The organism is Limnohabitans sp. (assembly GCF_017848645.1).
Classification (GTDB): domain Bacteria; phylum Pseudomonadota; class Gammaproteobacteria; order Burkholderiales; family Burkholderiaceae_C; genus Limnohabitans_A.
In genome coordinates, this window is record NZ_JAFEIF010000082.1 from 56,171 (window position 1) to 107,434 (window position 51,264).

Consider the following 51,264-nt stretch of genomic DNA (forward strand, 5'->3'; position numbering starts at 1 on the left):
GGGCCTGGTACGAAGGCCGCCGGGGCGCGGTGCTCAAAACCCAGCCCCACGCAGGCCACCGCGCCATCGCCCAACTGGCAGACACGCTGCAAAGCGTGCATGGCCAGGCGGTGCAGGTCGACGTGGTCACACAAAACGTGGACAACCTGCACGAACGCGCAGGCAGCCCCCAGGTCACACACTTGCACGGCAGCCTGTTTGCGCCTCGATGCGCGGCCTGCGCACGCCCCGGCGCTTTTGCCTCCGGCGAGCCCGACCCCAAGCTGATGCACCTGGAACCGCCACACTGCCTGCACTGCGGCGGCTACATCCGCCCCGGCGTGGTCTGGTTTGGCGAAGCCATGCCGCAAGAACCCTGGCGGCACGCCGAAGACGCGGTCGACGCCTGCCACGCCATGCTGGTGGTGGGCACCTCGGGCGTGGTGTGGCCCGCCGCCGAGCTGCCCATCAACGCCCACCGCCTCGGCAAATTCGTGGCCGAAATCAACCCCACCCCCTCGGGCCTGGCCCAATACCTGAACTTGCAGTGGCCCAGCACGGCAGCGGCAGGTTTGCCTGCGCTGATCGAGGCGCTGAAAGCGCGGGCCGCTTAGTGCCACCTCACGCCCCCACCCACACCACAAAGCGCTTGTGGCCCGCCGCCAGTTGCGGGTCCCACACGTCCCAATAGCTCACGCGGCAATGGGGCTGCAAACCTGCGCGCCACGCGGCCCACACCGCAGACTGGGGATTGAAGTCGCCCGGCGCATGCACCCGCAGCAGCAGCGCCTTGCGGGTTGTGGGCGTGACCACCTGCGACCAGGCCCTGTGCAAAGCGCGGGACTGGTCGGCAGCGTTGGTGGCCTCGGCAAAAGCCACCTGCAGGGGCCAACCGTGAACGCGCCCCGCATGCCCAGCAGGCAACAGCGCCAGCAAATCTTCGACATCGGCATTCACGCGCAAGGACCGCACACCATCCCACGCCAAAGCCATGCAGGTGTCGCGCACCGCCCGAATTGAATCGATCTGCCCCATCGGAACCTCCTGAAAATGAAAGGCCGCTCAACCGAGCGGCCTGATCTGATTTTCAGAAGCACCACGACATTTGGCGTCGCAAAGGGGCAAGTTCACAAGCCTCAAGCCACCAATCCCCAGCGCGATGCGAGTGATGAGGCCAATGCTTCATTTTGGAATTGTTGTGGACTGCGAATAGACGCCAGCATGTCAAGCAGCGTGAATTTTGGATTTTTGAAATCGGCAGTTGTCTTTAGCAAACTCTTTGACAACCCCTCAGCGTCCAACTGTGCCACCAGATCCAGCACATCACCTGGATGCAACGGGTGGACATCAAACGGTAGCAAAGCAATTCCGGGTAAATCTTTCAAGTTATCAGTTGCCAGCACCACACTGCCGCCCGATGCCCTTGCCCAATCGGCAGCAGCAAGCGCCACATGCACATCATCTGAATCAGGCAACTGCAACAGGGGCGCAAATACCGAACTGTTTCGCAGTACATCCAAGCGCTTGTCGTCTGCTTGCCATCCCGGGGGGAGGCAATTGGGCACCAAGTACTTTTTGATGGACTCCAAACGTCTTTGAGCCCAAATCAAATCCTCAAACGCAAGCTCTCTTTGATTCGTTTCGGCCCGCAACCGCGCCCGGTGTTTGGCGTATTCCACCTCAATCTGCGGCGTCCACCTCAGATCGATCAGCTTGGCCTTGGCCAAATCGAACAGCACATACGAGACCACATCCTTGACCAGAATGTTGGCATCGGCCAAGACCCGCAAGGGCAACATCAAGCAGACAAACCCAATTTTTTGGCCAGTGCACCAGCCCGCGCCTTGGACTGTTGACGTGCCTTGCTTGCCGTGGCCGGACCTTCATCCAGACGCGTTAAATCCACCGCTTTGCGTGCTTGGGCCAAAGTTTTGGGGGCCGCAGCAGAGGCCTTGGCAACCAGCGCTTCGAACTCGCTGGCCAGCACCTTGCGGTGACCGCCTGCTGTGCGGTGCACCTTGCCAGCGTAAGTGCCCGAGTCAAGCAAAGCCGCCACAAACGGCCGCGAAAAACCGCAACGGTTGGCCGCCTCCTGCGTGCTGATCCAGTCGTTGGCTGGCTGGACTTTCGCTTTGCCTCGGCCTTGGCTTGCAGGTGCATCGGCCAATTGGGCCATCTGGCGGGCCAGCGATTCGGCCATGGCGTCAACGTCCAACGCCGGCATCACGGCCCCATGCGCCTTCAACTCCTTGGGCAAGGCCAAACGCAAAGCCGACGCGCATCGAGCCTGAAACGAGGCTACCGAATCCTCCCTCAAACGCGATTTTGGAGGCTGCGACAAGGCCACAGATTTGACCTGCTTTTGAGGCTGCAAAAGGGTGCCCATACCAAAACTCCTTGAATTTGAGGGTTGCGAAAAAACGAAAAAATCGAAACGAATTATGCGCCATCGTCTTGCCCCAGGCAAGCAGATCAAGACCTCTTCGTAAAGGGTACACGCCAAAGCAGGACAAACACCTTTCGTGTCAGGTCTTATGCAAACAAGCATCAAGGCCGAAAGGCCGAAAAGCCCAATTCGCCACCACCCTCACGACGAATTCAGCGCATCAACCCAAACCCAACCTCCGCGCATACAGCCCATCAAACACCCCCTCCAGCCCCGGGTGCACGCCGCGCAGGCCTGCGACCACGGAGGCGGCCCAGTCGAAGTAGGCCTGTTTGCGCTCGGGCGACCAATCGGCGGGTGGCGAGGTCAGGATGTCGCGCACATTGCTGATCTTGTCGGCCAGCTTGACCAACTTGGCCTGAGGCGAGATGTGCGGCGCGTGCTCGATCTGCAGCTGCTTGCGCAGGGCCTTACCCAGCAACTTGTCGTCGGTCACCTCCAGCACCACAGCAGCCACCTGATCGCCAAACAAGGCCCGCAGCTCGTCGATCGTGGTTTCGGTGTCCTCGATGGTGTCGTGCAGCACGGCGGCGCACAGCACCGTCACATCCTGCACGCCGCCCTCGTTGGCCAGCACGTTGGCCAACGCAATCGGGTGGTTGATGTAGGGCGAAGCCTCGGCGTCTTTGCGTCTTTGGTTGCGGTGCTTGTCGGCGGCAAAGGCCACGGCTTGGATCAGAGTGGCCAGGGGGTTGGGGGGAGTTGGCATGCTTTAATACATGGAGATTGTTAAAAAGCCAAGGGGATTGGACGTATTTCTTTAACTAAAATCTGTTTCGCAGGTGAGCGTGAGACTGGTAGAGGTTGGCAGCAATGGCAACAGCCCGAAACGGGTGGGCCCCTCGAACTCAGGACCTGCATTTTTTCAAATGCCCGCAGATGCGGGCATTTGGTTGCATGACTCACAAGTTGACCTGTAACTGTCATTCTTACGAGGCTCACCTGTTTTGCGCAGCCTCAAAGTGATCAGCCCGTTGAATGCGAGGCAAAGTCAGATCTGTGCCGTTCCAGCGCACAGTGCGCAAGAGCTTTTCGCCTTTGTTGTAGACCAGCAGGGCTTCTTCACCCGCAAAAACGTAGACATCCACAAACTCCAGCGCGTTTTGCCCGTTGCGGCTGCCGGCTGGAGCGCCCAGGATGGCACTCACCTGGTCACGCGGCATGTTCACGGCAACGCCATCAAAGATGGGGGGCAGCTCCAGCAAGAAGGAATACCGGGCACGACGGTTTTCGTTGGACGTGACATCACCACACATTTGGCGAATCTCCTCCACCCCGCCCAGCGCGGTGTAAGTGATCTCAACTTGGTCTACGGTACAAAGACCGTTTCGCGGTACTTTGTAGACATCGCGCAGTTTCTGGCCTGACGCGCGTCCACTTTGGGCAGGCTCGCCCACCAGCGACAACACCATTTCGCGTGTCATTCCGCGCTCAATTTTGTCGGCACCGAGCAGCATGATTTTGGGTTTGGCAGGCTTCGCGGGAGCGGGGCTCATCACGAGCTTGACGCTCTCTGTCGTGCGCTTAACCGCATCAACCACGCCATTGATGCCCGCCAGGCCCATCAAGGGATTGGCTTGCGCCACGCCTGTCGCAGCAGCAAGCACCAATGCAAAGATCGCGTGTTGAATTTTGGATGTGGCCGTTGCAGACCAGATGATGTTGCCAGTAGACCGGGTGATGTGTGTTTGCATGAGACCTCCTGTTGAAAGGTCTTTAGTTTCGGCTTAACCCCGACAGGGCGTGTCGGGGTCGGTGGTTTTGTGAACAATAGAAACAGGGTTGCCAACCACTTGGACGGGCACACAGTCATGCCTCAGACGGGCCTTACGCCAAGCACACAGAACGGTGAGTTATGCAGAGTTTCCCTAGATCAGAGTTTATTATAATTTAAACCTTTTAAAGGATGTTTATATGCCTACACAAGATTTCCCAGCAACACAAAAAATTTGTGGTAGCTGTATGTATTGGGCTGGAAAAAGAGAGCCAATTGAAAATAACAAAAAGGCCCGTTGTGAGCGAGAAAGCTCACCCTGTCTAGCAAATAAGCCACAAACAAAAACACCGCTAAGCACATGCTCAAAATGGGTTATGTGGGGTTTGCTAAAACGTTGAATCGAATTTGCAAAATCGAATAGAAGTGCTGAGTCGTTTGGGCAACGACGTCGGAGAGGTGTGTGCCGTGGCCATACGGTTTTTTTCTGCGTATGGTAGGGCTTTGCAGGCAGACAACCTATTGGACAGCAGCGCTGGCCGGCTGAGCGTTTGGGCACCTGACTCACCTTGTTGTTTGGCAAGAAGAGCTGATGGGAAGGCGTAAGGGGTGCTAGGCATTAAATAACCCGACCGTTATTCCCGTGACTCCTAATTATGGGCCTTTTGAAACTAGTCTCTACAACCACCAGGGTGCAAACCATCAGAAAATTCTCTTGCTTTTAACCCCCCGCAGATTCAGGCGACTCAATTGATGAAAGCGGTTTTTACCATTGATTCCCATCCCAATAAAAAAGTTTTTAGCCAAACACACACCTCATGCCATTTTATACTGGATGCCACCCGGAAATTTCAGGAACTTTCTTATTCCAGAAAATCAACCTATGTAACTTATACCTATTGCTGTTGTATAAAATAGCTCAAGGTCTTTTGAAAAAAAATATTCAATATTCTCTATGAAATCACTCCTTCAAAATGCCTTGCAACTTTGAACGAATAGAATCTGCAACAACAGCCCCTTCACTCAATGCCTTACCTTTAACACGAGCCAACACCTTGGAAAGCTCATGGACAAACACCTCGGAGGAATAAAGATTTCTATTTTCAATTCCTCCTTTAATTTTTATTTTTTCAGAAGAAATTTGTATTAAACCATCACGGATCAAAGCATAAAGGTAACAATCAATATCAATATTCCCTTCGCTTGCGCCCTGTTTAATTTCAATAATTTGACCCCACTCAATACGTACACTCCCCTCAAGCACTCTATCTGCCGTCAACCAAAATCTACCCCACTTTTTATATTTTCTAACGCCCCTACGATAATCCAATAAATTTTCCTCGGAAAGATCCAATCCATCCTCATCAAGAGATTGACTGCCTTGCTGTGGAAAATAACGGATAGTGGGACGTCGCTCAGCACCCAACTTCAAATCTGCAAGACGATCAGAGACTTGTTGCCAGTTTTGTACCAAATTACCAAAAACCTCTGGTCCACGACTGATTTTCTTAGCAGAAGAAGCCCTGCCTTTGCCGCTTGCATGCGGAAGAAACGTAAAAACCATAAATGATAGCAATGCGTCGTAATCATTATTATTTTTTTCATCATTTATAGGCAACTGATACATGGCATATCCTTCTTGACAAAGATAATCAACAAAAAAATCTACTAACTCTGAATTTAAGCTACCAGAACGCAACTTATCATTTAATTCTGAAAAATACATATGAGCCACATATTTCGAGTTCATTTCAATGCAACACCGTTCAGATTCTGCTAGAGGAAATGCTGTCAAAAACACAACGGCTCGGTCCTCAATTTTCTGACGTCCTTTTGCCCAATTTATATATTGATCCAATTGCCCAGGTAAGAATCCATCTTTGATCTTAATTTCAACCAGTATTATTCCTTTCTTACTGCCGGAATCCAGCTCAATGGCAAGATCCGCACGACGATCCTTCCCATCATCTTCAACGTCAATCCGCTCTTTATTGACTAAATAAGAAAACTCAGTCGTAACATCCTGCAATTCCTTTTTCTTCCACCTGTTCTCGAGTGGTGCAATATTAAACAATGGAAAAATCACCTCTATTCGCTTGGATGCAATTTGCTCAATAATATTCCCAATATATCTTCCATGAAATTCGGCCTTGAATTTTCTTTGTATTGAAGAAAAAAAATTAGTGTTCTGTCGTGCCATAAATTACTTTCGTCATTTCACTTCTCATGCTTCCCCGAAGGCGAATACGGACACCCACTCCCCGCCGAGGTCGATCCGCACCAGCGGCATTTGTTCGCCCCGCTGCCATGCCGGTGTTTTTTGGTCATGCTGTGCGCGCAACCGCTGCCGTAGGACGATGCATTGCAGAACGCGCATTCTTTTCGTCGCCGTTGTGTTCGTGCTTTTTGGTGGGGCTGTGCGGGCAGCCTGAGCCGAACGATGACAAGTTGCAATACCGGCATTTGCTCATGCTGTTGACTCCTGCTGGGTGTGGGCCATGGCTTGGGCATCAGCCGCGCCACGATGGCCTTCATGCCTTCGGTATCCAGCTGGCAATAGCGGCACATGTGACCGATTTTGGTTTCCCGTTCGGCATCTGAATAGTTATTTGCCTGGCGCACCGCCTTAGGCGCCGCCGCCCGAAGGTAGCCGACTTGCGCATCGCCGCCGTTTTGCACGCCGTCCAGCTGGTCGTAGCCCATGCCCGGCACCAGCAGGGGCAGCAGGTCTTCAATTTGCGCGTGTAGGCGCATCAGCGGCTCTGCCAGGTCGCCAAACTGGGTGGCCAGTTCGCGGATCACGCCGCGTTCAAAGCTAGCTTTCCAGGCCAGGATGGTGCTGGCGGGGCTCTGGTCTTTGACCAGCTTTTCGGCCAGGGCGCGGCGCGGGTCGTGGCCGGTGGTGTCTAGAAGTTCGCGGTGCGCCAGCACCTTGCTGCTTGCGGCCTGCACATGCACGCTGTACTGAAACGGGATCTGTTGCCCGCTGCGGCTGCCGGGCCACACCGGGGCGGTCAGGTTGATGGTTTCAAAGTCCAGGTGTTGCACGGGCCAGCTGTAGCGTGCCAACGCTTGGCGCACGCCGGGTGCGTCGATTAAGGGTTGGCCGCTGCACACAGCCTGCGCCAGACGGCGGTTGACGATTTGAGCTTCACTTTTGTCGTGCCAGAGTTGGGCGATGAATTCTTCGGGCACGCGGGGCAGGTCGGTGTGGCCGGCGTCTAACAGGTGCTGCGCTTTGGCCTGGCCGATGTCTTTGTTTAAGCGGATCGGCACCACATCGCTGGGCGGGGTCTGGTCGGCCCCGGTGCAGTGGCCGATGTAAGTACATTCAAACGGGTCGGTGCATTGCGTGCCAGGCTGGTGCTTGACCGGCTCTTTGTGCTGCAGTGCCACCATGCGGGCGGCATTCAGTATGGCGGGCATGGTCTCCAGGTGTTCGTCCACACTGGCACGCAATTCGGCGTCGTCGTGTAGCTGCAAAAATCCGGTGTAGTCGCCGGGCTGCTGCAGCTCAAAGCCTTTTTTGACGAGCAGCAGGCCCTCCCACTTGAGGGGCACGCCAGTCTGCTGCGCCACCCAGGTCTGGGTCGCCAGGTCGGCATGGTGGTAGGCCTTGGGGCTGGTGCTGGTGCTGGTGCTGGATTTGACTTCGAGCATCTGCCAAGCGCCACGCATGGGCACCATCACATCGGCCTGCACCAGCAGGCTATCATGCTCGAAAGTGGCTTCAAACAGAGGCTTCTTGTGGGCCATGGCCTGCTGTGTGAGGGCGCGTGCCCGACCCAGATCGCGCCGCTGGCCGCCGCTAGCCTGCAGAGCTGCCTCTTCCACATTCAAGCCATCAGGCCACATGGCCTGCGCAGTGCGCACGACCACATGCCCTTCGGCAAAGCGCTTGAGCGTGTCGGCGCTGTACTGCGCCTGCACCACCGGCGCACGGCCTTCGCGCACAGCACGCCGGTCACGCAGCTCCAGCCACAGGCTGCGCGGGCATTGGCGATAGTTGTTGAGCAGGGATTTGATGAGGTGGGGGGTCATGCACCCACCGCAGTTTTTTGCACATCCCGAATCTGCCCACCAAAGCTGAGCAGCCAGCGGTCAAGCAGCAGGGTCTGCACCACGGTGGCGGTGATGAGGTAACCGTCATCGGTTTCGGTGTGGGTTTGGTCTTCGGACAGGTGCGATTCGAGCAGGTGTTTGCCGGGGGCTTTGTCGATGACGAAGCTCAGGCGCATACGCTCACCGTTGGCGATGGCAAAGCGCCCGTCGGCGTCGTAGCGGGCCAGGTCAAAGTCGGGGCGCTCGAAGGTGAGCGTGCTGGCCTTGGCGCTGTGGATGCGGTGCAGGGCCATGCTGCGTTCGTTGTCGTAGCCGTCAAAGCGGCACACCAAATAGATACGCGGGCCTTGTTGGGCCAGGCCCAGAGGCATGACGCGGTGTTGTTTGCGCTCTTCTTTGGCGTTGGTGTAGTCCAGCTCCAGCCATTGGTTGTTGTAGAGGGCTTGGCTGGTTTGCTCCAGCACGCCTTCGGTGATTTGGGGCGGCAGCAGGGGCTGGGTTTCGCTGACGACGCGCACTTTTTGGAGCCACTGTTTTTCGAGGGTGGCGTTTTGGTGCGGGGCGAGGTTGGCGCGGGCTTGTTCAAAAAAGCCGTTCATCGATTGCATGACGCTGGGCGGCAGCAGGGGGCGCAGTTGTTGCTCGGCCAGCATGAGCATGAGGGATTCTTGTTTGCTGAGGGCGGGCAGCATGAAGCCGGCCGCTTTGCTTTTCCATTCGTAGCCGAAGGGGATGCTGCGCTCGTCGCGGTCGATGTCGAATGCCTCGCTCAGGGTTTTGAGCAGGCGTTGGATGCTGCGTTCGTCGCGCTCAAAGCCTTCGGCGGTCAGGGCTTCGCGCAGTTCGCGGCTGTTGACTTTGCGCCCACGCGGGATGCGCCGCAGCAAAGCCAGGGCTAGCAGCGTGGTCTCCATGGTTTTGGGTTTGGTCTTGGGGCTGGTCATGGTGGGCGGGCGGTCAAAAAAGCAGTGACAAAGTATCACTTGTAAATGCGTACTTACTGGGGATGGATATCCCTAATTTGATTCAATTTGTACGTTTTTATGGGCGGGCGATAGGGCGTGCGCCACGCCCTATCGCCCACGAGGTGGGCTCCTGCGAGGAGCGGGACCCGTGGGGGAATGGGCGCGGCTCAGGCGATGAAGCCGATGCTGCGGGTTTTTGCGCCGGGTTTGAGGGCGCACTCTTCGGCCAGGGCTTGCACCATGTGGCTGGCGCTCTGGATGGGGCGCAGACGGCTTTGGCGCACCACGGCGGCGTAGTCGCCGGGGGTGAGTTGGCCCAGCGCGGCCAGGGCTTGGCGGTCTTGGGGCGTTGGTTCGCTCAGGCCCATGTGTTGGCAGTGGCGCTGCAGCAGTTGCAGGGCTTGCGGGGTTTGGAGGTAGTCAAACTTGAGCTTGAGGTCAAAACGGCGCAGCGCGGCGCTGTCGAGCCCGGCCATCAGGTTGGTGGACGCGATGAACACGCCGCCAAAGCTTTCCATTTGCGTGAGCATTTCGTTGACTTGGCTGACTTCCCAGCTGCGCTGGGCGCCTTCGCGGTTTTGCAAGAAGGTGTCGACCTCATCGATCAGCAGCAAGGCGTCGGCTTCTTCGGCCTGGGCGAAGGCTTTGGCCAGGTTTTTTTCGGTCTCGCCCACCCACATGCTGATGAGGTCAGAGGCGCGTTTGACGTGCAGGGGTTTGCCCAGCTCTTGGGCCAGCCAACGGCCGTAAGCGGTTTTGCCCGTACCGGGCGGCCCGTACAGGCAGATGCGCCCGGTTTGGTGTTGGCGCAGTTGGGCGGCCATGGCCAAGAGGTCGGTGTCGGTGTTGACGAAGGTGGGGTCGTACACCTCGGGCAGGCTGTGGGGGTTGTGGCGGGCCAGTGTGGGGTGGCTTTGTGCTTGCAGTGTTTGGTTGATGAGCTGCTCCAGGGCGGGGATGACCTGGCCTTCGGGCAGTTGCGTGGCGATGCTTTGGATGACGCGGCTGGTGCGCGTGACCACAGCCGGGGCCAGGACTTCGGATTGGGCGATGCGCTTGACGGCGGCATCGCTCAGCAGGCCGCCGCTGGCGCTGCGGATGATGCGTTCGCGCTGGGCTTGTGGGGGCACGGGCATTTCCAGCACCACGTCGAAGCGGCGAATGAAGGCGGCGTCCATGCCCATGAGCGAGTTGCCGATCCAGACGGTGGGCAGGTGGTTGTTTTCGAGCAGGCGGTTGATCCAGCCTTTGGTTTGACCGGGGCTGCGGCGGCGGTGACCGTACGAGGGCTCGTCGCTTTCGGGGTTGTTGAAGGCGTCTTCGATTTCGTCAAACATGACGAGCGCCTGGCGCTGGGCAAACAGGCTGTGTGTGGCGCTGAGGGCTTTGATGCGTTTGCGCCCCGAGATGGGTTCCTCGTCTTCGTCTTCGGTGGTGACTTCAAACAGCTCGCAGCCCATGTCTTTGGCCAAGAGCTTGGCCAGCTGGGTTTTGCCGGTGCCGGGTGGGCCGTACAGCAGCACGTTGACGCCGCGCTGGTTTTGGGTGAGCGCTTGGCGCAAGTAGGGGCGCAGCACCTGCAGGGCTTTGGCGCAGTGCGCGTAGTCTTCAAAGTCCAGGTGGCCGGGGCCGCTGGGCACGATCATGTCTTTGAGCCAATCGGTGGGCTGCAAATCGTTTTCGATCAAGCGGTGGGGCAGTTTGTCGGAAAGCAGGTCGAGTTTGCAGTCCAGTGCATGGTTGGCTTGCACATCCACAACAACCAAGCCCGTTTTGGACAGCAGCCCCTCACTGCGCAAAGCTTGGCGAATGGCCACAGGGTCTTTGTCAAGGATGGTGGCCATAACTTGGTAGAGCCGTTGGCTGTCGAGGTTTTTGACATGCGCAGTGGCCTGGCTCAAGTGGACGTCGCCTTTGATCAGCATGGCGAACTCCAACACGCGGCTCTCGACATCGGACAGCCCCACGAGTGCGGCGATGCGTGCCACGTTGCCCGCCAAGGTGGCGGGTACATGCATCTGGTGGGCGCGCCGTTCGGCTTGAGCCAGCAGGCGGGCCAGGGTGACGCGGATTTTGACCTGCGTGGGATGCGCTTCTTCGCCTTCCTCCTCGTCGGTCACGGGGGTCATCAACCTGAGCCAGCGGGCCAGGTCGGTGTCCTCAAACCCGTAGCGTGTGATGAAAAAGCGGTCGCCTTTGAGCAAGACCAGGATGCGCAGGACCCACAGCCGAATGATGCTGTTGTCGGCGTCTTCTTGCAGTGTGTTGCGGGATGGGGCGGCTGCGCTCAGGCGTGTTTTGGTGGCCATGTTTTCCTCCTTGATGTGAGGAAACGATTCTCCGGATCAGGGCGACAGTTGGTGTCGCGGTGAGTGGCCAAACGCCCATGAAAAAGCCCCGGGGCTTTGCAGCACCGGGGCCGATCAGGCGCACAAACGCTCAGTAACCAGAAGCCAGCTTGGGGTTGTTGCCGTACAAGTTTTGACCCGCCTGTCCGTCACGAACCCAGAAGAACAACAGGATGATGAAGCCCACAACGGGCAGCAAGATCAGCAGCTGCCACCAGCCGCTTTTGCCGATGTCGTGCAAGCGGCGTGCGCCCACACTGAGTGTGGGCAAGAGCAGCGCCAGCAGGGCGATGGTGCTGGAGACTCCGTTTTCAATGCCGTCGACATGAAAGACCCAGCCCATGGCGTCATCCAACACCATCAGGGCCACCTGAATCAGTGTGCTCAAAAGCATAAAAAACCAAAACTCGGCACGCTGTGAGCGGCCTGAAAAGACGGCATAGCGACGCAGCGCCAAAGTGAACCATTGCATGAATACAAGTCAAATAAAAACAGACAAGTGCAAAATTCTAGATCTCGCTGCATGTTGATCTTGTGATTTTTTGTGTCAAAAAGTACATGCTCAGCCCGGTCATGGGGGCACGCGTGCCCCCAGCTGCAGAAGAAACCGACGCATGCCATCGGACGTGCCAGCGCACGTTGCTGGGGCCCTCCTACAATCCCAAGTCTGAAAACAGGAACACCCCATGAACACGACCGCTGGCTTGGAAGCCGAAGACTTTGACACCCTGGACAACATCCTGGACGACCTGCGCGAGCGCTTTGAAGAGACGCCGCAGTGGGAATTTTGCGAGGGCTTCATGGCGGCGTTGGTGTGCTGCCGCCGCGCCATTCCCGACAGCGAGTGGCTGCCCATGCTGCTGGGCATTGACCCGGATGAGGCCGAGGGCGGCAGCTTTGCCGACGACGCCCAGCGCCAGCAGTTCATGGCTTTGTGGCAGCGCCGTTTTGACGAAATCAAGCGCGCGCTCGACACGCCCGTGGAGGCGCTGGACGACGACAAGGCCTATGCGCCCGAGGTGATGGATGTGCGCGGTGCGATCGCCTCACTCCCGCCTGAAGAGCGTGAAGAAATCGAAGACAGCGAGATCCCTTCGTTTGCGCAAGTGTGGGCTCTGGGCTTCATGTTCGCGGTGGAAAACTGGCCCGACGAGTGGGCCACGCCCAAGGACAAGGACGCGGCCAAGTGGTACGACCTGTCGCTCGAAGCCGTTGTGGCGCTGACCGAAGACGACGAAGCGGTGCCCACGCTGTCGGCCTTGTCAGAAGACGGCCCACCCAGCGTGAGCGAAGAGCGGCTGAACGCCTATGGCGAGGCGCTGTGGGCGGTGTACGACCTGCGTGAGATCTGGCGCAACATCGGGCCGCGCGTGGCGCAAGTCATCAAGGAAGCCACGCCCGGGCGCAACGATGCTTGCAGTTGTGGCAGCGGGAAAAAGTACAAGAAGTGCTGTGGGGCTTGAGGCCACAGCAGATCACCGCCTAGCGCGCACGGGGTGCGCTCCTACAAAGACATCAGCATCAAACCATCCATTTGGCCAGCGCGTCGCTGGTGCCTTCGGGCAGTTCTTCGGGAATGAAGTGGCCAGAGGTCATGACCTGACCTGCCACATGGCCAGCGCATTGCGCTTGCCACAGCTCAACGGGCTTGAACATGCGGTTGACCACGCCCCGGCTGCCCCACAAAACCAGCGTATCGCAAGCGATTTTGTCGCCACGCTCTCGGCCTTCTCGGTCGTGCTGCAGGTCAATGCCCGCGCTGGCGCGGTAGTCTTCGGCTGCGCTGTGGATGGCGGCGGACCAGCCCTTGTCGTTGAGCGCCGGGTTGCAAAAGGCGCGCTCGTATTCAGCCAAGGCCTCGGCTTCGATGTAGCCCAGACCCTGGCTGCCCCAGCCGCCGAGCTTGGCGTGCAGATAAGCCTGGGGGTTACCGCCGATCATGAACTCGGGCAGGGGCGCGGGCTGCGTCAGGTGGAACCAGTGGTAGTAGGCCTGTGCAAATGCGAAGTACGGGTCGGCCACGGGGCCGGAGACCTCAGGGGTTTTGCCCCACAGACCGCTGTACATGTCAAACGTAGGCGCGATGTCGATCACACACAACTTCTTGACGCGGTGGGCATGGTCCAGCGCCAAACGGTGCGCCACGCGTCCGCCCCGGTCGTGGCCACACAGGAAGAAATCGCTCACGCCCAAGGCGTCGAGCAGGCCCACCACTTCTTGCGCCATGGCGCGTTTGCTGTAGTGCGCGTGCTCGGCGTCGCCCACGGCGTGCGACGAATCGCCGTAGCCCCGCAGGTCGGGCATGACCAGGTGGTAACGGCCGCGCAGGTTTTGCGCAACGCGGTGCCACATGACATGGGTTTGCGGAAAGCCGTGCAGCAACACCAGCACGGGCAGGTGCGCTTGTGCGGCCCAATCGGCCGATTGCCGAAAGCAGACTGGCAAGCCCGCCACGGTGAGCGTCTGGCGCTCGAAGCCTTCAAACCAGGCCATCAGTCGACCTTGGCACCCGAGGCTTTGACGACATCGGCCCACTTCTTGTGTTCCGCTTCAATCATGGCTGCAAACTGCGCGGGCGTGTTGCCGCTGGGGATCGCGCCCAAAGTGGCCAGGCGCTCTTTCATGGCGGGGGTGGCGAGCGACTTGGCGACTTCTTGCTGGATGCGGCTGACCACATCGGGGGGCGTGCCTGCGGGGGCCAACAAACCAAACCAGCTACTGGCTTCAAAGCCTTTGAGGCCCGCAGCTTCTTCGATGGTGGGCAACTCAGGCATGGCCGCCGAGCGCTGGGAACTGGTCACCGCCAAGGCTTTGAGCTTGCCGCCTTTGATCAGCGGAATGGCAGAGGGCAGGTTATCAAACATCACGTCCATGGTGCCACCCGACAAATCCAGCAGCGCTGGGGCAGAACCCCGGTAAGGAATGTGCGCCATGAAGGTGCCGGTTTGTGACTTGAACAACTCGCCCGCCAGGTGGATGGAGGTGCCGTTGCCACTGGAGGCCATGTTCAGTTTGCCGGGGTTGGCTTTGGCGTACTTGATGAAGTCGTTGACGTTGTTGATCTTGTTGGCCACGGCTTTTTCGGCGTTGACCACCATCACGTTGGGCACGCCCGCCACGAGGGTGATGGGCGCGAAGTCTTTGAAAGGGTCGTAGGGCAGCTTGCTGTACAGCGCGCGGTTGATGCCGTGTGTGCCCACGGTGCCCATGAGCAGGGTGTAGCCGTCGCCAGCCGACTTGGCCACTTGTTCGGCCCCCAGGTTGCCGCCTGCGCCGCCCTTGTTTTCGATGACGAATTGCTGGCCAAAAGCTTTGCTCAGGTCCGGGGCGATGGCGCGGGCCAGGATGTCGGTGGTGCCGCCGGGTGCAAAGGGCACCACGATCTTGACGGGTTTGTTGGGCCAGGCGGTTTGCGCCCAGGCTGCAGACGTGGTCGACAACAAAATGGCCGCGGCCATGCCCAGGACAGGACGGCGGGTGAAGTGGCGTGACAGTTGAACCATATGGGTCTCCTTGTTTGAGTGGATCAAATGATGATGCCATGCAGACCCACTAAGCCTGTCACCCACGCGAATAAAGGGGCTGTTTTTAAGGGTTTGCCCCGGTCAAAAGGGCCTGCAAAGCGGGCTTTTGCACCTTGCCCAAGGCACTCTTGGGCAGGCTGTCCACAAAGACCACGCGGCGCGGCAGCTTGAAGCGGGCGATGCGGCTTTGCAGGTGTTGCAGCACGGCATCGGCCGTCAGGGCCTGCCCTGCGGGGTCTGGGCTGCGCACCAGCACCGCCACGGGCACTTCGCCCCAGCGGGCATCGGCCACGCCGACCACCGCGTTCTCGGCCACGCCGCGCAGCGTGACGAGCTGGTTTTCGATTTCGGCCGGGTAGATGTTTTCACCGCCCGAGATGATCATGTCTTTGCTGCGGCCCACGATGGTGATGCAGCCGTCTTCGGCACGCTGACCCAGATCGCCGGAATGGAACCAGCCGTCTTGCAGGCCCGTGTTGAGTTCGCCGTCGGAACGCCAGTAGCCTCTCATCAGGTTGGTGGCGCGGATGCAGACTTCGCCCGTCTCGCGGCGGCCAACTTCCTGCCCTTGAGCGTCGATGAGTTTGACTTGTGCCTCCGGGTGCGGCCAGCCCGATGCGCCCACGCGGGCCATGGCGTCCGGCAGGCGCAGCACGATGGACACAGGTCCAGTTTCGGTGGTGCCATAGACCTGGCCCACGGGCACGCCGCGTGCGTGCAGCGTTTCAAGGTAAGCCACTGGCACGGTGGACGAGCCGGTCATGATGCCGCGCAGGCAGGCGAGCGAGGTGTCCGCCCAGCGCGGGTGTTCAAACACGGCGCGCATGGTGGCGGGCACCAAGAGCGACAGCGTGGGGCGGCTCGTGTGCATTTCATCCAGCCAAGCGGATGGGTCAAAGCGCGGATGCAGCACCACCTCCACCCCCGCCAGCAGCGCGGGCAGGGTCTGGATGCACAGGCCGCCCACATGGAACATCGGCAACGTGGACAGCACTTTGTCGCCGGGCACAAAGTCATGCGCCCAGGCACTGGCGCGGGCATTGGCCAGCAGCGCGGTTTGCGTGTGCACCGCGCCCTTGGGCACGCCTGTGGTGCCCGAGGTGTAGACCTGCAGCAGCGGCAGCTCGCCGTGCACAACGGGCAACAGCAAGGCGCGAGGCGAGGCGGTGGCAATCAGGCTGTCGTGGTGCGTGTGCTGCAGGTCCGCGCCTTGCAGCGCTTGCGCCGTATCGGCATGGTGGCTGTCATGCACCAGCAAGCGCGGCTGGGCGTCTTGCATGACCTGCTGCAACTCGGGCACGGCCAAGCGAAAGTTGAGCGGCAAGAACACCGCTCCCAAACGGGCGCAGGCAACCAGCGTGACCAACTGCAGCTCGTGGTTGAAGCCGAGCCAGGCCACGCGGTCACCCGACTGCACGCCCCAGGTGGATTGCAGGTGCGCGGTGACGCGTGCCACGCGCTGCCAGAACTTGGCAAAGTCGTAGGCGAAGGTGCTGTCACCCGTCTGAGTAGCCTTGCGCTCATCGCCCCGGAAGGTCATGGCGGGTTGCGTGCCGCAGTCTTGCGCCAGCTGCGCAAAGCGGGCCGCGAGGGGGCTGGTCTCGGGGGCCTGCATCACTCGTCTTTTTCGCCGGGTTCGTACAGGGCTTCGCGGCCAATGCGGTCCAGGCACAGCTCGGCCGTCCAGGGCAGCATGAGCGAGCCACAACGCGCATCGCGGTACAGGCGCTCGAGCGGAAGGCTCTTGAGCATGGACTGACCGCCACAAGTGCGGATGGCCAAACGGGCGATGTCTTGCGCGTTCTCCATGATGGTGTACTGCGCGGCATAGGCCCGCAGGCGGGTGGATTTGCTCGGGTCAACCTTGGCGTCTTCAATGGCGCGCAAGAACAGGTTGCGGGTTTGTTCGAGCTTGATGAACATCTCGGCCACGGCGATTTGCTTGGTCGCGAACTGGCGGCGCTTGACGGGGCCCGTGCCTGGAATCTCGCCACGCAGATAAGCCACGGTGAAGTCGTACGCCGCTTGTGCGATGCCCATGTACGTAGGCGAGAGCGTCATGAACATGTGCGGCCATCGGCTGGCGGCTTGGAAGTACAGGCCTTGCGGCATGAGCGCCGCGTCGTCGGGCACGAACACGTCTTTGAAAATCAAATTGCGCGACACGGTGGCGCGCATGCCCAGCGGGTCCCAGTCGCCTTCGATCGTCAGGCCCGGCGCGGTTCGGGGTATGGCCAGGTACAGGGTGTCGCGGCGCGAGAGGTCAGCGCCTTCTTTTTTCTCGGTACACAACACGCCAAAGTAATCGGCTGCGTCCGACAGGGAAGCGAAGATTTTTTTACCGTTGATCTTCCAACCACCATCGACCTTGACGGCGAGGGTACCGAAGGGTTGAGCGCCTGACGCTGCAGCGCCCCCTTCTGAAAAAGGCTGCGCGTAGATCGCACCGTCTTTCACCACCCGCGCAAAGTGCGTGGCCTGGTGCTGGCGGTGTGAGGCGCGCTGCTCGGGGGTCATCTCCAGGTCTTCAGACAACAAGCCGCTCCAGAGCATGGTGCAGACGTGCATGTTGAAGGTGAGCGCGGTGGCACCGCAGTAGCGACCGATCTCGGCCGAGACCATGGCATAGGTGGCGTAATCGGCACCCTGGCCGCCATGCGCTTCGGGCACGCACAACGCGAGCAAGCCCGAGTCGCGCATGTCGTTGTAATTGGCAAACGGGAACTGCGCGTCGCGGTCGAGCTGCGCGGCGCGGGGGGCGAACTTCTCGCGGCCGAGTTGCCGCGCCAAGGCCATCAGCTTTTGCTGCTTCTCGGTCAGGGGGTAGTCGTCGCCACAGATGGGCATGACGTCTGGTTGAGAGGGAGCTTGCACGTCGGTCATGGTTTCACGTCCTTCAGGAATTTTTCGAGTTCGGCGTTGAACGCCTCGGGCTGTTCGTAATGCAGCAAATGCCCTGCCCCGGCCAGGCAGGCGTAGCGCGCTCCGGGGATCTTTTGCGCCATGCGTTCCATCACCGTGGGTGGTGCGGTGCGGTCGTGCTCTGCAGCCAGGCACAGCACGGGCACGGTGATGGTGGACAGAGCGGCGCGTTGCTCAAACTGCAACAGCGCATGAAGTGCGGCGCGGTAGGTGGCGGGCGGCACGGCCGACATGCTGTGGTGTGCCGACTTGAGCCTGGCCGCATCGCCACCGGGCGCAGCCATGGTGGGGATCAGCTTTTCGGCGATGTCGCCCATGGTTTTGCCCGCTTCCAGCGGGGCCAGGCGCTGCGCCAAAAACTGCTTTTGAAAATCACCGTCGCTGTTGCCAAAAGCCGGACTGCTGGCGGCCAGCAGCAGGCCACGGATGCGCTCTGGCTTTTGCGTCCAAGCTTGCAGGGCGACCATGGCCCCCATGCTGTGGCCCACCAACACGGCTTGGTCGATGTGCGCCGCGTCCAGCATCTGCCAGAGGGCTTGCGCCAGGTGCGCGAAGTCATAAGGGGTGACCATGGGGCTGTCGCCATAACCGGGCATGTCCCAGGCCAGGCTGCGCCAGCCCAAAGCGGCCACATGCGCTTGCTGCGCTGCCCAGCCGTGTCGGCCACCGCCCACGCCGTGCAGGAACACCACAGCAGGCTGTGTGGACAAACCCACGTCGGTGAAGGCGGGTGCGTTCATGCCAGCGCCGCGCTCACGACTTGGCCCGCATCGACCACCACCGTGTCGTCAAGCCCGATGGTGCAGCCGCGCATGGGCAGGTCAAAGTGGCCCAGGGTGTGGCGGCCCGCGACTTCGTTGGCCCCGGTCGAGTACAGAAAGTTGCCCGCAAAGGCTCGCAGCTCGGTGCCGTTGCAGTCGCGCTTGTCGTAGAACGCCATGGCGTCCCAACGCGCCGCCGGGTTCAGGCCAAAGCCCACATGCGAGACGGCATAAGCGGCGCGGTGGCCCTCGGCGTCTTCCCAGGCTTTCCAGTAGCCGCGCATCATGTCCACATCGACGCCCTGCCCCTCGATGGCGACCACGCTGTCGTTCTCGATGGTCAGGCGGATCGTGTCGCGCAAATAAGTTTTGAAGGTCAGGTTCACATCGCCCGGGGCCATGACCAGCGTGCCGTTGACACTGCCCGCGGCCGGGAAAGCCAGCGCCAGCCCAGCGGGCCAGTGCGACACCATGCCCGGCTTGGGGCAAAAGCCCCACACACCGCCGACCACCGCTTGTTTATCGCCATGTTTGAGGTTCACACGCAGGTCGGTGCCTGCGGCAGACGTGACGTGCATGTGTTGTGCGCCACGCAGCTTCTTCATGGCGGCACGCACCACGCCTTCGAGCGCCGGATCAGGCACGGTGCGCTCCAGAATTTCAGGGTGCTCGTTGGACACCATGAGCAAACGCGGCATGTGGCCGTCCACGCCCTTCATGATGGTCGGCAACTCGAGCGCGTGCAGCAGGCCTTCGACGGTGCAGTCCACCACCAGGTCGGCGCGGGCCAATGCCGCCACCACGGGGCCCAGTTGCCCGATGGCGTCGCTCGCGCCCGTGGAGCGCACCGGGGCGGGTGCCGTCAATGCAGGCGTGGTCAGCGTCACTTCAAACACCTTGGCCCCCATGCCCTCCAGCGCCAGACGGGCAAGCTCCACGTTCACACGGCGCGACTGCGTTTCGGCCAAAATGGCCACCACTTCACCCGGCTGCACCTTGCACAGGGTGAAGGTGCGGACAAACGCAGCCAGCCACTTGTGTTCGATCTTTTCCACCAACATGTTTGTCTCCTGCAAGGACGGGCTGAAAGCACAACGCACCACCCTGTGCCAAACAGTTTATATGAATATTCATGTAAATTCATCCATAATGACCCTATGCGCCCCACCCCACCTCCGACCATTCAGCCGCTGACCCCTGACTTTGAAGCCCCTCATTTCAGACAAGCCCTGTCGCGCTTTGCCACGGGCGTGACCGTCATCACCACCTTCGCGCCAGATGCGCAAAAAGGCGACACGGCCAGCAGCAGCTTTGTGGGCATCACGGCCAGCTCCTTCAATTCGGTATCGCTCACGCCGCCGCTCGTGCTGTGGAGCCTGGGGCACCGCGCCAGCAGCCTGCCGCTGTTCCATGCGGGCACGCATTACGTGGTCAATGTGCTGGCGGCCGATCAGCTGGATCTGTGCCAGCGTTTTGCGTCGGGCCAAGGTGATCGTTTTGCCCAGACCGACCACACGCTGGGACAAGCGGGCTTGCCCATTTTGAGAGGCGCACTGGCCTGGTTTGAATGCCACAACCGCAGTCGCTACGAAGAAGGCGACCATGTGATTTTTGTGGGCGAGGTCGAGCGCTGCGGCTTTGCCGACGAGGGCCAGCCTTTGGTGTTTCAACAAGGGCAGTTCAGCACCACCCAAAAACTGCCATGAGCGAGACCCCGGGTTTTGTTGACGACTACCTGGCCTACCTGCTGGCCCGCGCCAGCCATTTGATTTCCAGCGAATTTCACGCCGTGGTCGAGGCCAGCGGGCTGAGCTTATTGGAGTGGCGCGTCATGGCCAGCCTGTCGGGCAAAGAGGCGCTGAGCGTGGGCGAATTGGCCGACATCGTGCTGGCCAAGCAGCCCACCGTGACCAAGCTGGTGGGGCGCATGGCAGAGGCCGGTTGGGTCCAGCGCGTTGACGCCCCGCACGACAAACGCCAATCGCTGGTGAGCCTCACCCCGGTTGGTCACCGCAAGGTCCAACCCCTGCTGACCCAAGCCCGGGTGCACGAGGCCCAAGTGATGACAGAAATCGGTGCGGATGAAGTGACTCTGCTCAAACGCACCCTGGAGCAGTTGATTCGGGCGCGTTGCTGAGACACGCCAGACCTCTGTGATGGTCTGAACATCATGGGGGACCTGCGGAAGGCCCTGCCGAGCGGCTCAGCGCTCGCCTGAGCGCGCCTTGTCCATGAGAAAGTCGATGCAGGTGCGCACCGCACGGGTCTGGTGTCGGTTGGGCAGGTACAGCAAATACATGTTGGTGCCGAAAATGCTCAGGCGGTAATCATCGAGTGCCGTCAGCACCTGGCCACTGGCGATGACATCGTTCACCACGTAATCGGGCACCAGCCCGATGCCCAGCCCGGCCAGAATGCCTTCGCGCAGAAAAGGGTAGTGGTCTGAAATCAGGGTCGGTGCCAGCATGACCTCTTCGCGCTCACCTTGCCGATAGCCACGCAGCGACAGGTGCCGCCCCACCACGTTGGCGGTGAGCAAGGGCAGGCTGCGCAGCTGCGCCAGTTCAGTCGGCAGACCATGCACGGCCACACAAGCCTGCGAGGCGCAGGCCAGGTAACGTACGGTGCCGAATTCGCGTGCCACCATCTGCGGCGGTGGCTCAGGCAGGATGCGGATGGCGACGTCTACCTCGTCGCGCAGGTTGTCGATGCGGTTTTCAAACACCACGTCCAGCACGATGCCCGGGTACAGCTGCTTGAACTCGACCAGCCAGTCCGACATCACCATTTGCCCGTAACCGCTGGGCACGCTCAAGCCCACACGCCCTTGCAGGCCCTGGCCCAGATGCGTGATGGTTTCCTGGGCGGCCACGATTTCGTTGCGGATGGTGCGCCCGTGCTCGTACAGCCGCCAGCCGACTTCGGTCGGTTCGACGCGGCGGGTGGTGCGACGCACCAGTTGTGCACCGACGGCTTTTTCCAGCTGGTTCAGGTGGTAGCTCACATTGGCACGCGTCATTTTGAGCAAGCGGGCGGCCTGGCTGAGATTGCCCGCATCGATGATGTCCACCAAGAGGGTCAGATGGGATTGGTCGAGGTTCATATGTCAAATTTTATTTGACGCTTTGTCAACTTTGCCTGTAATTGTCAATTTCAGTTTTCCCTAAGAGAATCCAGCCAGCCATAGCCCAAGGATTGACATGGATTTGAACTTCACCCCCGAAGAAGAAGCCTTCCGCGCCGAAGTGCAGGCCTTTTTGAATGAGAAACTGCCCCAGCGCATCGCCCAAAAGGTCAAGGCTGGTCAGCGGCTGACCAAGGCCGACCAGGATGAGTGGCACGCCATCCTCAACGAGCGCGGCTGGTACGCCAACCACTGGCCTCAGGCATGGGGCGGCCCCGGCTGGACGCCGGTGCAGAAATTCATCTTCGACCACGAATGCGCGCTGGCCGGTGGGCCGCGCATTGTGCCCTTTGGTGTGAACATGCTGGGCCCCGTGCTCATCAAGTACGGCAACGAAGCGCAAAAACGGTACTGGCTGCCGCGCATCCTCAGTGGTGAGGACTGGTGGTGCCAGGGCTATTCGGAGCCCGGTGCCGGTTCCGATCTGGCCTCGCTCAAGACCACAGCGGTTCGCCAGGGTGACCATTACATCGTCAACGGCCAGAAAACCTGGACCACCCAGGGCCAGCACGCCAACATGATCTTCTGCCTGGTGCGCACCGACCGCGACGCCAAGCCGCAGGAAGGCATCAGCTTTTTGCTGGTGGACATGAAGAGCCCCGGCGTGGAGCTGCGCCCGATCCGCACGCTCGACGGCGACCGCGAAGTCAACGAAGTCTTTTTCACCGATGTGAAAGTACCGGTCGAAAACCTGGTGGGTGAAGAAAACAAGGGCTGGACCTGCGCCAAATACCTGCTGACCTACGAGCGCACGGGCATTGCCGGTGTGGGCTTTTCGGTGGCTGCGCTCGAAAAGCTCAAGGTGGTGGCCAGCAAGGTGCACCGCAACGGTAAGCCTCTGAGCCAGGACCCGCTGTTCGCCACCCGCATGGCCAAGGTCGAGATTGACCTGGAGAACATGAAGACCACCAACCTGCGCGTGATCGCGGCGGTGGCCGGTGGTGGCGTGCCGGGGGCCGAGAGCTCCATGCTCAAGATCCGCGGCACCGAGATCCGCCAGGAAATCCTGTCCTTGATCCGCCGCGCCATGGGGCCTTATGCGCTGCCCTACATCGAAGAGGCCCAGTACGAAGGCTACGCCGATGAGCCCGTGGGTCCGAAGGAAGCCGCTACGGCGGCTGCCAACTATTTCAATTACCGCAAGCTGTCGATTTTCGGCGGCTCCAATGAAATCCAGAAAAACATCATCTCCAAGATGATCCTGGGACTGTGAGGGTCATGCGATGAATTTCGAACACACCGAAGACCGCCGCATGCTGGCGGACTCTCTCAACCGTTTCGTGGCCGAGCAATACGGCATCGAATTGCGCAACCACAATGCCTATAGCGAGCAGGGTTACGCCCCTGAGCGCTGGCAGCAGTTTGCCGAGCTCGGCGCGATTGGCGCGCTGTTTCCCGAAGAGGTAGGCGGCTTTGGCGGCGCCGGCTTTGACATCGCCGTGGTGTTCGAGTGCCTTGGCCGTGGCCTGGTGACCGAACCTTTCCTGGGCGCGCTGATGGTCGGCCGTGCGATGGCTGCCGCGGGCAGCGAGGTCCAGCAAGCCCGCATCGCTGAACTGATCGACGGCAGCACCGTGGCCGCGCTGGCCCACGACGAGCCCGAAGGCCACTACGAACTCGAACGCGTGGCCACCCGCGCCGAGCGCCAGGGCGATGGCTGGGTGATTTCGGGCCGCAAGGCGGTGGTGGTGCACGGCCAACACGCCCAGCTGCTGCTGGTGTCGGCCCGCACCTCGGGCGCAGTGGACAGTGCCGAAGGTATCTCGCTCTTCCTGGTGCCGGGCGATGCCGCTGGTATGCAGCGTCGCAGCTACAGCCGCATCGACGGCGGCAGTGCCTGCGAGCTGGTGCTCGACCAGGTGCGTGTGAGTGACAGCGCATTGCTCGGCACCGAAGGCCAGGGCCTGGCCGTGCTGGAGCAAGCGGTGGGCTGTGGCGTACTGGCACTGTGTGCCGAGGCTGTGGGGGCCATGGACGTGGCCAAACAAAGCACACTCGAATACCTGCAAACGCGCAAACAGTTTGGTAAACCGATTGGCAGCTTCCAGGCCCTGCAACACCGCATGGCCGATCTGCTGCTCGAAGTGGAACAGGCGCGTTCGGCCGTGATCAATGCCGCCGCCGCCCTGGACGCTGACCGCATCACCCGTGAACGCGCGCTGTCGGCGGCCAAGTTCACCATCGGTCGAATTGGCACGCTGGTGGCCGAAGAAAGCATCCAGCTGCACGGTGGCATCGGCATGACCTGGGAGTTGCCGTTGTCACACTACGCCAAGCGCCTGGTCATGATCGACCACCAGCTCGGCGACGAAGACCACCACCTGGCCCGTTACATGGCCCTGGGTGCAGAGGGCTGAAGCCATGGACATGCCACTTGAAGGCGTGCGGGTCCTGGACCTGTCGCGCGTGTTCGCCGGCCCGCTGTGCGGGCAGGTGCTGGCCGACTTCGGCGCCGAGGTCATCAAGGTGGAGCACCCCGGACGCGGCGACGATACCCGCGACTGGGGCATGCGCATCGGCAAGACCGAAACCACCTACTACAACAGCATGAACCGCAACAAGCGGTCCATCACGGTGGATCTGCAGACGCCCGAAGGACAAAAGCTGATCCACGACCTGCTGCCGCAGTTCGATGTGGTGATCCAGAACTTCAAGACCGGTGGCGCCGACAAGCTGGGCCTGGGTTACACCCAGCTCAAGGCCATCAGGCCTGACTTGATCTATTGCTCGGTGGCCGGCTACAACAGCGCCGGGCCCGAGGCCAAACGCCCAGGCTACGACCTGGTGATCCAGGGCGAAGCCGGACTCATGGCCATCAACGGCGAGGCCGGGCAGGTCCCGCTCAAGTTCGGCGTGGCCGTGGTGGACATGATGACCGGCATGTACGCGGCCCAGGCGGTATTGGCGGCGCTGTTCCGGCGCGAGCGTACGGGTCAGGGTCGGCACATCGAGATGTCGCTGTACGACTGTGGCCTGATGGTGACTGGCTACTACGGCCTGGACGCCATGCTGCTGGGCCGCGATCCCCAGCGTTACGGCAACGCCCACCCGTCCATCGTGCCTTACGGCATGTTCGAGGCAGCAGATGGCCCGCTCATCATCGCGGTGGGCAACAACGGCCAGTTTGACAAGTTCTGCCGTGAGGTGGTGCTGCGACCCGACATCGTGGAGGCCCCGCGCTACGCCACCAATGTGGATCGTGCCAAAAACCGGCTCACGCTGCTGCCCATGATGACGGAACTCATTCGCTCCTTCCCCCGCGACCTGCTGCTGCAGCGCCTGAGCGCGGCAGGCATCCCCTGCGGCAAGGTGGCGGGCCTGCACGAGGCCCTGACCAGCGAGCGCACCCGCCAGGGTGGCCTGCTGCAGGAAATGCCGCATCCAGTGGCGGGCAGCACCCATGTGTTTGCACCGCCCTACCGGCTTGACGGCGAACGCCTGCCCATTCGCAACGCACCGCCCACCCTGGGTGAAGGCACGCGCGAGGTGCTGCAGAAATTGCTGCAGATGTCCGAGCAGGAACTGCAGGCCTTGCAGGCCAAGGGTGTGCTGACGCTGCCCGCATCGACCGAACATTGACCTTTTTTTCAGGAAGCACGTCCGTGAACATTCTTCAATTCACCCACCGCGCCCTGCTGGGCGCCTTGTTGCCGCTGGTGGCGACCGCGGCCCTGGCCAACACCTGGCCGAGCCGCCCCATCAAACTCATCGTGCCTTTCCCGGCCGGTGGCCCAACCGACACCGCTTCGCGCATCCTCGGCCAGAAGCTGGCCGAGCGGCTCAAGCAGCCTGTGGTGGTGGAAAACAAGGCAGGCGCCTCCGGCTCGATTGCAGCCAAGCAGGTCATGGAGAGCCCGGCCGATGGCTACACCCTGATGATGCTGGCCACGCCCACGCTGCTGGCCCCCCACATGTACAAGAAAGTCGGCTACGACACGGTGAAGAACTTCACGCCTGTGGCCACGGTCTACGACTTGCCGATCGTGGTGGTGGTGAACCCCAGCCAGATGCCCAGCGTGACCGATGTGCAGCGGCTGATTACCCATGCCAAGGCGCGGCCTGGCGAGATCAACTACACCAGCTCCGGCCCCGGCAGCTTTGGTCATCTGAGCATGGAATTGCTCAAGGAACTAGGTCAGTTTGAGATGCAGCATGTGCCCTACAAGGGCGGTGTGCCGGCCATCACCGACACCATCGGCGGCCAGGTGCCTGTGATGTATGCCGATCTGGTGGCAGCCCTGCCGCATATCCAGTCGGGCAAGCTGCGTGCGATTGCAGTCGGCTCGCCGCAGCGCGTGGCCATGCTCCCACAAGTCAAGACCATCGCCGAGCAAGGGTTCAAGGGCTTTGATGCCGTCTCCTGGGGTGGCCTGCTGGCCCCCTTGGGCACGCCCAAAGAAGTGGTGGCGCGCATCGACAAGGAAGTCGGCGAGATCCTGGCCGACAAATTGGTGCAGGAAAGGTTGTTGACCGCCGGCGCGATTGCGAACTACCAAAACGCCGACCGCATGGCCGCGCGCCTCAAGAACGATTACGACAAATGGGGTCGCGTGATCCGCGACAAAGCCATTGGCGTGGACTGACACAGAAACTTCACCATGACATTTTTCCGGACTTCGCTTCTCAATCGCCGCACCCTGCTGGTGGCCGGGCTGGCCCTCAGCACAGCCACCGCAGGGGCACAGGCTTACCCCAGCAAGCCCATCAAACTGATCGTGCCTTATGCCGCCGGTGGTGCCACCGACATCACGGCGCGCACCCTGGGCGAGAAGCTGGCCACGCGCCTGGGCCAGCCTGTGCTGGTCGACAACCGTGGTGGCGCCGGTGGCGTCACGGGCACCGACCAGGCGTTCAAGTCACCGGCTGACGGCCACACCTTCCTGGTTTCGCTGGGCACCACCATGCTCATCAACCAGTACCTTTATGAGAAGCTGCCCTACAACCCACAAAAAGATCAGGCCCTGATCACGCAGATCGCGCTGGCCCCGGTGGTCTTGCTGGTCCACCCGCAACTGCCGGTCAACACCGCGCCGGAGTTGTTGCAGTACATCGAGCGCAACAAGGGCAAGCTGGCCTACGGGTCCTGGGGCATGGGCTCGTATGCCCACTTGGCCGGTGCCTGGCTGTCGGACAACCTGAAAGCCGACATGAACCACGCCGCTTACAAGGGTGAAGCCCTGATGCTGCAGGACTTGGTGGGTGGTCAGATCCAGCTGACCTTTGCCAGCTTGCAATCGGCGCGGCCTTACATCGAATCCGGTCGCCTCAAGGTGCTGGCGGTCACCGGCACGCAGCGCATGCCCGCGCTGCCCAAGGTACCGACGATGACCGAGCAGGGCATCAAGGACGAGGTGTTTCGCGTGACCGGCTGGGTGGGCATGAGCGCACCCGCCAAAACCCCGGCGGACGTGCTGGCCCGCGTAGCCACCGAAGTGCGCGTCATCATCGCGCAGCCCGATGTGCGCGAACGCATCCAGCAAATGGGCTTCATTCCCGTGGGCAGCACACCCGAGGAATTTGCGGTCCAGTTCAAGAAGGACGCCCCGGTCTGGGAACGTCTGGTCAAACTCTCTGGCGCCAAGCTCGATTGAGCGGTGCTGCATACCCAAGGAGACATCATGAAAATTCTCGTTCCCGTCAAGCGGGTGGTGGACTACAACGTCAAAGTGCGCGTCAAGTCCGACGGTTCCGGTGTGGACATCGCCAACGTCAAGATGAGCATGAACCCCTTTGACGAGATCGCCGTTGAAGAAGCTGTGCGCCTGAAAGAAAAAGGCCTGGCCACCGAGGTGATCGCCGTCTCTTGCGGCGTGGCCCAGTGCCAGGAAACCCTGCGCACCGCCATGGCCATCGGTGCCGACCGTGGCATCCTGGTCGAGACCCCCGCTGACCTGGACCTGCAGCCCCTGGCCGTGGCCAAGTTGCTCAAGGCCCTGGTGGACAAAGAGCAACCCGGCCTGATCATCCTGGGCAAGCAAGCCATTGACGATGACTGCAACCAGACTGGCCAGATGCTGGCCGCACTGGCCGATCTGCCCCAAGCCACCTTCGCCTCCAAGGTCGAGATCGTGGATGGCCAAGCCCAAGTGACCCGCGAGATCGACGGCGGCCTGGAAGTGCTGAGCATCAGCCTGCCTGCGGTGGTGACCACCGACCTGCGCCTGAACGAGCCGCGCTACGTGACCTTGCCCAACATCATGAAGGCCAAGAAAAAGCAGCTCGACACCTTCAAGCCCGAAGACCTGGGCGTCGATGTGGCCCCCCGCATCAAGACCCTGAAGGTGGCAGAACCCGCCAAGCGCAGCGCCGGCATCAAGGTGCCCGATGTCGCCACGCTGGTGGACAAACTCAAGAACGTGGCCAAGGTCATTTAAACAAGCTGTTTTTGTAGGAGTCAGCCCTGCTGGCGATCGACCGGTCGAAGTCCGCAGACCATCGCTTGCAGGCAAGCTCCTACAGCAACCCCTATTCATCAAGGAAAAAACATGACATCCCTTGTGATTGCAGAACACGACAACGCCTCGATCAAAGGCGCTACCCTCAACACCATCACCGCCGCTGCCGCTTGCGGTGGTGACGTGCACGTCCTCGTCGCCGGCCACAACGCCGCTGCTGCTGCGCAAGCCGCCGCCCAAATCGCGGGCGTGGCCAAAGTCATCCACGCCGACAGCGAAGCCCTGGCCCATGGCCTGGCCGAGAACGTCGCAGCGCAAGTGCTGGCCATCGCTGGCAACTACAGCCACATCCTGTTCCCCGCGACTGCCGCAGGCAAGAACGTGGCCCCCCGCGTGGCGGCCAAGCTCGATGTGGCGCAAATCAGCGATGTGACGCAAGTCCTCTCGGCCGACACCTTCGAGCGCCCCATCTACGCCGGCAACGCCATGGCCACGGTGCAGTCCACCGACGCCACCAAGGTGATCACCGTGCGCACCACAGGCTTTGACGCCGCAGCGGCCACAGGTGGCAGCGCTGCCGTCGAATCCGCAGCCGCGCAAGCAGACAGCGGCAAGAGCAGCTTCAAGGGCAGCGAGATCGCCAAGAACGACCGCCCCGAACTCACCGCCGCCAAGATCATCGTCTCCGGTGGCCGCGCTTTGGGCAGCGCCGAGAAGTTCAATGAAGTGATGACCCCGCTGGCCGACAAACTGGGCGCGGCCATTGGCGCGAGCCGCGCAGCGGTGGACGCAGGCTACGCCGCGAACGACCTGCAAGTGGGCCAGACCGGCAAGATCGTGGCGCCGCAGCTGTACATCGCAGCCGGCATCTCGGGTGCGATCCAGCACCTGGCGGGCATGAAGGATTCCAAGGTGATCGTGGCGATCAACAAGGACCCTGAGGCGCCGATCTTCAGTGTGGCCGACTTTGGCCTGGAAGCCGATCTGTTTGGCGCTGTGCCTGAACTGACTCAGGCCCTCTGAGTGCGTAGCGCGCCAGCGCGGCGCGTCAGTCTTTTTTCCAGCGCGAGGGCGACACGCCAAACTGCTGGCCGAACCAGCGCGAGAAGGCACTGGTTTCGGCAAAGCCAACCATCTGCGCCACTTCGGTGATGCTATGGGCCTGGCCTTCGATCAGGCGCAAGGCCTGTTCGCGCCGCACATCATTGACCAGCGACTGGAAGTTGGCGCTTTCCTCGGCCAATTGACGCTGCAGGGTGCGCGTGCTCACACCCAAGTGCTGAGCCACTTGCTCAATGGTGTGCCGCCCGCGCGGCATCAGCAGGTGCACGGCTCGGTGCACCGCGTGGCTGACTTTCTGGGCTTGCCCTCGTGGCTGCAGGTCGATGAAGTCCCGGGCATAACGGGCCATGTTCGGGTCACTCAGCGCGCGGTGGCGATCAAGTTCTTCTTTGCCCAGCACCAGCCCATCAAAGTCGGAGCCGAACTCCAGGTAGGGGCCAAACACGCGCTGGTGGATCAGGGTGCTGGGCGGGGCGGCGTGGGCGAAGTGAACGCGGCGCGGCATCCAGTCTGGCCCCAGCTGGTGGCGGCACAGCGACAGCAAGGCGGCCACCGCCAGCTCCATGGGCTGGCGGCCCGGGTGGGTGCGCCCGGTCACCAGGGCACATTGCACCACGGCCACCTGCTGGTGTTCGGTGATGTCCACGGCCACCGAATCGCTGAGTAAGTGGCGGTAATGCTTGAACTCCAACAAGGCCTGGCGCAAGGTGGGTTGGTGCTGCAGCAACAGGCTGAGCACGCCAAAGTCCGACAGCCGCCAGCTTTCGCCCATGAGCAAACCCAATGAACGGCTGTCTCCTGTTTTGGACGAGGCATCCAAGAGGTTGGCCAGAGAGACCTCGGGAATGCGCAGGTCGGGTGTCAGCAGACAGCTCGGGTCCAAACCGACGTGGCGCAGCATGCTGACCGGGTCAATGCCCAACTCACGTGCAATGGCCGAATACTTGGCCAGTGAAACGCTGCGTACCTGGATGGTCATGTGGTGTTTAAGGGAAATCCCTAGGCGGATCGGACGGCTGCTTGGCGTGATGGGTCAATTCATGGCGCGGCAGGTCAAGAGCCATTGGGCTAGAGATAGAAGAATCACACCTGCTTGCGCAACGGACTTGATTCCCATGCGCTTTTCTGATCATACAAGCAGGAGACGAGATTGGCCAAAGTGATTCGATTTGACCGTGTGGGTGGCCCCGAGGTGCTCTACAGCACTACCGCAGAAGTGGGTCGCCCCGGCCCGGGGCAGGTGCGTCTGCGCCATGTGGCGGTGGGCCTGAACTACGCCGACACGTACTTCCGCGATGGCACCTACCCGATCCCGCTGCCCAACGGCATTGGCGTGGAGGCGGCAGGCATCGTCGAGGAACTGGGCGAAGGCGTGACACAGCTGGCCGTGGGCGACCGCGTGAGCTACACCGGCTTCACCAACACCTTGGGCGCGTACAGCACCGAACGCCTGGTGGACGCCGCGCCCCTCATCAAGCTGCCGGATGCGATCAGCCTGGAAACCGCCGCCGCCATGACCATGCGCGGCCTGACCTCGGCCTACCTGATGACCCGCATCTGGGACTACAAACCGGGTGACACCATTTTGCTGCACGCAGCCGCTGGTGGCGTGGGCCTGATCGTGTCGCAATGGGCCAAGCTGCTGGGACTGAACGTGATTGGCACCGTGTCGACCGAGGAGAAAGCAGCCTTGGCCCGTGCTCACGGCTGCGACCACACCATCAACTACAGCCACGAAGACGTGGCCAAGCGCGCGCGCGAGCTCACGGGCGGTGTGGGCGTGAACGTGGTGATCGACAGCGTGGGCAAAAACACCTTCGAGGCTTCGCTCGATTCGCTCAAGCGCCGTGGCCTGATGGTGTGCGTGGGCACGGCCAGCGGGCCGATCCCGCCATTCAACCCGCACATCCTGGCGCGCAAGGGTTCGCTGTACCTCACACGTCCGGCTCTGGCCGACTACATCGCCGACCCCGCAGAAAAAGCCGAGCTGGCGGGCGAGATTTTTGGCCACATCGCAGCAGGCCGCATCCGCATCGAAATCAACCAGCGTTATGCCCTGGATGACGCGGTGCAGGCGCACCGCGATCTGGAAGCCCGCAAAACCACCGGCTCGTCGATCTTCGTGATCTGACACCCCCCCTTCAGGAGACCCTCATGCATGTTCGACAACTGACCCCCGCCATCGGCGCCGAAATCAGCGGCGTCAACTTGGGCGACGCCAGCCGCGACGGCGATCTGTTCGCCAAGATCAAGACCGCGTTGCTGCAGCACCGTGTGATTTTTTTGCGCGACCAGGAGATCACGCGCGCCGAGCACGTGGCGTTTGCACGCCGCTTTGGCGATCTGGAAGACCACCCTGTCGCTGGCAGCGATCCGGAACACCCGGGCCTGGTGCAGATCTACCGCAACGACAAGCGCGAGAACTACGAAAACAATTACCACTCGGACGGCCTGTGGCGCGAGACCCCGGCCATGGGCTGCGTGCTGCGCTGCATCGAATGCCCGCCCATCGGCGGTGACACCATCTGGGTCAACATGGTGGAGGCCTACAAGAATCTGCCCAACGACATCAAGCAGAAGATCGATGGCTTGAGCGCCCGCAGCAGCATCGAACACTCCTTCGGTGCGGTGATGGCCCCCGACGCCCGCCGCAAGCTGGCTGCCGCCAACCCGCCTGCCGAACACCCGGTGGTGCGCACCCACCCAGAGACGGGCGAAAAAGTGCTCAACGTGTGCAGCTTCACCACCAACTTTGTCAACTTCCACACGCCCGAGAACGTGCGCTTTGGCCTGGACAAGACCCCCGGCGCCAGCCACCTGCTCAACTACCTGTTGAGCCAGGCCAGCATCCCCGAATACCAGGTGCGCTTTTCCTGGAGGCCCAACAGCGTGGCCATCTGGGACAACCGCAGCACACAGCACTACGCGGTCATGGACTACTGGCCTGCCCCCCGCAAGATGGAGCGCGCCGCCATCATCGGCGACCGCCCGTATTGATCCATTTCATCTGACTTCGGAAACACCACATGAATTTCCTCGACGGACACCTTTTTCCTGAAAACCAGCAACCGCTGATCATCACGGCCGCGCCCTATGCGCCGGGCTGGCTGCCTTCGGACTTTCCGGAGGACATTCCAGTCACCATGGAAGACCAGATCCAGAAAGCGGTGGATTGCTACAACGCCGGTGCCACCGTGCTGCACCTGCATGTGCGCGAACTCGATGGCAAGGGCAGCAAGCGCCTGTCCAAATTCAACGAACTGATCGCCGGCGTGCGCCAAGCCGTGCCCGAGATGATTATTCAGGTCGGCGGCTCCATCTCGTTCGCCCCCGAGAGCGATGGCCAGGCGGCCAAGTGGCTGAGCGACGACACCCGCCACATGCTGGCCGAGCTGGACCCGGTGCCCGACCAGGTCACGGTAACGGTGAACACCTCGCAGATGAACGTGACCGACCACATGGAAGACGGCGATGTGATCGGCACCTCGCGCGAGAACCCCAAGCTGTTCGACACCTACAAGGACATGATTGTTCCGGCCAACCCGCTGTGGGTGGAAGAGCATGTGCGGCGCCTCAGTGCCGCGGGCATCCAGAGCGCCTTCCAGTGCTACAACACCAACAGCTTCGAGTCGGTCGAGCGCCTGATCCGCCGCGGCTTCTACAAAGGCCCGCTGGTGATGAACTGGGTGGCCATTGGCGGTGGCATGGACACGCCCAACGTCTACAGTCTGGGCAACTTCATGCGCGGCGTGCCCGATGGCGCTGTGGTGACGGTAGAGAGCAATGTGCGCAACGTGCTGCCCGTGAACATGATGGGCATTGCCATGGGCCTGCATGTGCGCTGCGGCACCGAAGACGTCATCTGGAACCAGCGCCGCACCGCCAAGCAAAGCACCGTGAAGCAAATCGAGCAACTGGTGCGCATTTCGCAGGAATTCGGCCGCGACATCGCCACGGCCAAGCAGGCCCGCGAGATCTGCAGGATCGGCGTGTTTTACGAGACCGCCGACGAAGCACTGGCGGCCAATGGCTTTGCCCCCAACCGCAATGGCGGCAACCAGGGTTATTTGCACAAATCGCGTTGAGTCGAGGGTGTCCGCGCCTCGCGTGGATACCCTGTAGATACACAGGAGACAAACATGAACTTTTTACAGATGAGCGCACGCCGCAGGTTATGGTCGACCATCGCTGCCGTGGTGCTGGGTGCAGCCGCATCCACTGCCCAAGCGCAGGAGTGGCCCAGCAAGCCGGTGCGCATTGTGGTGGGTGGCCCGGCCGGCGGCACGGCCGATGCGCTGGCCCGCATCGTGGCCGAAGGCCTGGGGCAGTCCACAGGCAAACCGGTGATCGTGGAGGCCAAGCCCGGCGCTGCCGGTGCGATCGCTGTGGCCGAATTGCTGAAGTCGCCGCACGACGGCCACACCCTGCTGCTGATCCAGGGTGGCATCGTCACGGAGACGCCGCAAGCCTACCCGGTCACCTACAAACCGTTCTCCGACCTCAAACCGCTGGTGCAGGTGAGTCGGCAAGGCCTGATCCTGCTGGGCAACGCCGATCTGGCGCCCAGGAACCTCAAGGAACTGGTGGCGCACATCAAGTCCCAGAAGGGCGGCATGGACTATGCCTCCTATGCAACCGGCATGCGGGGGCACACCTCCGGGGTGCAGTTTGCGCGCCTGGCCAAGGTGGAGCTCAAGCACATTGGCTACAAGGGCTCGCCCCCTGCCCTGCAGGATGTGATGGGCGGCCATGTGCCCCTGATGTTCGATGGCCCGGCGACCGCGCTGCCGCTGGTCAAGGCGGGCAAGGTCAAGGCCTTTGCGGTGAATTTTCCAGCCCGCATCACGGCCTTGCCGGATGTGCCGACCTTCACCGAACTGGGTTATCCCGCGCTCAATGAAGTTGGCTGGATGGGCTTGTGGTCCACGGCAGACTTGTCTGCGACCATCCAGAGCAAGGTGCGCGAGCTGACGCTGCAATACCTGCAGCAGGCCAAGGTGCGCCAGCGCATCGAAGCCATGGGCATGGAGGCCGGTTTGCCTTTGACCCCGGATGAGCTGAGCAAGGACCTGCGCGCTGGTTACGAGCGCCAGGGCGAGCTGCTGCGTTCCATCCAGTACAAGCCCGAGTAAGCGACGGCAGCGCACGCCCTTGGGCGCTGCACCCCTTGATCCTTTCGCAAGGAGAACCGCCATGGCCCAGTCCCTTGTTCGCGCCGCCTGCCTGACGCACTATGCCGAAGTGGCGCAGTCCTCAGGGCTCAACCCCCTGCGCATGTTGCTGGATGCCGGGCTCAATCCTCGTGTGCTGGATGAGCCCGATCTGATGATCCCGGGCGACAAGGTCGGGCGTCTGCTGCAGGAATCGGCCAGCCAATCCGGCAACGAAAGTTTCGGCTTGTGCATGGCCAGCTCCCGCTTGCTGTCGAATCTGGGGCCGGTGGGCTTGCTGATCCGGGATCAGCAGACCTTGCGCGACTCGCTGAATCTGCTGGTGCGTTATCTGGCCACACTCAACAGCGCGCTGTCCCTCGTGATCGAGGAGGCAGGCAACACCGTGGTTCTGCGTGAACGCCTGCTGTCGGGCCGTGCGGGTGAGCCCACGCGCCAGCGCGTCGAACTGGCGATGGGCGTGATGGTGCGGGTCATTCGCCAGTTGATTGGCCGGAACTGGCAGCCCCAGCGGGTGTATTTCGAACACGCCGCCCCTAGGGACGAACGCATGCACACCAAAATTTTGGGTCCGCGCATCGCCTTCAACCAGGATTTCAATGGCATCGTCTGCACCAGGGCAGACTTGGACACACGCAACGAATTCGCCGATCCGGCCATGATCCGCTACGCACAGAAATTGCTGGATTTTGCGCCGCCTGCAGACGAGTCGCACATCCTAGACGATGTGCGTCGCACCATCTTGCTGCTCTTGCCCAGCGGGCGCTGCACCATCGAGCAGGTCAGCGAGCACATGGGGGTGATGCCCCGCACCATCCAGCGCCGCCTGACCGAGCGGGGGCAAACTTTTTCCTGCGCCATGAACGACATCCGCAAACAGTTGGCACTGCGCTATGTGCTGGAGAGCAAGCGCTCTCTGGCCGAGATCGCAGATTTGCTGGGCTTCACCGCAGCCAGCAGTTTCTCGCGCTGGTACCAGAACCAGTTTGGCTGCAGCGCCAAAACCGCACGCGTGCAATCCCCGAAGGTCTTGACCACTCACGCGCTTGTGTAGGAGCCCGCCCTGCTGACGATGAATTTCAGAGGATCCACGCCATCGCTTACAGGGCAAGCGCCTATAACGAACAGTCGGGCTGTTCTCAGTCTTCCGAAATGTTGGCGTCCTTGGCGATCGAACTCCAGAGCTTCACATCGCGGGAAATGATGGCCTTGAACTCTTCGGGCGTTTTGGCGGGCGGTGGTTCGAGGTTCCAGCCTTCCATGCGCTTGGCCATTTCGGGTGACTTCTGCACCTTGTTGATCTCGGCGTTCAGGCGGTCGGTGATCTGCTTGGGCAGGTTGGCCGGGCCGAATACACCGAACCAGCCGACCGCGTCAAAACCGTGACCTTGCTCGCCCATGGTCGCAATGCCCGCGGTGCGGGGCACACGGACGTTGCCGCTGACAGCGATGCCTTTGATCTGTTTGGACTCGATCATGGCCACCGGCGTGCCCGGGTCAGACCAGGCCACCTGCAGCACGCCCGAGACGAGGTCGTTGATGATTTGCGGTGTGGTCTTGTAGGGGATGTGAATGATCTTCAGTCCGGCCTGCTTCTTGAGCCACTCCATCGTCAGCTGGCCCGAGGAGCCGTTGCCCCAGGTACCGTAGTTGTACTTGTCTGGATTGGCCTTGATCAGGGCCACCAGCTCCTTGAGGTTGTTGGCTGGAACGTCCTTGTTGACCAGCAGCAAAATGCCACCAGCAGCCGTCTGTGCAATCGGTGTGAGGTCTTTGACCGGGTCGTAGCTCATGGTCTTGAGCACCGCAGGCGCCACGACCACGAACGAGCCGGTGGAATACAGCAGGGTGTAACCATCGGCCTTGGCGCGGGCCACCGTGCCACCGGCCAGCATGCCGCTGCCGCCGGGCTTGTTGTCCACCACCACCGGCTGCTTGAAGACGGCGCTGAGTTTTTGGGCCATTTCACGCGCCGCGATGTCCACGCCGGAACCCGGGCCCGAGGCCACCACCAGGGTGATGGGGCGGCTGGGCCAGGTGTCGTTGGTCTGGGCCTGTGCGTGCAGGGTGAGGGCGCTGACCGCCAGAGCGGTCAAGACCCATCGGCGTTTGAGGAAAATCGAGTTCATATGGTTTGTCTCCAGTATGTTAATTGGTTGAGATCTCAGGCCATGTCCAGCGGCTTGCGCAGAAAGCCCTGGTGGCCGCCATTGCGGTTGGGAGCAAAGCCGTTTTCGCGCAGCGACTCTTCGACGGTGTCGTAGAAGACGCCGATCTTGAGGATTTCCCGCGCCTGCTCGCCCGTGGCGATGGGGCGACCGAATTCGCCCGCAATGCGCACCAGCTGCCTGATCTGCTCGACCGAGCTCATCTTCCCCGAACGGTCCTGCTTCCACAGCACGTCTTCGATGCCGCAACGCACATGCAGACCCAGGGCCATGCCAATCATGTTGATGGGCAGCACGTTGAGCACCGAGCTTTCGACGGTGACCACCGCGCCATCAGGTACGGCACGCAGCATGTTGGCCAGGTTGTAGATGTTGGCCTGGTCCATGCCGCCGCTGATGGCCACCCAGTTCATCACCAGCGGCCCCTTGTAGACACCTCGGCGCATCATGCGCTCGATGGTCTCGAAACTGTTGATGTTGTAGACCTGAAACTCGCTCTGGATGCCTGCCGCCGTGAGGCGGCGGATGTGCTCTTCGACAAAGCTGGGGTTGGACGGGACGATCATGTCCTTATAGGTCTTGTACAGGTGCGGGAAACCGCGCGAGACCCCCCGGAAGTCGTCTTCGCCCGCATGCTCTGTCACGTTCATCTGCGTGGTGTTGACGGTCACCGTCACCTGGTCGGGCTTCGGCGTCAGCTCGGCCAGCATGTGGCGCGTGTCGTCGGACAGCCATTTGGCTTCGCCGTCGGGCCCTTCGGGTGCGAAGCTGATGGAGCCGCCGACCTGGATGATCATCTCGGGCACGGCTTGGCGCACCCCCGCGATCAGTTCATTGAATTTGGACAGGCGCTTGGAGCCTTTGCCATCGTCTTCGCGCACATGCAGGTGCAGCACGGCGGCACCTGCTTCGTAGCAATCGACCGCCTTCTGGATCTGTTCTTCCATGGTGATCGGGATGTCTTCCGGAAAGTCCGAAGGGATCCAACCCGGGGCATAAGGGGCGGCCGTGATGATCAGGGGCTGCTGGTTTTCAGGGTAGAGGTGGCCGTCAAGAAAGTTCATGGTGAAAGGTCTCCAGGTTGTCTTGTGATCTCGGCTTGGATTGCACTGGCGTCACATGCTTGGATAATGCTGGGGCACACCCCAAAGTACTTGACGTGTTGCGCCTTTGAATTGGCTTTTCATGACATCACACAAAAAATTCACGCGACAAACCAAGACAAGCCGTGTACAGCATCCCCGCCATAACAAAGCAACACCCCAATGGAAAAATATGTTGAAAAAAATAGGCTGAAGAAATAAAAAAACCTGCCTTGCAAGGCAAGGCAGGCTCAAAGTTTGCAATGAATTTTTACAGCCAATCAAGCGTCAAAATGTTGTCCGGATTCCCAGATCGTAAGCCTTGACTTTGCCATTGATGCTGCTCACCGCACTGCCAACCGAATAACCTGCATTCGGTGTATTGCGGTAATTGGTGTTGCTCACATGGCTGTAAGTGCCATACAGTGCCGTGCGTTTGGACAGGTTGTGCACATAACCCACAGCCATCTGAGTGACTTGCCCGGCTGTCGCATTGTCGGCCGTGCGGTCCACCTTGCTGTAAGAGAAACGAGCCTGGCCCGAACCCAGGGGAGCAATGGCACCGGCAAGGTAGCCCTTCTTCACGGCATTGGCGCCTGCAGCACCGAGTTCATCGCGGCTGTATTCGAACATCGGCTTGATGGCACCGAAATCATAGGCAGCACCGATCGATGTTGTCTTGATGTCGCCAGAGGAAGCCAGCTTCGTTTGGGCCGAGGCGATATCGGCCATCAACGGTCCCTTGGCATAGCCCAGTTTGATGCTGGTGACACCGCCTTCTTTAGCAGCAGTGCTGACGGTCTCACTCGGAGCGATCGCCACCATGGCGCTCAAGCCTGAGCTGTGTGCCGGTGTGGTGTAAGTGATCAGATTGGATGCGCGCAAGTGGTTGACGCTGCCTGCTGTATTGAAATAAGCAGAGGTCATGGTCAGGAGACTGGCTCCGGCACCGTTTTCACCAAAAGGATCGTAGGCAAAGTCCAGCAAGAACGTCGGTGTGTAGTTTCTGCCAGCGGTCACGGAACCCCAGTGGCCTGAAAGTCCGATGGTGGAAACGCGGTTGAATTGCAGACTGCCATTGGCACTGGCCGATTTGTTGTCGGTAGATGACCAACCTGCGAAGGGCGTGGTGACACCCGTTCCGGTGTCGGCGGCAATGTCTGTTTCCAGAACAAAACTGGCCTTCATGCCGCCACCCAGGTCCTCGGCACCCCGGAAACCAAGGCGAGAAGACATGTTGCGACCAGAAGCCAGTCCTTTCCAGTTGGCCACATCGCCTGAACCACTGACAAAGCCCACATCCATCACGCCGTAGAGCGTCACACTTGATTGCGCATGCGCCTGAGTGGCCAGCAAAGCGGCCAGGGCGATCCATTTCATTTTCATCTGTATCTCCTTGTTTTCGGTTGAAGTCGCACGATTCGGTTTGGGGTACAGACAAGTTGCCCCGAATCCAGTTCGGCAATCTCATCTTGGCCAGTGACATACCTTGAGCCCGTCACGGACTCTAAAGTTGGCACTGTTTTTTTATTTGTCATTTCACGACATTGATTTTTCATTTCGCGTCAAATGATGAGGTCACGAGGGTATTCCCCGTGCCTGATGGAGACGCTCCATCAAGGACAGCGCCATGGGCCATTCGCCATAACCCGAAGCCGGATTCAGGTGACCGACTTCGCCCAGATCCACCGTGTCGCTGCCCCAGTCTTTGGCCAGCGCCAGCACGCGTTCGCGTGCGGCCAGTGGGTCGTTGTCGCTGGTGGCCACCAGGCTGCGAAACGGCAAAGGCTGGCGCGGCACTGGCAGCCAGCCACCGGCCTGCAGCGCGGCCAGCGTGGGGTAGCCCTCGGGCATGGGCCGATCAAAGTCGGGCGGTGTGGCGAGCAATGCGCCCACCACGCGGTGCGCATGCGCGCTGGTGTGCGCCCAGTGCGCCACCATCACGCAACCGCCGCTGTGCGCCACCAGGACCACCGGCCCATCCATCGCGGCCATGGCCGTTTCGATGGCCTGCACGCGCTTGGCGCAGTCGAGGTCTTCGCGGCCCATGGGCGGCACGCTGTGCACCTTGGGCAATTGGGCGGCCAGCAGGGTTTGCCAATGGGCCTCCACATGGTCGCGCAAACCGGGAACGATCAAAACCGTGGGGGACATGGAAAACTTTCAGGAAACGTTCTCAGCGGCAAGCAAGGCCGCCAGCAAGACCTCGGGAGGCTGTGCGCCCGAGATGGCTTCACGCTGGTTGAAAACGAACAGCGGCACACCCGAAGCCCCGCCCGGCAAGGCCCAAACCGGTGGCGCATCGAAGGCCTCGGCCTCGCTGCCGTCAATCCCATGGGCTTGCGCCAGTTGTGCCAGAACCTGGCTGTCGCCTATGTCGAGGCCTTGCACAAAGTAGGCTTCAAACAAAGCATCCAGCAGGGCTTCGTGCTGTTCGGGGTGTTGCTGTTCGGAGAAGGACAGCAGGCGGTGGGCACGCCAGGTGTTGGGGAACACGGCAATGCGTTCGTGGTGGATCGTGAGACCGGCGCTGGCCGCTGCAGCCTGCACCTGCGCGCGGCGTGCGCGCACCGCATCAGGGCCGCCGAGCCGGTGTTCGTAAAACGCCTGGTAAGGCCAGCCCTGTGGCGGCGTCTGCGGAATCAGCTGCACCGAATACCAGCGCAGCTGAACCTGCACACCCGGCAGGCGCTCGGCCAGCTGGCGGCGTGCGCTGTCCAGGTGCGTTTTGCCAATCCAGCACCAGGGGCAGATCAGGTCGAACCAGACATCGACTTGCACTGTGGTGGCGGGCGTCACGACCATCAGGCGGCTTTGCGCAGGAAGCCCTGGTTGCCGCCGTTGCGGTTGGGCGAGAAGCCGTTGGCGGCCAGCGATTCCTCGACGGTGTCGTAAAACACGCCGATCTTCAGAATCTCGCGGGCTTCTTTGCCCGTGGCGATTTCGCGACCAAACTCACGGCTGATGCGCACCAGCTGTTCGATTTGCTCGACCGTGCTGATCTTGGCCGTGCGTGCCTGGTTCCACAGGTTGTCTTCGATGCCGCAGCGCACATGCAGGCCCATGGCGATGCCCATCATGTTGATCGGCAGTGTATTGCGCATGCTGCTTTCCACCGTCAGCTTGGTGCCATCAGGGACGGCGCGCAGGAAGTTGGCCAGGTTGTAGACGTTGGGCGCGTCCATGCCACCGCTGATGGCGACCCAGTTGCAGACCAGCGGGCCCTTGTAGACGCCACGGCGCATCAGGCGCTCGACCGTCTCAAAGCTGTTGAGGTTGTAGAACTGGAAGGCGCTCTGGATGCCGGCGGCGCTCAGGCGACGGATGTGTTCTTCGTACCAGGCGGGGTTGGAGGGCACCACCATTTCGCTGTAGGCACGGCGACCTTCGGGCGTGGCCATGGAGGTGCCCGCGATGTCGGCTTCCTCCATGTGCTCGATCACGTTCATCTGCACGGTGTTGATGGTCACCGTGACCTGGTCGGGCTTGGGGTCCAGCTCGGCCAGCATGTGGCGGGTGTCGTCGGACAGCCACTTGGCGATCTCGCCTTCACCAACCGGTGCGAACGAGATCGAGCCACCGACCTGGATGACCATGTCGGGCACGGCTTGGCGCACGCCAGCGATCAGCTCGTTGAATTTGGACAGGCGCTTGCTGCCCTTGCCATCGAGTTCGCGCACATGCAGGTGCAGCACGGTGGCACCAGCGTTGTAGCAGTCCACCGCTTTTTGAATCTGCTCTTCCATCGTCACCGGGATGTCTTCCGGGTAGTCCTCCGGAATCCACTCGGGGCCATAAGGGGCGGCGGTGATGACGAGTTTTTCCTGGTTTTCAGGATAGAGGTGGCCGTCGAGAAAATACATAAGGGGTCTCCAAAAAAATCAAGAATCAAAAAGGCTTGGTGCCGACAATGCCTGCGCGTTCCATCTTGCGGTGGCAGGGCGGGTAGTCCATGACGGCGTAGTGCTGGGTGGCACGGTTGTCCCAGATGGCCACGCTGTAGGGCTTCCAGCGCCAGCGGACCTGGTATTCGGGGATGTAGGCCTGGCTGATCAGGTACTGCAGCAGGTCGCCTGCGCCCTGGTTGAAGTCCTGGCCATAGCGCACCTTGTCCTTGTTGTGGAAGTTCACAAAGTGCGTGGTGAAGCCGTTGACGAACAGCACTTTCTCGCCGGTGTCGGGGTGTGTGCGGATCACCGGGTGTTCCGCGTCGGGGTATTGCGCCTTCATGGCCAGGCGCTTGTCGATCGGCATGGCCGCCGCGAAGGTCGAGTTGAAGCTGTGGTTGGCGATCAGGCCTTCGATTTGCTGCTTCACGCCCTCGGGCAGTTTCTCGTAGGCCAGTGCCATGTTGGCCCAGACGGTGTCGCCCCCCACGGGCGGGCATTCGATGCAGCGCAGCACGCAGCCCAGCGCAGGCTTTTCGCGGAAGGTGCCGTCGGTGTGCCAGGAGTTTTCGTAGCGGTCGGGCGGGTTTTCGGGCGTCTTGTAAATTTGCACGAGACCAGGGGCTTCAGGATGGCTGGGCACCATCGGGTGGGTTTCCAGCTCCCCCAGTTTCTGGGCAAATGCCATGTGGTTCTGGCGTGAGAGTTTGTCCAGCGTCTGGTCGCGCAGAAACAGCACCTTGTGCTGGAGCAGGGCGGCGTAAATCTCTTGGAACAAACCCTCGTCGCGCACGGCATCGGCGAGGTTGACATTCACCAGTTCCGCGCCAATGGCGCAGGTCAGGGGTTCGATGCGCATGGCGTTTCCTTAAATCACAAAGATGGACGAGCCAATCGTCTTGCGGGCTTCGAGGTCGCGGTGGGCCTGCACCGCGTCCTGCAGGGCATAGCGCTGGTTGATCTCGATCTGGATGCGGCCTGCGGCGATGTGGCCGAAGATCTCGCCAGCCAGCTCGGACTTTTCGGCGGGGTCGGCGATGTAGTCGACCAGGGCCGGGCGCGTGAGGTAGAGCGAGCCTTTCTGGGCCAGCAGGTTAGGGTTGAAGCCGTCGATCGTGCCGCTGGCGGTGCCCACGCAGACCATCAGGCCGCGGCGACGCAGCGAGTCGAGCGAGGCGATGAAGGTGTTTTTGCCCACGCTGTCGATCACCACGTCCACACCTTTTCCGCCAGTCAGTTCACGCACGCGTTGGGCAATGTCCTCGTGGCTGTAGTTGATGGTGTGGTCGCAACCGTGCGCGCGGGCCACGGCGGCTTTTTCTTCGGTCGAGACCGTGCCGATCACGTTCAGGCCCAGCAGCTTGGCCCATTGCGACACGATCAGGCCCACGCCACCGGCGGCGGCGTGCAGCAAGAGGGTCTCGCCTGGCTTGAAGTCATAGATGCGGCGCATCAAATAAGCCGAGGTCAGGCCGCGCATGGTCATGCCTGCGGCCGTTTCAAAGGAGATGGCATCGGGCAGCTTGATCAGTGGTGCGGCGGGGATCAGGCGCTCGGTGCTGTAGGCGCCCAGGGTGTTGATGAAGCCGGTGTAGGTGACGCGGTCGCCCACCGCCACGTTGCTGACGTCGGAGCCGATGGCTTCCACCACACCTGCACCTTCGACGCCCATGCCATTGGGCAGCGGGATCGGGTAGGTGCCGTTTCGAAAGTAGGTGTCGGCGTAGTTCAGGCCAACAGCCACATGGCGCAATCGCACCTGGCCTGGTCCGGGCTGGCCGACTTCGGCGTCGCCGTATTGGAGTACCTCGGGTCCGCCGATGCGGTCAAATGTCACGGCCTTGGCCATTGGGTGATCTCCTGAATCAGTTGGTGTATGAGCCATGGAATTTAGGTCCGTGCCTGTGAATTCCGTTTGCCAATTCATGACTCTCGGTTAACATTTCGTGACATGGCTTGTGATGACCACAGGCCATGAAGATGGGATTGAGGAGACACCATGAGCACCCGCAAAGCCTTGCAGATCCGCGCCGCTTCGCTGTCGCATTACGACGAGGTGGCCAAACGGCTGGGGTTGACCCCTTCACTCATGCTGCGCAAGGTGGGCTTGACGCCGCGCATGCTGGCTTCGCCCACGCAGCTCATTCCCTTGGAAAGCGGTCTCGCTTTGCTGGAAATTTCGGCCAAGGAAAGTGGCTGCAGCACATTCGGTTTGCACATGGCCGAGGCGCGGGTATTGTCGGATTTCGGTCCCGTCAGCCTGTTGCTGTCCCATCAGGGCTCCGTTCGCATGGCTTTGCAGATGATCACCCAGTACCGACACTTGCTCAACGAGTCCCTGGGCATGCACATTGAGGATATGGGCAAGACCACGCTCATCACCGAAGAAATCATGAGTGATTACGCCGGGGGGACGCAGCAATCCACCGACATGGCGATTGGCGTGCTCGTCTTGATCTTCAGGGCCATCCTGGGGGAGCATTGGCGGCCGCAGGCTGTGCATTTCACGCACGCGGCCAACAGTGATGCGCAGGTGCACAGGCGCGTGTTTGGCTGCCCCGTGCATTTCAACAGCGACTTCAATGGACTGGTCTGCCTGAAGGCCGACATGGACAAGCCCAATGCGCGTGCAGATGCGGGCATGGCCAGCTATGCACAGTCCTTCCTCGAATCCATGCCCCAGCGGCAAGGCAGTTCCGTGGTGCACGATGTGCGCCGCTCGGTCTATCTGCTGCTGCCCATGGGGCGCGCCAGTGTGGAACAGATCGCCTCAGGACTGGGCATGAACGTACGCACTTTGCAGCGTCGTCTGGACGAAAGTGGTGTGAGTTTTTCACAGCTGCTCAACGAAGTGCGCTGCGAACTGGCGCAGCGCTACATCACCCACACCCCCCATTCCATGGGTCGCGTGGCCGAACAGCTGGGGTATTCCAACCTCAGTTCTTTCACCCGCTGGTTCAGTGCGCAGTTCGAATGTTCACCGTCACAGATGCGTGAACGCAGCCTTGCCCAATCCCGATCGGTGTGAACCCGAAGTGACGTTTAAAGATAAATGCTTGTCGTGAATGGATAAGCCAGCTGAGGCTGCTTTGCGAACAATCGCACCATCACTCAATCCATGGGACACCCGATCCCGATATCTACTCTGGAGACAAGACATGACATCGTGCACACACACCCGCCGACTTGGCCGCGCCATCCTGATGGTTCTCGCAAGCAGCCTGGCCCTGCCGTCCGCCATGGCCTGGACCGACAAACCCGTCAAGATGCTGGTGCCTGCACCCGCTGGCGGCAACATCGATGTGATTGCCCGCCTGGTGGCGGACCAGCTGACGACAGACCTGGGTCAGCCCATGGTGGTGGAGAACAAGCCGGGTGCCGGTGGCGCGATTGCAGTGCAGGCCCTGCGTGCCGCACCTGCCGATGGTCAGACGGTGATGATGATCGCCAGCAATGTGCTGACCGAAATCCCCCATGTGCTCAAGGGCGGCTTCGATCCGCTCAAGGATGTGAAGCCTGTGGGCATTGTGGCCCGTGGCAATCTGGTGATGATTGCCGCACCCAATGTGCCTGCCAAGGATTTCAAAGGGTTCATGGCCTATGCCAAAAAGAACACTGGCAGTTTGGGTTTCGCCTCCTACAGCGCGGGCACCATCTCGCACTACGCCGGCATGATCCTGAATCAGAAAGCCGGTCTTGATCTGCAGCATGTGCCGTTTCAGGGCTCGCCTCCCGCATTGGCGCAGGTGATGGGTGGTCAGATTCCGATGATGTTTGACGGCTATGCCACCTCGCGCAACCTGATCGCCACCGGCAAGGTGCAGGCCTATGCCGTGGCCGGCAAGCACCGGCTCAGCCAGTTGCCCGAGGTGCCGACGCTGACCGAACTGGGCTACCCGGATCTTGATTTTTCCAACTGGATGGGCGTGATCGTGTCTTCAGGCATGTCGCCTGAATTGCAGGAAAAAATCCACAAGGCGGTGCGCAACGTGGCCCTCAACCCGAAGTTCCGCGGCCGCATGTTTGCCACGGGTTTTGAGGGGGCCGAGGACTGGAACATTCAGCAGCTGACGCAAGCGGCGAAAACAGAATTTGAGCGCAACGCAGCCATCGTCAAACAATTCAATATCCAGCTCAACCAGTGAACGGATTGCCAGGGAAATTTGAAGCATGAACGCCTTGTATGCACGCTGCGCCGTGCTGTGGCCTGGCTTGGCCATGTCTGCGGTGGTGGCGGTGGCGGCACAATTCATGGCCGAGCATTACGGCGCCCCCGTGATGCTGTTTGCCCTGCTGCTGGGCATGGCGGTCAACTTCCTTTCGGAGAATGCGCAATGCAAGCCAGGCATCGAGTTTGTCGCGCGACAGGTGTTGCGCTGGGGCGTGGCCCTGCTGGGTCTGAAGATCACGCTGGACCAGGTGCAGTCGCTGGGCTGGCAATCCGTGATCATGGTGGTGCTGGCCGTGTCGCTCACGATCACACTGGGCATCTTGATGGCCAAATGGATGGGTTTCAAACCCTTTTTCGGTTTGCTGTCTGGCGGATCGGTGGGCATTTGTGGCGCTTCTGCAGCGATGGCGATCGCCGCTGCGTTTCCAAATCATCCGCAAAAAGACCGGGCCACTTTGTTCGTGGTCATCAGCGTGAGCACCTTGTCGACGGTGGCCATGGTGCTGTACCCGGTGCTGGTGCGCTGGCTGGGCCTTGACCCGCTGCAGGCGGGCTTTTTTCTGGGCGGCACCATCCATGATGTGGCGCAAGTGGTGGGCGCGGGTTACAGCATGGGGCCGCAGACCGGCGATGCAGCCACGGTGGTCAAGCTCATGCGGGTGGCCATGCTGGTGCCGGTGATCATGGTGGCGGCCTGGATGACACGGGCCACACATGCCCAATCTGCGAACAGTGAGGGAGCAGGCGCACCAGCAAGCAGGCCGCCCCTGCTTCCCTGGTTTGCCGTGGTGTTCGTGCTGCTGGTGCTGCTCAACAGCCTGCTGCAGCTGCCCGAAGTCGTGGTCAACACGGGACATGGTTTGTCACGGGCATTTCTGGTGGCCGCGATGGCCGCGATTGGCATCAAAACACATCTGAAGGATATCCTGAGCGTGGGTTGGAAACCCGTGGCTTTGATGCTGCTGGAGACGGTGTTTCTGGCTGTTCTTGTTTACATGCTTTTATTGCAGCACTGAAACTCGAGGGGCGGTGTCCGCATGTCTGCTTACTCAGGCACCACAGCCGTGACCTCGATCTCCACCAAGGCCCGGTCTTCCACCAGATCGGCCACTTGCACCAGTGTCATGGCCGGGTAGTTTTTGCCGATGACTTCCTGATAAACCTTGCCCAGCTCGCGACCGCGTGCGAGGTATTCCTTCTTGTCCTTGACGTACCAGGTCATGCGGGCCATGTGCTGTGGGCCTGCACCTGCGCAGGCCAGCGTGTCGACGATGTTTTGCAGGGCCTGGCGGCACTGGGCTACAAAGTCGTCGGTCTCGAATTGGGCTTGGCCGTTCCAGCCGATCATGCCCGCGACGAACACCATGCGGCCACGCGCTTCGATGCCGTTGGCATAGCCTTTGGCGGGTGCCCAGCCTTCGGGTTGCAAGACGTTGAACATATGGGGCTCCTCAGGAAGAAATTTGACGCAGCTTGAAGCGCTGCAGTTTGCCGGTTTCGGTGCGGGGTAAGGCGTCCAAGAAAATCACCTTGCGCGGGTACTTGAACGGGGCGATGGTTTGTTTGACGTGCTCTTGCAAGGCTTTTTCCATGGCCGCATCGCCCGTGTGGCCGGGCTTCAGCACCACATAAGCCTGCACGATGTGGCCGCGGTCTTCGTCGGGCATGCCGACCACGCCGCATTCGGCCACGGCCGGGTGTTGCAGCAAAACACCTTCCACCTCGGGGCCTGCGATGTTGTAGCCCGCCGAGATGATCATGTCGTCGTTACGCGCCTGGTAGCTGAAGTAGCCGTCGGCGTCCATGACGAAGGTGTCACCGGGCAGGTTCCAGCCGTCTTTCACATAGTCTTGTTGGCGCGGGTCGGCCAGGTATTTGCAGCCCGTGGGGCCGCGCACAGCGAGCCGCCCCACGGTGCCGGGGGGCACGGGTTGCATGTCGTCGCCGACGATCTGCGCCACATAGCCGGGCACCACTTGGCCAATGCTGCCGGGGCGTACTTGAGCGCCCGCACTCGAGATGTAGATGTGGATCACTTCGGTGCCGCCAATGCCGTCGGTCATCTCGATGCCCGTGGCCTGCTTCCACAGCTGGCGGGTGGCGTCGGGCAAGGCCTCGCCTGCCGACACAGGGTGCTTGAGGCTCGACAGGTCAACGCCATTGGCCAGCGTTGCCATCTGGCGGTACATGGTGGGCGCGGTGTAGCACTGTGTGGCGCGGTACTTGGTAATGGTCTGCATCAAGGTCTCGGGCGTGTGCTTTTCCAGCAGCACGGTGCTTGCGCCATAGCGCAGCGGGAACGCCAGCAGACCACCCAAGCCGAAAGTGAAGGCGATGGGCGGCGTGCCACACACCACGTCGTTTTCATCCATGCGCAGGATGTGGCGCGGGAACAAATCGCACATGGCCAGCACATCGCGGTGGAAGTGCATGGTGCCCTTGGGCTTGCCCGTGGTGCCGCTGGTGAACGCGATCAGGCACACGTCATCGCGGCTGGTGGGGTGCGCGGTGTACGCGCCACTCTGCCGCTGCATGCGCTGCTCCAGGCCATCAGGGGTATCGCTGCGGAACTGCACCAGCTGCTGCAAGCTGGCCATGTGGCTCGCGTGACCGGGCGTCATGCAGTGCTGCAGTTCGTCGGCCAGCAGGCTGTCGCACAGCGCGGCGCTGACCTGGGCTTTGTCGATGATCTGTGCCAACTCGCCCGCACGCAGCAGCGGCATGGTGGGCACTGCCACGAGACCCGCCTTGAGCGCGCCCAACAAGCAAGCCGCCATCATGGGGCTGTTGCCACCACGCAGCAGGATGCGGTTACCGGGCACGAGGCCCATGTCCTGGGTCAGCACCTGGGCGATGCGGTTGCTCTTGTCTTGCAACTGCGCATACGTCCAGCTGAAGTCGCCGTCGCCCTTGTTGAAGTCGCTCACGCCATGCAACGCGATGCGATCGCCTCGGCCTGCCTGCACATGGCGGTCCACCAATTCCACCGCGCAGTTGATCTGATCCGGGTAGTCCAGCTCGGGCCGATCCGCCATGAACACGGGCAGCTGGTCTTTGGGCGGCAACCGGTCACGCGCAAACGTGTCGGTGTGGCTGCTGGGCAGCAGTTCGTTCCAGTCCTTCATGTCCTTGTCTCCGTTTTTTGTTTCTTCTGTGCTGCGATGTGCAGGGCTAGCCGCACCACGCTGTCGAGGAGCCCCGGGGGCGGGGGCCGATTTCTGCGTACCCCCGCAGCATGAGGCCCCCGCCCCCGGGGCCCCTCGGCAGCTCACCCGGTACTTCGGCACATCTCCATACACATCGGCAGCTCACCAGCTCAAACGCAACGAACCATCAGCCCTTCAACACATCCTTGCCAATGATCAGCTGCTGCACTTCCGTCGCGCCTTCGTAAATCCGCAAAGCCCGAATCTCGCGGTACAGCGACTCCACCATCACGCCTTTTTTGACGCCCATGCCGCCGTGCATCTGCACCGCCATGTCGATGATCTGCTGCGCGTTTTCGGTGGCGGTCATCTTGGCCATAGCCGCTTCGCGGGTGATGCGACCGCCTTGGTCACGCAACCACGCAGCGCGATACGTCAAGAGCGTGGCGGCGTCCAGCAGGGTGGCCATCTGGGCGATCTTGGTTTGGGTGATCTGAAAGTCACCCAAGGTTTGGCCAAACATCTTGCGCGAACGCGCCCAGCTGATGGACTCGTGCAGCGCACGTCGCCCAAAGCCCAAAGCGGCTGCCGCCACCGAAGTGCGGAACACATCGAGCGTGGCCATGGCGACCTTGAACCCCTGGCCCGCTTCGCCAATGCGCTGGTTGGCAGCGACCTTGCAGTTGTCAAACTTGAGCGTGGCCAGCGGGTGGGGCGCGACCACGTCGATGCGCTCTTCAATCGACAGGCCGGGCGTGTCGGCATCCACAATGAAAGCCGTGATGCCGCGTGCGCCGGGCGCTTCGCCTGTGCGGGCGAACACCACATAAAAGTCGGCGATGCCGCCGTTGCTGATCCAGGTCTTGCGGCCGTTGAGCACATAGCCGTCTGCCGTGGCCGTGGCGCTGCACTGCATGGCGGCCACGTCCGATCCTGCATCGGGTTCGCTCAAGGCAAAGGCGCTCAAAGCCTGGCCCGATGCCACACGCGCCAGGTAGCGCTGCTTTTGATCGGCTGAGCCCATGAGGCTGATGGCGCCTGTGCCCAAGCCCTGCATGGCAAACGCGAAGTCAGACAAGCCGTTGTGAAAGGCCAGCGTCTCGCGCAGCAGGCAGAGCTGGCGCGTGTCGATCACGTCCGACGCTGCGCCATAGGCCGTGCCCGACACCGCGTGCCTCAGCCAACCGCCGCTGCCCAGCAGGCGCACCAGGCGGATGCACTCGGCGTCCACCGCATCGCGGCTTTCGTCGTGGTGCGTGTGGGCGAGATGTTCGCTGCACCAAGCGTCCAACCGCACTTTGAAGTCGCGGTGGCTGTTGTCAAAGAAAGGCCAGTCGAGTTCTGGCGGGTGCGTGGCTGGGTGGTCTGACATGGCTCAGTCCCCTTCAAAAACAGGCGTTTGCTTGGCCACAAAGGCCTGGTACGCCCGGTGGAAGTCGTTGGTGGCCATGCAGATGGCTTGCGCCTGGGCTTCGGCCTCGATGGCTTCGTCCACGCCCATGTTCCATTCCTGCTGCAGCATTTTTTTGGTCATGCCGTTGGCAAAGGTGGGCCCAGCCGCCAATTGGACGGCCATGGCTTGTGCCTCGCCCAGCACCTCGTCTCCACCGCACACCCGGTTGTAAAAGCCCCAACGTTCAGCCTCCTGCGCGCCCAGTCCGCGCCCTGTAAACAGCAACTCGCTCGCACGCCCCTGACCAATGATGCGCGGCAAGAGCGCACACGCGCCCATGTCGCACCCGGCCAAGCCGACCTTGTTGAACAGGAAATAAGTCTTGCTGCGCTCGGTGCCGTAGCGCAGGTCAGAGGCCATGGCCAGGATCGCGCCTGCGCCCGCACACACGCCGTCTATCGCCGCGATGATGGGTTGTGGGCAGGCGCGCATGGCCTTCACCAAGTCACCCGTCATGCGGGTGAAGGTCAAGAGGCCGGGCATGTCGAGCTTTGTGAGCGGACCGATGATCTCGTGCACATCACCACCCGAGCAGAAGTTGCCGCCCTCACCCGTGATGACCACCGCATGCACATCGGGCGCGTAGGGCAAGGCGCGAAAGAAATCACGCAGTTCGGCGTACGAATCAAACGACAGCGGGTTTTTGCGCTCGGGGCGGTTCAGGCTGACGGTGGCCACACCGTCTTTGACGGCCAACAGGAAGTGTTCTGGCTGGTAGCCCGCCATGGGCTGGTTGTGGCGTGGCAGCTGCTGCGGCTGGCCGGGCAAGTAGCGTGTGCTCATGGGTTCTCCTCGGTTCATTCTGGGGGGGGGTGGATGGGGGG

49 protein-coding genes (1 of these 49 running past the window's edge) are annotated in these 51,264 nt (G+C 61.2%); 19 read left to right on the top strand and 30 right to left on the bottom strand.

Features of this window, described 5'->3' with window-relative positions:
* On the top strand, positions 1-593 hold the 3' portion of the coding sequence (locus tag QZ190_RS17565) for an NAD-dependent deacylase (protein WP_291919025.1). 217 nt of this gene lie to the left of the window's left edge; 593 of the gene's 810 nt are visible here — the last part of the coding sequence; its start codon lies off the left edge, out of view; it ends in the stop codon at positions 591-593.
* Between the two features lie 7 nt (positions 594-600).
* Here the strand turns inward: QZ190_RS17565 and QZ190_RS17570 are convergent, their stop codons facing one another.
* The 10 genes from QZ190_RS17570 to QZ190_RS17615 form a co-directional block, all read right to left on the bottom strand.
* Positions 601-1,014, bottom strand: coding sequence for a hypothetical protein (locus tag QZ190_RS17570; RefSeq protein WP_291919026.1), 414 nt, complete (start codon positions 1,012-1,014; stop codon positions 601-603).
* A 101-nt stretch (positions 1,015-1,115) separates the two neighbouring features.
* Positions 1,116-1,760 (bottom strand): hypothetical protein, encoded by a 645-nt coding sequence (locus QZ190_RS17575; RefSeq protein ID WP_291919027.1) that lies wholly within the window; start codon positions 1,758-1,760, stop codon positions 1,116-1,118.
* 17 nt (positions 1,761-1,777) lie between these two features.
* On the bottom strand, positions 1,778-2,365 hold the full coding sequence (locus tag QZ190_RS17580) for a hypothetical protein (protein WP_291919030.1): 588 nt from the start codon (positions 2,363-2,365) through the stop codon (positions 1,778-1,780).
* A 220-nt stretch (positions 2,366-2,585) separates the two neighbouring features.
* A complete protein-coding gene (locus tag QZ190_RS17585; protein ID WP_291919141.1) occupies positions 2,586-3,113 on the bottom strand; it encodes an HD domain-containing protein in 528 nt (175 codons plus the stop codon).
* Positions 3,114-3,363: 250 nt separating this feature from the next.
* Complete coding sequence (locus QZ190_RS17590; protein WP_291919032.1) at positions 3,364-4,119, bottom strand: hypothetical protein; 756 nt, start codon at positions 4,117-4,119, stop codon at positions 3,364-3,366.
* Positions 4,120-5,100: 981 nt separating this feature from the next.
* Positions 5,101-6,339, bottom strand: a complete 1,239-nt coding sequence (locus QZ190_RS17595; protein WP_291919034.1) for a hypothetical protein — start codon at positions 6,337-6,339, stop codon at positions 5,101-5,103.
* A gap of 17 nt (positions 6,340-6,356) precedes the next feature.
* Positions 6,357-8,180 carry a DUF2779 domain-containing protein gene (locus QZ190_RS17600; protein WP_291919036.1) on the bottom strand — a complete coding sequence of 608 codons (1,824 nt, stop codon included), beginning with the start codon at positions 8,178-8,180 and terminating at the stop codon, positions 6,357-6,359.
* A complete protein-coding gene (locus tag QZ190_RS17605; RefSeq protein WP_291919038.1) occupies positions 8,177-9,145 on the bottom strand; it encodes a WYL domain-containing protein in 969 nt (322 codons plus the stop codon). The genes QZ190_RS17600 and QZ190_RS17605 overlap by 4 nt, the downstream gene beginning before the upstream one ends.
* 188 nt (positions 9,146-9,333) lie before the next feature.
* The gene (locus QZ190_RS17610) at positions 9,334-11,475 is read right to left on the bottom strand and encodes an AAA family ATPase (RefSeq protein WP_291919041.1); all 2,142 of its coding nucleotides are present in this window, start codon (positions 11,473-11,475) and stop codon (positions 9,334-9,336) included.
* A gap of 130 nt (positions 11,476-11,605) precedes the next feature.
* On the bottom strand, positions 11,606-11,986 hold the full coding sequence (locus tag QZ190_RS17615; protein ID WP_291919044.1) for a DUF805 domain-containing protein: 381 nt from the start codon (positions 11,984-11,986) through the stop codon (positions 11,606-11,608).
* 214 nt (positions 11,987-12,200) lie between these two features.
* On the opposite strand from QZ190_RS17615, the gene QZ190_RS17620 reads away from it, so the two are divergent.
* On the top strand, positions 12,201-12,977 hold the full coding sequence (locus QZ190_RS17620; protein ID WP_291919046.1) for a UPF0149 family protein: 777 nt from the start codon (positions 12,201-12,203) through the stop codon (positions 12,975-12,977).
* Positions 12,978-13,035: 58 nt separating this feature from the next.
* Here QZ190_RS17620 and QZ190_RS17625 read toward each other — a convergent pair whose 3' ends face one another.
* From QZ190_RS17625 to QZ190_RS17650, 6 genes are all read right to left on the bottom strand, one after another.
* Complete coding sequence (locus QZ190_RS17625) at positions 13,036-14,007, bottom strand: alpha/beta hydrolase (RefSeq protein ID WP_291919048.1); 972 nt, start codon at positions 14,005-14,007, stop codon at positions 13,036-13,038.
* Complete coding sequence (locus tag QZ190_RS17630) at positions 14,007-14,972, bottom strand: tripartite tricarboxylate transporter substrate binding protein (protein ID WP_291919143.1); 966 nt, start codon at positions 14,970-14,972, stop codon at positions 14,007-14,009. Before QZ190_RS17630 ends, QZ190_RS17625 begins: the two co-directional genes overlap by 1 nt.
* A gap of 130 nt (positions 14,973-15,102) precedes the next feature.
* On the bottom strand, positions 15,103-16,653 hold the full coding sequence (locus QZ190_RS17635; protein ID WP_291919050.1) for a class I adenylate-forming enzyme family protein: 1,551 nt from the start codon (positions 16,651-16,653) through the stop codon (positions 15,103-15,105).
* Positions 16,653-17,885: an acyl-CoA dehydrogenase family protein gene (locus QZ190_RS17640; protein ID WP_291919146.1), complete on the bottom strand. Its 1,233-nt coding sequence runs from the start codon at positions 17,883-17,885 to the stop codon at positions 16,653-16,655. The genes QZ190_RS17635 and QZ190_RS17640 overlap by 1 nt, the downstream gene beginning before the upstream one ends.
* Before the next feature lie 32 nt (positions 17,886-17,917).
* Positions 17,918-18,700, bottom strand: a complete 783-nt coding sequence (locus QZ190_RS17645) for an alpha/beta fold hydrolase (RefSeq protein ID WP_291919052.1) — start codon at positions 18,698-18,700, stop codon at positions 17,918-17,920.
* Entirely contained in the window at positions 18,697-19,782 is a 1,086-nt protein-coding gene (locus QZ190_RS17650; protein WP_291919054.1) for a peptidase M29, read from the bottom strand. Before QZ190_RS17650 ends, QZ190_RS17645 begins: the two co-directional genes overlap by 4 nt.
* Positions 19,783-19,878: 96 nt before the next feature.
* On the opposite strand from QZ190_RS17650, the gene QZ190_RS17655 reads away from it, so the two are divergent.
* Together QZ190_RS17655 and QZ190_RS17660 are read left to right on the top strand one after the other, a co-directional pair.
* Positions 19,879-20,427 carry a flavin reductase family protein gene (locus QZ190_RS17655; RefSeq protein WP_291919056.1) on the top strand — a complete coding sequence of 183 codons (549 nt, stop codon included), beginning with the start codon at positions 19,879-19,881 and terminating at the stop codon, positions 20,425-20,427.
* Positions 20,424-20,858 carry a MarR family transcriptional regulator gene (locus tag QZ190_RS17660; protein ID WP_291919058.1) on the top strand — a complete coding sequence of 145 codons (435 nt, stop codon included), beginning with the start codon at positions 20,424-20,426 and terminating at the stop codon, positions 20,856-20,858. The genes QZ190_RS17655 and QZ190_RS17660 overlap by 4 nt, the downstream gene beginning before the upstream one ends.
* 66 nt (positions 20,859-20,924) lie before the next feature.
* On the opposite strand, the gene QZ190_RS17665 is transcribed toward QZ190_RS17660, so the two are convergent.
* Complete coding sequence (locus QZ190_RS17665; protein ID WP_291919060.1) at positions 20,925-21,824, bottom strand: LysR family transcriptional regulator; 900 nt, start codon at positions 21,822-21,824, stop codon at positions 20,925-20,927.
* Positions 21,825-21,921: 97 nt separating this feature from the next.
* Here QZ190_RS17665 and QZ190_RS17670 point away from each other — a divergent pair, with 97 nt between their 5' ends.
* From QZ190_RS17670 to QZ190_RS17700, 7 genes are all read left to right on the top strand, one after another.
* Complete coding sequence (locus QZ190_RS17670) at positions 21,922-23,118, top strand: acyl-CoA dehydrogenase family protein (protein WP_291919062.1); 1,197 nt, start codon at positions 21,922-21,924, stop codon at positions 23,116-23,118.
* A gap of 10 nt (positions 23,119-23,128) precedes the next feature.
* On the top strand, positions 23,129-24,262 hold the full coding sequence (locus QZ190_RS17675; RefSeq protein ID WP_291919064.1) for an acyl-CoA dehydrogenase family protein: 1,134 nt from the start codon (positions 23,129-23,131) through the stop codon (positions 24,260-24,262).
* Positions 24,263-24,266: 4 nt separating this feature from the next.
* Entirely contained in the window at positions 24,267-25,484 is a 1,218-nt protein-coding gene (locus QZ190_RS17680; protein WP_291919066.1) for a CoA transferase, read from the top strand.
* Positions 25,485-25,537: 53 nt separating this feature from the next.
* On the top strand, positions 25,538-26,488 hold the full coding sequence (locus QZ190_RS17685; protein ID WP_291919148.1) for a tripartite tricarboxylate transporter substrate binding protein: 951 nt from the start codon (positions 25,538-25,540) through the stop codon (positions 26,486-26,488).
* Positions 26,489-26,503: 15 nt separating this feature from the next.
* Positions 26,504-27,496, top strand: a complete 993-nt coding sequence (locus tag QZ190_RS17690; RefSeq protein WP_291919068.1) for a tripartite tricarboxylate transporter substrate binding protein — start codon at positions 26,504-26,506, stop codon at positions 27,494-27,496.
* 27 nt (positions 27,497-27,523) lie between these two features.
* The gene (locus QZ190_RS17695) at positions 27,524-28,279 is read left to right on the top strand and encodes an electron transfer flavoprotein subunit beta/FixA family protein (protein ID WP_108428724.1); all 756 of its coding nucleotides are present in this window, start codon (positions 27,524-27,526) and stop codon (positions 28,277-28,279) included.
* Between the two features lie 111 nt (positions 28,280-28,390).
* Positions 28,391-29,323, top strand: coding sequence for an FAD-binding protein (locus QZ190_RS17700; RefSeq protein ID WP_291919074.1), 933 nt, complete (start codon positions 28,391-28,393; stop codon positions 29,321-29,323).
* A 25-nt stretch (positions 29,324-29,348) separates the two neighbouring features.
* Here the strand turns inward: QZ190_RS17700 and QZ190_RS17705 are convergent, their stop codons facing one another.
* A complete protein-coding gene (locus QZ190_RS17705) occupies positions 29,349-30,341 on the bottom strand; it encodes an AraC family transcriptional regulator (RefSeq protein ID WP_291919076.1) in 993 nt (330 codons plus the stop codon).
* Between the two features lie 171 nt (positions 30,342-30,512).
* Here QZ190_RS17705 and QZ190_RS17710 point away from each other — a divergent pair, with 171 nt between their 5' ends.
* The 5 genes from QZ190_RS17710 to QZ190_RS17730 all read left to right on the top strand — a co-directional run bounded on the left by QZ190_RS17710 (position 30,513) and on the right by QZ190_RS17730 (position 35,587).
* Positions 30,513-31,493, top strand: a complete 981-nt coding sequence (locus tag QZ190_RS17710) for a quinone oxidoreductase (protein WP_291919078.1) — start codon at positions 30,513-30,515, stop codon at positions 31,491-31,493.
* Between the two features lie 23 nt (positions 31,494-31,516).
* Positions 31,517-32,359 (top strand): TauD/TfdA family dioxygenase, encoded by an 843-nt coding sequence (locus QZ190_RS17715; protein ID WP_291919080.1) that lies wholly within the window; start codon positions 31,517-31,519, stop codon positions 32,357-32,359.
* 29 nt (positions 32,360-32,388) lie between these two features.
* Positions 32,389-33,447 carry a 3-keto-5-aminohexanoate cleavage protein gene (locus QZ190_RS17720; protein WP_291919082.1) on the top strand — a complete coding sequence of 353 codons (1,059 nt, stop codon included), beginning with the start codon at positions 32,389-32,391 and terminating at the stop codon, positions 33,445-33,447.
* A 54-nt stretch (positions 33,448-33,501) separates the two neighbouring features.
* The gene (locus QZ190_RS17725) at positions 33,502-34,494 is read left to right on the top strand and encodes a tripartite tricarboxylate transporter substrate binding protein (RefSeq protein WP_291919084.1); all 993 of its coding nucleotides are present in this window, start codon (positions 33,502-33,504) and stop codon (positions 34,492-34,494) included.
* A gap of 61 nt (positions 34,495-34,555) precedes the next feature.
* Positions 34,556-35,587, top strand: a complete 1,032-nt coding sequence (locus tag QZ190_RS17730; RefSeq protein WP_291919086.1) for an AraC family transcriptional regulator — start codon at positions 34,556-34,558, stop codon at positions 35,585-35,587.
* An 85-nt stretch (positions 35,588-35,672) separates the two neighbouring features.
* Here QZ190_RS17730 and QZ190_RS17735 read toward each other — a convergent pair whose 3' ends face one another.
* The 8 genes from QZ190_RS17735 to QZ190_RS17770 form a co-directional block, all read right to left on the bottom strand.
* Positions 35,673-36,662: a tripartite tricarboxylate transporter substrate binding protein gene (locus QZ190_RS17735; protein WP_291919088.1), complete on the bottom strand. Its 990-nt coding sequence runs from the start codon at positions 36,660-36,662 to the stop codon at positions 35,673-35,675.
* Positions 36,663-36,697: 35 nt separating this feature from the next.
* Entirely contained in the window at positions 36,698-37,765 is a 1,068-nt protein-coding gene (locus tag QZ190_RS17740) for a 3-keto-5-aminohexanoate cleavage protein (protein ID WP_291919090.1), read from the bottom strand.
* Between the two features lie 306 nt (positions 37,766-38,071).
* A complete protein-coding gene (locus QZ190_RS17745) occupies positions 38,072-39,139 on the bottom strand; it encodes a porin (protein ID WP_291919092.1) in 1,068 nt (355 codons plus the stop codon).
* Positions 39,140-39,361: 222 nt separating this feature from the next.
* Positions 39,362-39,937, bottom strand: coding sequence for an alpha/beta hydrolase (locus QZ190_RS17750; protein ID WP_291919093.1), 576 nt, complete (start codon positions 39,935-39,937; stop codon positions 39,362-39,364).
* A 9-nt stretch (positions 39,938-39,946) separates the two neighbouring features.
* Positions 39,947-40,588: a DsbA family oxidoreductase gene (locus QZ190_RS17755; RefSeq protein WP_291919095.1), complete on the bottom strand. Its 642-nt coding sequence runs from the start codon at positions 40,586-40,588 to the stop codon at positions 39,947-39,949.
* Positions 40,588-41,646, bottom strand: coding sequence for a 3-keto-5-aminohexanoate cleavage protein (locus tag QZ190_RS17760; protein ID WP_291919096.1), 1,059 nt, complete (start codon positions 41,644-41,646; stop codon positions 40,588-40,590). The genes QZ190_RS17755 and QZ190_RS17760 overlap by 1 nt, the downstream gene beginning before the upstream one ends.
* A 25-nt stretch (positions 41,647-41,671) precedes the next feature.
* On the bottom strand, positions 41,672-42,529 hold the full coding sequence (locus QZ190_RS17765; protein ID WP_291919098.1) for a TauD/TfdA family dioxygenase: 858 nt from the start codon (positions 42,527-42,529) through the stop codon (positions 41,672-41,674).
* A gap of 9 nt (positions 42,530-42,538) precedes the next feature.
* A complete protein-coding gene (locus QZ190_RS17770) occupies positions 42,539-43,519 on the bottom strand; it encodes a quinone oxidoreductase (protein ID WP_291919100.1) in 981 nt (326 codons plus the stop codon).
* Positions 43,520-43,669: 150 nt separating this feature from the next.
* Here QZ190_RS17770 and QZ190_RS17775 point away from each other — a divergent pair, with 150 nt between their 5' ends.
* The 3 genes from QZ190_RS17775 (at position 43,670) to QZ190_RS17785 (ending at position 46,857) form a co-directional block, all read left to right on the top strand.
* Entirely contained in the window at positions 43,670-44,698 is a 1,029-nt protein-coding gene (locus tag QZ190_RS17775; RefSeq protein WP_291919102.1) for an AraC family transcriptional regulator, read from the top strand.
* A 130-nt stretch (positions 44,699-44,828) separates the two neighbouring features.
* Complete coding sequence (locus QZ190_RS17780; protein ID WP_291919104.1) at positions 44,829-45,815, top strand: tripartite tricarboxylate transporter substrate binding protein; 987 nt, start codon at positions 44,829-44,831, stop codon at positions 45,813-45,815.
* 25 nt (positions 45,816-45,840) lie between these two features.
* The gene (locus tag QZ190_RS17785; protein ID WP_291919106.1) at positions 45,841-46,857 is read left to right on the top strand and encodes a putative sulfate exporter family transporter; all 1,017 of its coding nucleotides are present in this window, start codon (positions 45,841-45,843) and stop codon (positions 46,855-46,857) included.
* Positions 46,858-46,886: 29 nt separating this feature from the next.
* Here QZ190_RS17785 and QZ190_RS17790 read toward each other — a convergent pair whose 3' ends face one another.
* The 4 genes from QZ190_RS17790 to QZ190_RS17805 form a co-directional block, all read right to left on the bottom strand.
* Entirely contained in the window at positions 46,887-47,282 is a 396-nt protein-coding gene (locus QZ190_RS17790; protein WP_019430837.1) for a RidA family protein, read from the bottom strand.
* Positions 47,283-47,292: 10 nt separating this feature from the next.
* On the bottom strand, positions 47,293-48,948 hold the full coding sequence (locus tag QZ190_RS17795; RefSeq protein ID WP_291919149.1) for an AMP-binding protein: 1,656 nt from the start codon (positions 48,946-48,948) through the stop codon (positions 47,293-47,295).
* Positions 48,949-49,174: 226 nt separating this feature from the next.
* Positions 49,175-50,359, bottom strand: a complete 1,185-nt coding sequence (locus QZ190_RS17800; protein ID WP_291919111.1) for an acyl-CoA dehydrogenase family protein — start codon at positions 50,357-50,359, stop codon at positions 49,175-49,177.
* A 3-nt stretch (positions 50,360-50,362) separates the two neighbouring features.
* A complete protein-coding gene (locus tag QZ190_RS17805) occupies positions 50,363-51,223 on the bottom strand; it encodes an enoyl-CoA hydratase family protein (protein WP_291919137.1) in 861 nt (286 codons plus the stop codon).
* Positions 51,224-51,264: the final 41 nt, after the last annotated feature.

What these genes read in the sequence shown, in the direction of transcription:
- QZ190_RS17660 (WP_291919058.1), top strand. Translation starts at nt 20,424, where the DNA reads ATGAGCGAGACCCCGGGTTTTGTTGACGACTACCTGGCCTACCTGCTG.
- QZ190_RS17770 (WP_291919100.1), bottom strand. Translation starts at nt 43,519, where the DNA reads ATGGCCAAGGCCGTGACATTTGACCGCATCGGCGGACCCGAGGTACTC.
- QZ190_RS17775 (WP_291919102.1), top strand. Translation starts at nt 43,670, where the DNA reads ATGAGCACCCGCAAAGCCTTGCAGATCCGCGCCGCTTCGCTGTCGCAT.
- QZ190_RS17740 (WP_291919090.1), bottom strand. Translation starts at nt 37,765, where the DNA reads ATGAACTTTCTTGACGGCCACCTCTACCCTGAAAACCAGCAGCCCCTG.
- QZ190_RS17665 (WP_291919060.1), bottom strand. Translation starts at nt 21,824, where the DNA reads ATGAACCTCGACCAATCCCATCTGACCCTCTTGGTGGACATCATCGAT.
- QZ190_RS17715 (WP_291919080.1), top strand. Translation starts at nt 31,517, where the DNA reads ATGCATGTTCGACAACTGACCCCCGCCATCGGCGCCGAAATCAGCGGC.
- QZ190_RS17760 (WP_291919096.1), bottom strand. Translation starts at nt 41,646, where the DNA reads ATGTATTTTCTCGACGGCCACCTCTATCCTGAAAACCAGGAAAAACTC.
- QZ190_RS17615 (WP_291919044.1), bottom strand. Translation starts at nt 11,986, where the DNA reads ATGCAATGGTTCACTTTGGCGCTGCGTCGCTATGCCGTCTTTTCAGGC.
- QZ190_RS17675 (WP_291919064.1), top strand. Translation starts at nt 23,129, where the DNA reads ATGAATTTCGAACACACCGAAGACCGCCGCATGCTGGCGGACTCTCTC.
- QZ190_RS17625 (WP_291919048.1), bottom strand. Translation starts at nt 14,007, where the DNA reads ATGGCCTGGTTTGAAGGCTTCGAGCGCCAGACGCTCACCGTGGCGGGC.
- QZ190_RS17780 (WP_291919104.1), top strand. Translation starts at nt 44,829, where the DNA reads ATGACATCGTGCACACACACCCGCCGACTTGGCCGCGCCATCCTGATG.
- QZ190_RS17725 (WP_291919084.1), top strand. Translation starts at nt 33,502, where the DNA reads ATGAACTTTTTACAGATGAGCGCACGCCGCAGGTTATGGTCGACCATC.
- QZ190_RS17680 (WP_291919066.1), top strand. Translation starts at nt 24,267, where the DNA reads ATGGACATGCCACTTGAAGGCGTGCGGGTCCTGGACCTGTCGCGCGTG.
- QZ190_RS17635 (WP_291919050.1), bottom strand. Translation starts at nt 16,653, where the DNA reads ATGCAGGCCCCCGAGACCAGCCCCCTCGCGGCCCGCTTTGCGCAGCTG.
- QZ190_RS17580 (WP_291919030.1), bottom strand. Translation starts at nt 2,365, where the DNA reads ATGGGCACCCTTTTGCAGCCTCAAAAGCAGGTCAAATCTGTGGCCTTG.
- QZ190_RS17755 (WP_291919095.1), bottom strand. Translation starts at nt 40,588, where the DNA reads ATGGTCGTGACGCCCGCCACCACAGTGCAAGTCGATGTCTGGTTCGAC.
- QZ190_RS17800 (WP_291919111.1), bottom strand. Translation starts at nt 50,359, where the DNA reads ATGTCAGACCACCCAGCCACGCACCCGCCAGAACTCGACTGGCCTTTC.
- QZ190_RS17695 (WP_108428724.1), top strand. Translation starts at nt 27,524, where the DNA reads ATGAAAATTCTCGTTCCCGTCAAGCGGGTGGTGGACTACAACGTCAAA.
- QZ190_RS17630 (WP_291919143.1), bottom strand. Translation starts at nt 14,972, where the DNA reads ATGGCCGCGGCCATTTTGTTGTCGACCACGTCTGCAGCCTGGGCGCAA.
- QZ190_RS17640 (WP_291919146.1), bottom strand. Translation starts at nt 17,885, where the DNA reads ATGCCCATCTGTGGCGACGACTACCCCCTGACCGAGAAGCAGCAAAAG.
- QZ190_RS17705 (WP_291919076.1), bottom strand. Translation starts at nt 30,341, where the DNA reads ATGACCATCCAGGTACGCAGCGTTTCACTGGCCAAGTATTCGGCCATT.
- QZ190_RS17650 (WP_291919054.1), bottom strand. Translation starts at nt 19,782, where the DNA reads ATGTTGGTGGAAAAGATCGAACACAAGTGGCTGGCTGCGTTTGTCCGC.
- QZ190_RS17750 (WP_291919093.1), bottom strand. Translation starts at nt 39,937, where the DNA reads ATGTCCCCCACGGTTTTGATCGTTCCCGGTTTGCGCGACCATGTGGAG.
- QZ190_RS17595 (WP_291919034.1), bottom strand. Translation starts at nt 6,339, where the DNA reads ATGGCACGACAGAACACTAATTTTTTTTCTTCAATACAAAGAAAATTC.
- QZ190_RS17620 (WP_291919046.1), top strand. Translation starts at nt 12,201, where the DNA reads ATGAACACGACCGCTGGCTTGGAAGCCGAAGACTTTGACACCCTGGAC.
- QZ190_RS17670 (WP_291919062.1), top strand. Translation starts at nt 21,922, where the DNA reads ATGGATTTGAACTTCACCCCCGAAGAAGAAGCCTTCCGCGCCGAAGTG.
- QZ190_RS17700 (WP_291919074.1), top strand. Translation starts at nt 28,391, where the DNA reads ATGACATCCCTTGTGATTGCAGAACACGACAACGCCTCGATCAAAGGC.
- QZ190_RS17735 (WP_291919088.1), bottom strand. Translation starts at nt 36,662, where the DNA reads ATGAACTCGATTTTCCTCAAACGCCGATGGGTCTTGACCGCTCTGGCG.
- QZ190_RS17605 (WP_291919038.1), bottom strand. Translation starts at nt 9,145, where the DNA reads ATGACCAGCCCCAAGACCAAACCCAAAACCATGGAGACCACGCTGCTA.
- QZ190_RS17590 (WP_291919032.1), bottom strand. Translation starts at nt 4,119, where the DNA reads ATGCAAACACACATCACCCGGTCTACTGGCAACATCATCTGGTCTGCA.
- QZ190_RS17570 (WP_291919026.1), bottom strand. Translation starts at nt 1,014, where the DNA reads ATGGGGCAGATCGATTCAATTCGGGCGGTGCGCGACACCTGCATGGCT.
- QZ190_RS17690 (WP_291919068.1), top strand. Translation starts at nt 26,504, where the DNA reads ATGACATTTTTCCGGACTTCGCTTCTCAATCGCCGCACCCTGCTGGTG.
- QZ190_RS17765 (WP_291919098.1), bottom strand. Translation starts at nt 42,529, where the DNA reads ATGCGCATCGAACCCCTGACCTGCGCCATTGGCGCGGAACTGGTGAAT.
- QZ190_RS17610 (WP_291919041.1), bottom strand. Translation starts at nt 11,475, where the DNA reads ATGGCCACCAAAACACGCCTGAGCGCAGCCGCCCCATCCCGCAACACA.
- QZ190_RS17730 (WP_291919086.1), top strand. Translation starts at nt 34,556, where the DNA reads ATGGCCCAGTCCCTTGTTCGCGCCGCCTGCCTGACGCACTATGCCGAA.
- QZ190_RS17655 (WP_291919056.1), top strand. Translation starts at nt 19,879, where the DNA reads ATGCGCCCCACCCCACCTCCGACCATTCAGCCGCTGACCCCTGACTTT.
- QZ190_RS17785 (WP_291919106.1), top strand. Translation starts at nt 45,841, where the DNA reads ATGAACGCCTTGTATGCACGCTGCGCCGTGCTGTGGCCTGGCTTGGCC.
- QZ190_RS17645 (WP_291919052.1), bottom strand. Translation starts at nt 18,700, where the DNA reads ATGAACGCACCCGCCTTCACCGACGTGGGTTTGTCCACACAGCCTGCT.
- QZ190_RS17805 (WP_291919137.1), bottom strand. Translation starts at nt 51,223, where the DNA reads ATGAGCACACGCTACTTGCCCGGCCAGCCGCAGCAGCTGCCACGCCAC.
- QZ190_RS17790 (WP_019430837.1), bottom strand. Translation starts at nt 47,282, where the DNA reads ATGTTCAACGTCTTGCAACCCGAAGGCTGGGCACCCGCCAAAGGCTAT.
- QZ190_RS17720 (WP_291919082.1), top strand. Translation starts at nt 32,389, where the DNA reads ATGAATTTCCTCGACGGACACCTTTTTCCTGAAAACCAGCAACCGCTG.
- QZ190_RS17600 (WP_291919036.1), bottom strand. Translation starts at nt 8,180, where the DNA reads ATGACCCCCCACCTCATCAAATCCCTGCTCAACAACTATCGCCAATGC.